This is a genomic window from Candidatus Brocadia sp. (assembly GCA_021646415.1).
Taxonomy (GTDB): Bacteria; Planctomycetota; Brocadiia; order Brocadiales; family Brocadiaceae; genus Brocadia.
In genome coordinates, this window is record SOEU01000003.1 from 1 (window position 1) to 57,671 (window position 57,671).

55 protein-coding genes, 2 tRNA genes, 2 pseudogenes and 1 riboswitch (1 of these 60 running past the window's edge) are annotated in these 57,671 nt (G+C 39.7%); of the genes and pseudogenes, 47 read left to right on the forward strand and 12 right to left on the reverse strand.

All coding sequences use genetic code 11. The features are described from left to right. Positions 1–705 precede the first annotated feature (705 nt). The 9 genes and pseudogenes from E3K36_03825 to E3K36_03865 all read left to right on the forward strand — a co-directional run bounded on the left by E3K36_03825 (position 706) and on the right by E3K36_03865 (position 8,420). The gene (locus E3K36_03825) at positions 706–930 is read left to right on the forward strand and encodes a DUF433 domain-containing protein (GenBank protein ID MCF6154381.1); all 225 of its coding nucleotides are present in this window, start codon (positions 706–708) and stop codon (positions 928–930) included. A gap of 1 nt (position 931) precedes the next feature. After that, the gene (locus tag E3K36_03830; GenBank protein MCF6154382.1) at positions 932–1,294 is read left to right on the forward strand and encodes a hypothetical protein; all 363 of its coding nucleotides are present in this window, start codon (positions 932–934) and stop codon (positions 1,292–1,294) included. Between the two features lie 138 nt (positions 1,295–1,432). Further along, a pseudogene (locus E3K36_03835) lies at positions 1,433–1,613 on the forward strand (DUF433 domain-containing protein). Further along, positions 1,601–1,846, forward strand: a complete 246-nt coding sequence (locus E3K36_03840; GenBank protein MCF6154383.1) for a hypothetical protein — start codon at positions 1,601–1,603, stop codon at positions 1,844–1,846. Before E3K36_03835 ends, E3K36_03840 begins: the two are co-directional and overlap by 13 nt. 101 nt (positions 1,847–1,947) lie before the next feature. Then, positions 1,948–3,465, forward strand: coding sequence for a radical SAM protein (locus E3K36_03845; GenBank protein ID MCF6154384.1), 1,518 nt, complete (start codon positions 1,948–1,950; stop codon positions 3,463–3,465). Positions 3,466–3,638: 173 nt separating this feature from the next. Beyond that, positions 3,639–4,694, forward strand: coding sequence for a glycosyltransferase family 2 protein (locus E3K36_03850; protein ID MCF6154385.1), 1,056 nt, complete (start codon positions 3,639–3,641; stop codon positions 4,692–4,694). Positions 4,695–4,744: 50 nt separating this feature from the next. Next, the gene (locus tag E3K36_03855; protein ID MCF6154386.1) at positions 4,745–5,815 is read left to right on the forward strand and encodes a phosphoribosylformylglycinamidine cyclo-ligase; all 1,071 of its coding nucleotides are present in this window, start codon (positions 4,745–4,747) and stop codon (positions 5,813–5,815) included. Between the two features lie 152 nt (positions 5,816–5,967). Next, positions 5,968–6,327 (forward strand): DUF309 domain-containing protein, encoded by a 360-nt coding sequence (locus E3K36_03860; protein MCF6154387.1) that lies wholly within the window; start codon positions 5,968–5,970, stop codon positions 6,325–6,327. A gap of 881 nt (positions 6,328–7,208) precedes the next feature. Next, positions 7,209–8,420 carry an HDOD domain-containing protein gene (locus E3K36_03865; protein MCF6154388.1) on the forward strand — a complete coding sequence of 404 codons (1,212 nt, stop codon included), beginning with the start codon at positions 7,209–7,211 and terminating at the stop codon, positions 8,418–8,420. Positions 8,421–8,451: 31 nt separating this feature from the next. Here E3K36_03865 and E3K36_03870 read toward each other — a convergent pair whose 3' ends face one another. The 4 genes from E3K36_03870 to E3K36_03885 all read right to left on the reverse strand — a co-directional run bounded on the left by E3K36_03870 (position 8,452) and on the right by E3K36_03885 (position 12,189). After that, positions 8,452–9,891, reverse strand: a complete 1,440-nt coding sequence (locus E3K36_03870; protein MCF6154389.1) for an ammonia-forming cytochrome c nitrite reductase subunit c552 — start codon at positions 9,889–9,891, stop codon at positions 8,452–8,454. A 19-nt stretch (positions 9,892–9,910) separates the two neighbouring features. After that, positions 9,911–10,381, reverse strand: a complete 471-nt coding sequence (nrfH, locus tag E3K36_03875; GenBank protein ID MCF6154390.1) for a cytochrome c nitrite reductase small subunit — start codon at positions 10,379–10,381, stop codon at positions 9,911–9,913. A gap of 102 nt (positions 10,382–10,483) precedes the next feature. Continuing rightward, the gene (locus tag E3K36_03880; GenBank protein ID MCF6154391.1) at positions 10,484–11,812 is read right to left on the reverse strand and encodes a glycerate kinase; all 1,329 of its coding nucleotides are present in this window, start codon (positions 11,810–11,812) and stop codon (positions 10,484–10,486) included. A 107-nt stretch (positions 11,813–11,919) separates the two neighbouring features. Next, entirely contained in the window at positions 11,920–12,189 is a 270-nt protein-coding gene (locus E3K36_03885; protein ID MCF6154392.1) for a hypothetical protein, read from the reverse strand. Positions 12,190–12,335: 146 nt separating this feature from the next. Then, a riboswitch (cyclic di-GMP riboswitch) is annotated at positions 12,336–12,440 on the reverse strand. A 293-nt stretch (positions 12,441–12,733) separates the two neighbouring features. Between E3K36_03885 and E3K36_03890 the strand changes: the two genes are divergently transcribed. Next, positions 12,734–12,811: transfer RNA gene (locus E3K36_03890), tRNA-Pro, on the forward strand. Positions 12,812–12,973: 162 nt separating this feature from the next. Here the strand turns inward: E3K36_03890 and E3K36_03895 are convergent. The 6 genes from E3K36_03895 to E3K36_03920 all read right to left on the reverse strand — a co-directional run bounded on the left by E3K36_03895 (position 12,974) and on the right by E3K36_03920 (position 17,396). Then, positions 12,974–13,276 carry a hypothetical protein gene (locus E3K36_03895; protein MCF6154393.1) on the reverse strand — a complete coding sequence of 101 codons (303 nt, stop codon included), beginning with the start codon at positions 13,274–13,276 and terminating at the stop codon, positions 12,974–12,976. A gap of 15 nt (positions 13,277–13,291) precedes the next feature. Beyond that, on the reverse strand, positions 13,292–14,812 hold the full coding sequence (locus E3K36_03900; GenBank protein ID MCF6154394.1) for a tetratricopeptide repeat protein: 1,521 nt from the start codon (positions 14,810–14,812) through the stop codon (positions 13,292–13,294). Positions 14,813–14,897: 85 nt separating this feature from the next. Next, on the reverse strand, positions 14,898–15,404 hold the full coding sequence (locus E3K36_03905) for a hypothetical protein (protein ID MCF6154395.1): 507 nt from the start codon (positions 15,402–15,404) through the stop codon (positions 14,898–14,900). Between the two features lie 129 nt (positions 15,405–15,533). Further along, positions 15,534–15,609 (reverse strand) — tRNA-Glu (locus E3K36_03910). A 100-nt stretch (positions 15,610–15,709) separates the two neighbouring features. Next, the gene (locus tag E3K36_03915) at positions 15,710–16,483 is read right to left on the reverse strand and encodes a dihydroorotate dehydrogenase electron transfer subunit (GenBank protein MCF6154396.1); all 774 of its coding nucleotides are present in this window, start codon (positions 16,481–16,483) and stop codon (positions 15,710–15,712) included. Next, positions 16,476–17,396 (reverse strand): dihydroorotate dehydrogenase, encoded by a 921-nt coding sequence (locus tag E3K36_03920; GenBank protein MCF6154397.1) that lies wholly within the window; start codon positions 17,394–17,396, stop codon positions 16,476–16,478. Before E3K36_03920 ends, E3K36_03915 begins: the two co-directional genes overlap by 8 nt. Positions 17,397–17,838: 442 nt before the next feature. Here E3K36_03920 and ruvC point away from each other — a divergent pair, with 442 nt between their 5' ends. Then, positions 17,839–18,312, forward strand: coding sequence for a crossover junction endodeoxyribonuclease RuvC (gene ruvC / locus E3K36_03925; GenBank protein MCF6154398.1), 474 nt, complete (start codon positions 17,839–17,841; stop codon positions 18,310–18,312). Between the two features lie 254 nt (positions 18,313–18,566). On the opposite strand, the gene E3K36_03930 is transcribed toward ruvC, so the two are convergent. Next, positions 18,567–19,553: a radical SAM protein gene (locus E3K36_03930; protein ID MCF6154399.1), complete on the reverse strand. Its 987-nt coding sequence runs from the start codon at positions 19,551–19,553 to the stop codon at positions 18,567–18,569. Positions 19,554–19,618: 65 nt separating this feature from the next. Beyond that, entirely contained in the window at positions 19,619–21,013 is a 1,395-nt protein-coding gene (locus E3K36_03935; protein ID MCF6154400.1) for an amidophosphoribosyltransferase, read from the reverse strand. Positions 21,014–21,397: 384 nt separating this feature from the next. Here E3K36_03935 and thiE point away from each other — a divergent pair, with 384 nt between their 5' ends. From thiE to neuB, 36 genes and pseudogenes are all read left to right on the forward strand, one after another. Beyond that, positions 21,398–22,084, forward strand: coding sequence for a thiamine phosphate synthase (gene thiE, locus E3K36_03940; GenBank protein ID MCF6154401.1), 687 nt, complete (start codon positions 21,398–21,400; stop codon positions 22,082–22,084). A 191-nt stretch (positions 22,085–22,275) separates the two neighbouring features. Beyond that, positions 22,276–22,833, forward strand: a complete 558-nt coding sequence (locus E3K36_03945) for a hypothetical protein (GenBank protein ID MCF6154402.1) — start codon at positions 22,276–22,278, stop codon at positions 22,831–22,833. A 141-nt stretch (positions 22,834–22,974) separates the two neighbouring features. Beyond that, entirely contained in the window at positions 22,975–23,598 is a 624-nt protein-coding gene (locus E3K36_03950; GenBank protein ID MCF6154403.1) for a hypothetical protein, read from the forward strand. Positions 23,599–23,892: 294 nt separating this feature from the next. Then, on the forward strand, positions 23,893–25,692 hold the full coding sequence (locus tag E3K36_03955; GenBank protein ID MCF6154404.1) for a flagellar hook-length control protein FliK: 1,800 nt from the start codon (positions 23,893–23,895) through the stop codon (positions 25,690–25,692). 11 nt (positions 25,693–25,703) lie between these two features. Continuing rightward, the gene (locus E3K36_03960; GenBank protein MCF6154405.1) at positions 25,704–26,159 is read left to right on the forward strand and encodes a hypothetical protein; all 456 of its coding nucleotides are present in this window, start codon (positions 25,704–25,706) and stop codon (positions 26,157–26,159) included. Between the two features lie 21 nt (positions 26,160–26,180). After that, entirely contained in the window at positions 26,181–27,755 is a 1,575-nt protein-coding gene (locus E3K36_03965) for a flagellar hook protein FlgE (protein ID MCF6154406.1), read from the forward strand. Between the two features lie 285 nt (positions 27,756–28,040). Then, a complete protein-coding gene (gene flgF / locus E3K36_03970; GenBank protein MCF6154407.1) occupies positions 28,041–28,856 on the forward strand; it encodes a flagellar basal-body rod protein FlgF in 816 nt (271 codons plus the stop codon). A gap of 51 nt (positions 28,857–28,907) precedes the next feature. Beyond that, positions 28,908–29,266: pseudogene (locus tag E3K36_03975) on the forward strand (four helix bundle protein). A gap of 53 nt (positions 29,267–29,319) precedes the next feature. Beyond that, complete coding sequence (gene flgG / locus E3K36_03980; GenBank protein MCF6154408.1) at positions 29,320–30,099, forward strand: flagellar basal-body rod protein FlgG; 780 nt, start codon at positions 29,320–29,322, stop codon at positions 30,097–30,099. Between the two features lie 103 nt (positions 30,100–30,202). Further along, a complete protein-coding gene (flgA, locus tag E3K36_03985; GenBank protein MCF6154409.1) occupies positions 30,203–31,174 on the forward strand; it encodes a flagellar basal body P-ring formation protein FlgA in 972 nt (323 codons plus the stop codon). A gap of 9 nt (positions 31,175–31,183) precedes the next feature. After that, positions 31,184–31,915 carry a flagellar basal body L-ring protein FlgH gene (locus tag E3K36_03990; GenBank protein MCF6154410.1) on the forward strand — a complete coding sequence of 244 codons (732 nt, stop codon included), beginning with the start codon at positions 31,184–31,186 and terminating at the stop codon, positions 31,913–31,915. 162 nt (positions 31,916–32,077) lie between these two features. Next, positions 32,078–33,202 carry a flagellar basal body P-ring protein FlgI gene (locus E3K36_03995; GenBank protein MCF6154411.1) on the forward strand — a complete coding sequence of 375 codons (1,125 nt, stop codon included), beginning with the start codon at positions 32,078–32,080 and terminating at the stop codon, positions 33,200–33,202. Between the two features lie 133 nt (positions 33,203–33,335). Beyond that, positions 33,336–33,797 (forward strand): hypothetical protein, encoded by a 462-nt coding sequence (locus E3K36_04000; protein MCF6154412.1) that lies wholly within the window; start codon positions 33,336–33,338, stop codon positions 33,795–33,797. Next, positions 33,794–34,294 (forward strand): flagellar protein FlgN, encoded by a 501-nt coding sequence (locus tag E3K36_04005; GenBank protein ID MCF6154413.1) that lies wholly within the window; start codon positions 33,794–33,796, stop codon positions 34,292–34,294. The genes E3K36_04000 and E3K36_04005 overlap by 4 nt, the downstream gene beginning before the upstream one ends. Before the next feature lie 13 nt (positions 34,295–34,307). Beyond that, positions 34,308–36,269 (forward strand): flagellar hook-associated protein FlgK, encoded by a 1,962-nt coding sequence (gene flgK, locus E3K36_04010; GenBank protein ID MCF6154414.1) that lies wholly within the window; start codon positions 34,308–34,310, stop codon positions 36,267–36,269. Between the two features lie 347 nt (positions 36,270–36,616). Then, positions 36,617–37,528, forward strand: a complete 912-nt coding sequence (flgL, locus tag E3K36_04015) for a flagellar hook-associated protein 3 (protein ID MCF6154415.1) — start codon at positions 36,617–36,619, stop codon at positions 37,526–37,528. Between the two features lie 273 nt (positions 37,529–37,801). After that, the gene (locus E3K36_04020) at positions 37,802–38,269 is read left to right on the forward strand and encodes a flagellar assembly protein FliW (protein MCF6154416.1); all 468 of its coding nucleotides are present in this window, start codon (positions 37,802–37,804) and stop codon (positions 38,267–38,269) included. A gap of 29 nt (positions 38,270–38,298) precedes the next feature. Next, a complete protein-coding gene (csrA, locus tag E3K36_04025) occupies positions 38,299–38,574 on the forward strand; it encodes a carbon storage regulator CsrA (protein ID MCF6154417.1) in 276 nt (91 codons plus the stop codon). Between the two features lie 23 nt (positions 38,575–38,597). Beyond that, positions 38,598–39,716 (forward strand): tetratricopeptide repeat protein, encoded by a 1,119-nt coding sequence (locus E3K36_04030; protein ID MCF6154418.1) that lies wholly within the window; start codon positions 38,598–38,600, stop codon positions 39,714–39,716. Positions 39,717–39,771: 55 nt separating this feature from the next. Further along, positions 39,772–40,749: a thiamine pyrophosphate-dependent dehydrogenase E1 component subunit alpha gene (locus tag E3K36_04035; protein MCF6154419.1), complete on the forward strand. Its 978-nt coding sequence runs from the start codon at positions 39,772–39,774 to the stop codon at positions 40,747–40,749. Next, positions 40,734–41,777, forward strand: a complete 1,044-nt coding sequence (locus E3K36_04040) for an alpha-ketoacid dehydrogenase subunit beta (protein ID MCF6154420.1) — start codon at positions 40,734–40,736, stop codon at positions 41,775–41,777. The genes E3K36_04035 and E3K36_04040 overlap by 16 nt, the downstream gene beginning before the upstream one ends. A 25-nt stretch (positions 41,778–41,802) precedes the next feature. Beyond that, complete coding sequence (locus E3K36_04045; protein ID MCF6154421.1) at positions 41,803–42,795, forward strand: SDR family oxidoreductase; 993 nt, start codon at positions 41,803–41,805, stop codon at positions 42,793–42,795. A gap of 14 nt (positions 42,796–42,809) precedes the next feature. After that, a complete protein-coding gene (locus tag E3K36_04050; protein MCF6154422.1) occupies positions 42,810–43,802 on the forward strand; it encodes an NAD-dependent epimerase/dehydratase family protein in 993 nt (330 codons plus the stop codon). A gap of 12 nt (positions 43,803–43,814) precedes the next feature. Further along, positions 43,815–45,806, forward strand: coding sequence for a radical SAM protein (locus E3K36_04055; protein MCF6154423.1), 1,992 nt, complete (start codon positions 43,815–43,817; stop codon positions 45,804–45,806). A 185-nt stretch (positions 45,807–45,991) separates the two neighbouring features. Next, on the forward strand, positions 45,992–46,762 hold the full coding sequence (locus E3K36_04060) for an NAD(P)-dependent oxidoreductase (GenBank protein ID MCF6154424.1): 771 nt from the start codon (positions 45,992–45,994) through the stop codon (positions 46,760–46,762). Then, positions 46,731–47,714: an NAD-dependent epimerase/dehydratase family protein gene (locus E3K36_04065; protein MCF6154425.1), complete on the forward strand. Its 984-nt coding sequence runs from the start codon at positions 46,731–46,733 to the stop codon at positions 47,712–47,714. Before E3K36_04060 ends, E3K36_04065 begins: the two co-directional genes overlap by 32 nt. Before the next feature lie 19 nt (positions 47,715–47,733). Then, positions 47,734–48,735: a kinase gene (locus E3K36_04070; protein ID MCF6154426.1), complete on the forward strand. Its 1,002-nt coding sequence runs from the start codon at positions 47,734–47,736 to the stop codon at positions 48,733–48,735. Continuing rightward, positions 48,736–49,935, forward strand: coding sequence for a DegT/DnrJ/EryC1/StrS family aminotransferase (locus E3K36_04075; protein ID MCF6154427.1), 1,200 nt, complete (start codon positions 48,736–48,738; stop codon positions 49,933–49,935). Continuing rightward, on the forward strand, positions 49,820–50,524 hold the full coding sequence (locus tag E3K36_04080; GenBank protein MCF6154428.1) for an NUDIX hydrolase: 705 nt from the start codon (positions 49,820–49,822) through the stop codon (positions 50,522–50,524). Before E3K36_04075 ends, E3K36_04080 begins: the two co-directional genes overlap by 116 nt. A gap of 455 nt (positions 50,525–50,979) precedes the next feature. Continuing rightward, a complete protein-coding gene (locus E3K36_04085; protein ID MCF6154429.1) occupies positions 50,980–51,684 on the forward strand; it encodes a hypothetical protein in 705 nt (234 codons plus the stop codon). 152 nt (positions 51,685–51,836) lie between these two features. After that, positions 51,837–52,412 carry a Uma2 family endonuclease gene (locus tag E3K36_04090; GenBank protein MCF6154430.1) on the forward strand — a complete coding sequence of 192 codons (576 nt, stop codon included), beginning with the start codon at positions 51,837–51,839 and terminating at the stop codon, positions 52,410–52,412. 474 nt (positions 52,413–52,886) lie between these two features. Next, positions 52,887–54,113 (forward strand): hypothetical protein, encoded by a 1,227-nt coding sequence (locus E3K36_04095; GenBank protein MCF6154431.1) that lies wholly within the window; start codon positions 52,887–52,889, stop codon positions 54,111–54,113. Positions 54,114–54,390: 277 nt separating this feature from the next. After that, complete coding sequence (locus E3K36_04100; GenBank protein MCF6154432.1) at positions 54,391–55,164, forward strand: class I SAM-dependent methyltransferase; 774 nt, start codon at positions 54,391–54,393, stop codon at positions 55,162–55,164. Further along, positions 55,164–56,162, forward strand: coding sequence for an NAD-dependent epimerase/dehydratase family protein (locus E3K36_04105; GenBank protein MCF6154433.1), 999 nt, complete (start codon positions 55,164–55,166; stop codon positions 56,160–56,162). Before E3K36_04100 ends, E3K36_04105 begins: the two co-directional genes overlap by 1 nt. A gap of 134 nt (positions 56,163–56,296) precedes the next feature. Next, positions 56,297–56,956, forward strand: a complete 660-nt coding sequence (locus E3K36_04110) for a hypothetical protein (protein ID MCF6154434.1) — start codon at positions 56,297–56,299, stop codon at positions 56,954–56,956. An 8-nt stretch (positions 56,957–56,964) separates the two neighbouring features. Beyond that, positions 56,965–57,671, forward strand: partial view of an N-acetylneuraminate synthase gene (gene neuB / locus E3K36_04115; GenBank protein ID MCF6154435.1) — the 5' portion only. 298 nt of this gene lie beyond the right edge of the window; only the first 707 of its 1,005 coding nucleotides appear in the window; it begins with the start codon at positions 56,965–56,967; its stop codon lies beyond the right edge, outside the window.

Below are 57,671 nucleotides of genomic sequence, written 5' to 3' on the forward strand. Positions count from 1 at the left end.
CGCCTATAACGCCACCGGGTAACTCCGCAAACCGCCAAATATTGAAGTTTATTATTGATTTTTGCGTAGTAAGGGTATTATGGAAGGCCGATTTTTGCTACGCGAAAATCATTTGCAGAATTTAGGTTATATTATTTAACCGGTGAGAATTTTCGTCCACTTGAAATAGATTCTGTAAAAGGGTGGTGGGCAAAACATAAGAACGAAGCAAAGTACAAATCACCATACAAATATTACTTTAAAGCCCTTAGCTACATTAAAAGAGGTACTCTTACCGATAACAAAAAAAGAGAAGTTATTGCGCTTCTAGACAAAACGATTGATGTCGATTCTAACGCTATTCATGCAAGATGTATTCGTGGTGGATTTTACTCTTTAATCGGAGAAGATGATAAAGCAAAAGAAGATTTTGAATTTGTTAAGAATTTTGTTAATAAATTTCCGTTACAGCCTAAATATGAGTATAAATGGTTATTTTTCTGGCAGGCAGCGTCGCAGGTAAAACAAGGCAAAATCAATAATGCTGTAAACTCTCTAAAAAAGGCGTTGGAAATTGATCCAAAACTGAAAAGTGATTTAAAAGCTTATGCCAATAAATTTGAAGAGTTCAAAACACTAAAAGAAAATTTAGAAGTTAAGTAGGTTGGGTTGGACGAAGTGAAAGCCAACATTTCTTTATGCTAATGACAAATCGGGAAGAAAACCATGGAAATAGCTCCAAGAATCAGTGTCGATGAGAAAGTCCGTTTTGGCAAACCTGTCATTACAGGGACACGAGTTCCTGTAGATCTTATTCTTGGTAAACTGGCAGGCGGCATGACTTATGAAGAAGTTATGGCTGAATATGAGATTACACGTGAAGATATATTAGCAGTTCTCGATTACGCAGCCAAGACCTTGTCAAGTGAAGAAATACGGGCAGTAAGTTAATATGCCAAAGTTTTTAATCGATGAAGATATGCCACGCTCTACTGCTGGAGCTCTCAAAGATCGTGGTTATGAAGTCAAAGATATCCGAGATTACGGACTTCGTGGTGCCGATGATAAAAAGGTTTACCAATTTGCCCAGAACGATCAGGCAGTGCTTATTACTGGTGGTATGGGCTTTGGCAATATACTGCATTTTCCAATAGGACGTCATTTTGGTATCGTTATTGTACACTTCCCGAACGAAATGACTACCAATGAAATAAACCGTCAACTTGTGGAAAGATTTAGTGAGTTTGCAGAGGATGATTTTAATAGCAATTTGATTATAATAGAACCGGGCAAGGTGAGGATTAGAAAAGAGTAAAGTTGTTTATAAAGTCTATACGATCGTAAAATATTCGGGTTCAAGTTGAAAACTTGAACCCGCGAAAGAGTTAAGTAGGTTGGGTTGAACGAAGTGAAACCCAACATTTCCTTATGCTTATAACAAATCTGGAGGCAAATCGTAGAAATAGCTCCAAGAATCAGTGTCGATGAGAAAGTACGGTTTGGCAAACCAGTCATCACTGGTACCCGTGTCCCTATATATCTCATCCTTGGCAAATTGGCAGGGGGGAGTGGCTTATGAAAAAGTTATGGTTGAATATGAGATTATCAGTGAGGATATATTATGGACAAAGTAGAAAAAGCTATTGAAACGACTGCCACTATTGATGCAAAAAGGCAACTTGTATTAGATGAACCACTACCAGTTGTTGGTCCAAAAAAAGTTCGTGTTATTATATTATTGCAAGAAGAAATAGACACGGATGAAAAGGAACGGCTCAAGTTGGCAGGTGTTAATAATGCTTTCGATTTTTTGAAAGAACCAAGGGAGGATATTTACACTTCTTCTGATGGGGAAACCATTGTATAATCAGGGGTAAAGTAATATTAGTGAAGTGAATAATAAGCTGAAGAAATTATTTTACATATCATAAAGACCCAGTTATATTTTAAATTTAAAAAATATATCATATGAAAATTACCTTTCTCGTACCACCCCCAATTGATGGAAATATCCCTGAACGAGTTGCAGGGTGTGCTTATTTACTCTATTATGTCCCAAACATCTTTCTGCTGAGCGCCGCCGCCGTCCTGGAGAAAGAGGGTTATGAAGTTAAGTACATTGAGACTACTATTAAAAAGTGGGATCGGGGGCATTTTTTGGCATTTTTAAGAGAAGACCTGAGCGATGTCTATTGTTTCTATTCTGTCAATCTCTCCCAAAATACCGATTTTCAGGCGCTAAAGGACATTCGTGAGATTCGAGGAGATTTACCTATCGTCTTTTTTGGTCCTGCACCATCTGACCGGCCAGCAGAGTTTGTAGTTGATGACAATACCTATGTTGTCAGGGGTGAACCTGAATACACGATGCTTAAGCTCGTGAAGGCCTTAGAAACAAAATCAAATATGAAAGGTATAGAAAGCGTATCTTTTAGAAAGAAAAGTGGAACTCATATAGGCCATAGACTTATAGAAAATACCCCCCCTCTATCCCCCCATTCGCAAGGGGGGGATGTGGGGGTGGAAAATCCATTCTCAGGTGAAATCATTCATAATGCTAACAGGGAACCGATAGAAGACTTGGATATGTTGCCCTTTCCAGCCAGGCACCTCCTGGAAGAAAGAGATGTCTATTATAATCCAAAGTTAGGGAAAAGACCTTTTACGGCTGTTTGTACATCAAGGGGTTGCTCATACCGGTGTATCTATTGTGTCCCATCTTCTTTAAGCTTTTCGCGGGAACTTGAATACAAACACCATGTTGGCAAGAAACCAGCGGTAAGAAAGAGGTCTCCTGAAAATATTATCAAGGAATTTCAATTGCTAAAATCTCAGGGTTACAAGGCCGTAAATATCCAGGACGACCAGTTTGTATGGGGCGAAGAGCGGACGGTTAAAATTTGCGAAGGTATCAAAGACCTGGGTATCGTGTGGGGCTGTTCAGCGAGATCAGACCATCTAAGCGAACCCATTGTAAAAGCCATGTCAGCAGCAAACTGCAAATTTATCGATCTCGGCGTTGAATCATTTAATCAAGAGATACTGGATTACGTCAGGAAAGACATTGACGTCAGGAAGAACGAAGAAGCCATAAAATTGGTCAGGAAATATGGTATTAATGCAAAGATCAATATCATGTTTGGTGCATCGCCACTGGAAACAATGGACACCATAAAAAAGAATATGGAAGAGGTCAAACGGCTGAAGGTAGATCAGGTCATGTATAACATTGCCAACCCTTTCCCCGGTACAGAATTTTATAAAATTGCCAAAGAAAACAAACTCTTTGTTTATGGAGATTATAAGCCCGTCAATGTGGCAAAGGAGGCCAATATTGCCTATCCTCATCTTGGCAAGACTGATTTGGAAAATGCCGTGCGCCGTGCCAATTTTGAATTTTTTCTGACGCCCCGTTTTATCCTGAAAAACATACGACGATTGGGTTCCCTGGATTCCTTAAAGGCCATGTTCCGGAAGCTCTTTTAGATAAATGATTTTATGCATAGCAACCCACAAAAAAACATAAGTATTTTTCACCTTTCCAAACACTCCTTCCAACGAGGGAGAGGCATATTAAGCTTCCTAGACAGCCTTAGTGATAGAGGAGAAAAATCCCCTCCCCCCCCGTGGGAGAGGGTGCGGGTAAGGGGGAATTTCTGATGAAATTTTCCATCCTCGTTCCTGCATACAATGAAGAACGATCTATTTCATCCTGTCTCAATTCCCTCACTTCACTTACTTATGACGGTAAGGAAATCATTGTTATTGACGATGCCTCAACCGATGGTACCGTTCAGTCAGTTGAGGGGTTTTTGGACAAAGGAGTAATTTTAGTCAGACGGGAAAAGAATGGTGGAAGGGCTGCTGCCCTGAACTCCGGGTTGCAGAAGGTTACAGGTGATGTTGTTATCACAACGGACGCCGACACGGTTGTACCCGTTGATTGGTTGCAAAGGTTTCAATCACCCTTTGAACAACAGGGCGCCATTGCCGTAGGAGGGGCTTATCAGGCACGAAACAAGGATAAACCCCTGGTAAATGCGACGAGTGTTCTGGATCAAATATTAAATGGGGTATTTAAGAAGTCACTTGTGCCCAATAAGCTGTCGGGTGTGAATTCAGCTGTTCGTAGAGATGCGCTATTAAATTTAGGAGGTTTTAACGAAAATTCGTGGTGGAGTGAAGATTCTGAATTAGGATGGAAATTAAGCAGGATAGGTAAAGTTGTTTATGATCCCAACAATATTGTGAGTACCCAATATCCAGACACATGGCCAGGTATCTGGAAGAGAAAGTTTTACTGGGGATATGCAATGGGCCTGAAATTTCGTGAACAACTGCCATTCAATATAAAACTATGGATACGCCCCATAATATTTATGGCGCTTTTCATAAGTCTTTTCGCATTTCTGGCTACAGTGCCTTATGGAATACGCGTGTATTTCGTGCCAGGTTTGATTTTCTTACTTTTATTAAGTTTATTGACACTTCTTTACGTTCCATTAGGTGCAATCGTTATGGCAAGAACCGGAAACAGTGCATCGTTAAAAACGTTACCTGTACTTGCAGTCTTACCCCTCGTTCGTGAATTCGCCTATGTCTATGGTTTGTGTCTTGGTTTTTACAAAGGAAGGGTGGGATCAATAAGGCCTTCATGGAAGGAAAAAATAAACCACAAAGACACAGAGAGGACAGAGAAAAAAATAGTAATTTAATTATTGTAGGACGAACGGACGTTTTACCCCTGCTTTACAATGGATAATCTATGACAAAAAAAATAAAAAAAGGACTTTCATATAAAAATGCAGGTGTTAACATTGACACAAAAGGTCAATTTACAACAGATATTTACTCAAAAATGCAAACGACCTTTAGTTCACGGGTAATTGAAAATCCTGATGGTTTCGGGGGGCTGTTTGCTTTAACCTCCCGTTTTAAGAAATATCGTCAGCCCATACTTGTCTCCTCCACTGATGGGGTTGGTACCAAATTGAAAATCGCCTTTATGATGGATAAGCATGATGCCATTGGAATCGATCTGGTAGCCATGTGCGTCAATGACATCATCGTATTGGGAGCCGAACCCTTATTTCTTCTCGACTACCTGGCAAGCAGCAAAATTGTACCAAAGGTCCTGCATGAGGTAATAGATGGTATTGCAGAAGGATGTCGCCAGGCTGGGTGCGCCCTCATTGGCGGTGAAACACCGGAAATGCCAGGATTTTACCAGGAAGGTGAATACGACATTGCAGGTTTTGTGGTGGGCGTTGTTGAAAAGGACAAGATTATCAATGGCAAAACAATAAAACCCGGGGATATAGTAATCGGTTTGAGTTCAAGCGGAATCCATAGCAATGGATTTTCCCTTGTACGAAAGGTCTTCTTTGACAAGGCAAAAATGAAAATAAACCAAAAACTTAGTAAATACGACTTGAATACCACCCTGGGAGAAGAATTGATAAGACCTACTAAGATTTATGTAAAACCGATCTTGAAGGTATTGAATAAACAGAAAACAAAGAAGATCATCAAAGGTATGGCGCATATTACGGGGGGTGGGCTACTGGAAAATATACCTCGTATCTTACCGGAAGGATGTGCTGTTCAGCTAGAAAGGGACCGATGGAATGTCCCAAGGATATTCAAAATCATACAGGACCTGGGCAACATCGATGATCTGGAAATGTCCCATGTATTTAATATGGGTATTGGCATGGTACTGATCGTATCCAAATCTGATGTGAAAACAGTCTTAAATGATCTTAAATACGCAAAAGAACCGGGAATGGTTATTGGTGAAGTCGTAAAAGGAAACAGAATTGTGCATATTGTGTAAAGGAATTCTGCCCAATATCTGAGGGAAAATTTCCCCTTTTTCTCCTCCTTCGCAAGGATGGGACGAGGGGTGGCTATAAAATACAATTGAATTTTGGCCGGTATTGCGTAAAGGATAAATCCCGCTCAGCAGGGTATGCATACTAATACTATATGAATATAAATATGGATAATTTTGAAAAAGGCATAAAATTCTTTAATGAAGGGAATTATTTCGAAGCCCACGAAACCTGGGAAGATCAATGGCGTGATACTGAAAGATCACCCGAAAAATATTTCATCCAGGGACTGATCATGGTTGCAATAGCGCTCCATCACTACAAGCGGAAAAATTATACCGGGGCATTAAAACTCCTCAAAAAAGGCATTAAACTCTTAAAAGAATTCGAAAGGCTGAAAACGAAAATAGACCTGGACAATTTCCTGGAAGAGACAATCACATTTTATGAAAAATTTAAGTCATCCAGCCAATGCATATCAGAGAAAGAATTTCCACGGATTAAAAAACTATAAAATCATTCAAATTTAAATTTTTTTACGATTCCTGTTAGTGATCCGCAATGCAGTGTAAAAACTTGCAAAATAGACTTGTAAGCTGAAAGTTTACAAAGATTTACCTTGGAAAAAAGTGGTTACTAGTTACAAATTCTCAGATGAATTTTAAAACCTTTAGAGATACTACTGGTAGAGAACAGACCAGAGACCGTTTAAATCGTCTTTGAAACACAACGATGCCTTAAAGGTTATAACTGAAGGCGATGGAAGAACGATGCCAGAGCACTTTGATCCAAAAGTACTTAAGGTGTTTAAATATTGCTCCAGCGTTTAAAGAGATTTTTTATAAACACCAACACTGATTAAAATTTCTTGCATCAATCTACCGCCCACCCGTATTGAGTAAATTTTTAAATTTCCCCTAAATTACCACAGTATCATTCCGATAATTGAGTATAAAAAATGCAATTAAAAAACAATATATGCAAAGAAAATAAATAACGAATCTTAATCCTTTAAAAACCTTTATATGCAATTTATTTTTTTAAATGAGTCAAGTTTTTTAAAATGACTACGGGAACCACAGATTGCACAGATTTCACTGACAAGAATGTAAATAATCTGTGGAATTGCATTGTCAGATATCTGGTAATCAGCGAAATCTATGGCTCCAAGCGTCTTCTATCGGTCTGAGTCTTCGCCCCGTTAGGGATTAAGATTCAAAATTCTCTGACTTCCTATGGTGAAGTTGCTGTGGAAGTAGTGGAATGGACGAAAAACAGATAAAATTCTTCTGATAGAAGATAACCCGGGTGATGCTTGATTGATACGGGAAATGCTGAAAAAGACAGAGACCACTCTGTATAAGCTGGAACACGCAGATAATCTTTCTTCATGGCATGAAAAGAATTCTCTTTGTTGACGACGAGTTGAAAGTACTTCAGGGGCTTCAGCGAATGTTGCGCTTCATGCGTCATGAATGGCATATGGAATTTGCCACAAGTGGACAAGAAGCATTAGAAATATTGGCAAAATCCTCGTTTGATGTAATAGTAACGGATATGCATATGCCGGGTATGAACGGCACACAACTCCTGAACGAAGTGATGAGAAGATATCCCAGTGTGGTGCGAATCATCCTATCCGGACAGACAGATCAAGACGTCTTCCTATCATCATCCCACCTCATACACCAATTCCTTTCAAAGCCATGCGACACAGAGTCTTTGAAAACAACGATTGCCCGCTCGTGTGCGATGCAAGGTTTGTTGAAGGATAAATCACTCAAGAAATTAGTATTGCAGATAGAGTCGCTCCCAAGCCTTTCAAATTTGTATCTTGAAATACTGGAAGTGTTACAATCACCAAATGTATCTATGGAAAAGGTAGGACAGGTCATATCTAAAGACCTTGGAATGACCGCAAAAATTCTACAGATTGTTAACTCAGCCTTTTACGGACTCCGCCGTCGTATCTCCAATCCAACTGAGGCAGTAGTTGTCCTGGGTTTGAGTACCATCAGGGCTTTAGTTCTGTCATATCAGCTATTTTCAAGTTTTGAACATGTTAAATTGCGAAGGTTTTCGGCTGATATTCTCTGGAAACATAGCATGATAGTTGGAGCATTTGCAAAGCAAATCGCCAGGGCAGAGAACTATCCATCGAAATTGATCGATGATGCGCTGATCGCAGGCATGTTTCATGATATAGGCAAATTAATACTCGCTGCAAACCTCCTTCTTCAATACGACAAAATGTTAGACTTGGTATATGAGAAGAGCATTCCCCATTGGGAAGGGGAACAGGAGATATTCAACGGAACACATGCCGAAGTAGGTGCATATCTCCTCGGTCTCTGGGGTTTATCCGATTCCATTATTGAAGCCATTGCCTTCCATCACATCCCAGCAAAATGCCCCGCTAAAACCTTTACTTTAGTGACCGCGGTACACATTGCCGATGCGCTGGGAAACACGGTGTATCCAATGGAGATCGAAGCGGGGTCACAAGTGGATTATAATTATATAACCGAATTAGGGTTGTCTGAACGGCTTTCCGTATGGCGGGAATCTTGCATGGGGATTTCAGCAAAGGAGTTCATTGATGGATGAAAAATCCTTTTCGCATTAAGAAATTATTACTTCAACGTGCCACTGTTTCCAATTTTAATATCTCAAGCTGCCCTTGCCGTGCATAATCAATTGCCTCACCCAGGATACGTGCAGCTTCTTGTGGGGAGTGGAAGCCCATTGAATTTTCTGCAGCCACAAAGTCCAATCGCCACTGAGACTTACGGTGCAAGTCTTGCGCTGCTTTCAATTGTTCTGTAAGTATTCCAGATTCTTGCGCCCGTTGTACATCACGAATAAGAGCAACAACAGCAACCTCAGCACGACCCATTAACTCTCTCGTGCGGTCCTGAATCAATTCGACACGCGCCTTGAGTTCCGATTCGCTAAAATGATGACAGGTTTGACACGCATTGGAAATGTTCAATAACGGACTACGCACATGGTGATCGCTGATTTTGATTGCACCTTCCCGCTTGTAGGGCATATGGCAATCCGCACATGCCACGCCGCTGCGGGCATGAATCCCCTGGCTCCACATTTCAAATTCAGGATGTTGTGCTTTGAGTGCTTGCGCACCGGTTGTTTTATGCGTCCAGTCTTTAAAGCCCATTTCATCATAATAGCCTTCGATCTGTTCTACCCTCATACCTTTGCGCCAGGGATACGTTAAGAGCTTGCCTTCGCCTTTAAAGTAATACTCTACATGACATTGACCACAGGCAAACGAGCGCATCTCTTGCCGTGTTGCCATGATGTTAACATCATACTCGCCTTTAAGCCCATCTTTCCGCCAGCGTTCAATGCTGGGTAAATGGGGTAATGGATAATCCGATCTGGCTAACTCTCGAATCGCATTGAGAAAGGCAGGCCGGGTAACTCGTAATTGCATGGTCTCCGGATCGTGGCAATCAATACAGGATACAGGATGGGAGACCATCTTGCGAGCCTCATCATACGGCATGGCACAGACTATTTCAAAACCTTTCATAATTTGCTCCTGCCGATGTGCTTCATCCGCAGGTATACCTGCCATAATTCCAGCTTCACGATAAGCAGACAGGACAGATGAATGACAGTGCAGACATGCCCCCGGTTGCCTGACAATTTTAATCCGTTCCGTTATATCCTGGTCAGAGAGCATGTAGGCATGACCTCGGTCCTCGCGATAATCCACGCCGAAGGCATAACCTTTAAAGATCTCACGCCAGTGCGGATCTTCTTCAAGCTTATTAAAGGCATCACTTCCACCGTGTCGGGTCCGCTCTGTATCCACTGTCCGGCGATATCCATCGTATTGACGTGGATAATTTTTTCCCCAAACTACAGGATCGATGGTATCCTCAGTTACTTCCGCAACGCGAAACACGTGCTGTTTCGCCTCTTCTTTGCGTCGGGTAACATTTTTTAACAGAAAAACAACTCCCACCGTCGCTGCTGCAACCACAACAATTATTAACAGATAAAAAAACTTTGTACTATCTCGAAAATGAACTGACGATTGACGATTCATGACTTCGTTTTTCCTCAATCTAGCGTGCCGGACCGTGACCAACGCCACTGTGACAATGGATACAATCCAGCATTTGCCGGTCGTTATCAGGGTGAGTAGCAATCTCGCTTACGAACTCCCCGTGGCAATACAAACAATTCTTTTGCAAAATGACACGATTCTCCGGAAGAATTCGAATTGGCTCACTGAAATCCTGCAAGGTAAAGCCCTTTGAATGCCAGAAACCGTTTTTTAACTTTATGAAATATTTTACCACAAACTCATGTGGTATATGGCAATCGTTGCACGTTGCAACAGCATGATGACTCGCCTTTTGCCAGCCATCATACTGTTCACGCATGATGTGGCAGTTAACGCAAGCCTTCGGATCGTCCGATAGATAGGATGCCCCGTTTGCATAATAAAATGTATAGCAGCATAACCCGATGAATATTCCCACACAGCAGCACAGGAAAATAATGAATAAATTTAAACCCGACAGAATTCTCATCGTTCCTCAAATTTTTGAGTTGATGTGAATAAACTGGATTTTTTGTAATGTGAAAGATTATTAACTTCTTTTTCTGGTAAAAACGCAAGAAAATAATCTGATTTATTTGACAAGCAATAGCATAATATCCATCACGTTTGTTTTCGTTGGGCCAGTAACGATCTGGTCATTCAACCCTTTAAAAAATGAATACGAATCATTATTACCAAGATATGCTTCTGGATTCATTGCTATGCTCTTTGCACGTGCAACGGTAAAACCATCTGCAATGGCCCCGGCAGCATCTGTATTTCCATCTATACCATCCGTACCCGCGCTGAAAATAACCGTATTTTCCAATCCGTTAATTTCCATCGCAGCAGATAAAACAAATTCCTGATTTCTCCCGCCTTTCCCGTCTCCCTTTACTGTAACGGTAGTTTCTCCACCCGCAATAATGCAAGCAGGCCGTTCAGCAGGATTTCCTGTCTGATAGATTTCTTTGGCAATAGCGCCATATACCCTGGCTACCTCCCGTGCCTCACCGTTCAGATAAGAAGTAAGGACAACGGTGTGATATCCTAATTCCATCGCCTTGTTATACGAGGCTTCTAATGCCATACGATTATTTCCAATTATTACATTGTAGACCTTATCAAAAATTTTATCGGTAAATTTCGGTGTTTCTTTTATTTTACCATCAAGACCTTTTTGGATATGCATTCTGATTGATACGGGAATTTTTTGAAATAGTTCATACTTCATAAAAATCTTTTCACAATCTAAAAAGGTGCTATAGTCTGGTAATGTTGGTCCGGATGCAATGGTGTCCGGTTGATTATTCACTACATCTGACAATATTAACGACGCAATCTCCGCCTTGCACATTTTTGCCAAACGACCCCCTTTTACCTGTGAAATATGCTTTCGTATGGTATTGACTTCATTAATCCCTGCACCACTTTTCAGAAGCAGTTCAGTAATCTCCTGCACTTCACCCAAACTTATCCCATCGCAGGGCAACTCAAATAAAGCCGAACCCCCTCCAGAAATTAGACATATGACAAGATCGTTTTCCTCAGCATTTCTTAAAAGATGAACGATTTCGATTGTGCCTTTTATTCCAGCCTCATCAGGAACCGGATGCCCGGCCATATTTATTTTGATAATCTTGCATGGCGCATGATAACCATATCGTATATTAACAATGCCCGCCTTTATCCTTTCCCCCAGCAATTCTTCAAGTGTTACAGCCATGAAACCACTGGCCTTGCCAAATCCAACAACATAAATATCCTTATAGGTATTAAGGCGGTAAGTTACTTCCCCTATCCGCAACGAACTACCATCGAGGTGAATATGCCTGCGCATGCAAGTACTAGGCTCTACCGCTCGTAGTCCTGCATAAAATATTTCTCGGGTATGTGCCCGTAAAGTATTCAATTGATTTATCATGCAGAGGTACTAGTAAAATTATAAATAGGCAGTAACAAAAAAGGGGTTGGGTAATACCTATTACCCAACCCCTTTCGAACAACAATTAATGCTCCTACTATTCATTAACCTACCGGTGCAAAATCTCCTGCAGGACTGCCATCGTTATTGTATATTGTCGGCATGTAAAAAGTGTTTTCTGCAGCCTGATCTATCTTCTGGTTGCACTTTGGGCACCGCCTATTGTGTGGACCTCTGCTAATGAATTTTTTTCCACACATGAGACAACTCCTTTCCGCCTTGTCTGTGTAAACATTTTTTAAGGAAAGGGTTTTTTCATTGTATTTTTTTAAAGTTTTACGCTTTGATTTTTCTTTATGCTGGACACTCATCATGAACTCCTTAAAAGGTTAATAAAGTAAATTACAATCGATTTAAAAAACAAAACTCTGTATAATATTGTTCCAAATATTTAATTTTTTGACATATTCAATCCATGAACAAAAAAAGCCTTACTGCAAAGATGGTCACGAAAAACATCTTCGGCAGTAAGGCTGTCTTTATATTCTCCTGCCCCAGCAGGAAAATACTTTAAAGATCCTTTACTTTGCGTCCCCTAGTTGCCTAGGGTTTGCCTTTATCTGAATATGTACTATTTATTTAAAATAGCTCTTAATTTGCAATTATTTTAATCCTAATAACGTTCTATGTCAAGGAAAATATTGCGAAACCGCAAGCCGAGCTAACCTATAGAAACTTAAGCTCTTACAAATTCAAACCTTACAAAAACATTTACGCTGGTTTTCCACTATTTTCCTATTTTATAATACTTCAGAATTTTCATGAAATATAAATAAATATTGTTTTTCCTTGTATTTCAATATATACACCGTATAATATGGAAACTGTTGCTGGTGTGGCTAGCACTAAATTAATTAACGGGGCGTAGCGCAGTTTGGCTAGCGCGCCTGCCTTGGGAGCAGGAGGTCGGAGGTTCAAATCCTCTCGCCCCGACCACTAAAGCACTTACACTACCAAACTCCACATTCCTTTCACTTTGGAAGTCATATACCATACCGCCGTATAGGAATTTTTTGAATTAATCAATAGTGTCGTCTATGCTTTCATTGCGATTTTATGTCAATGCTGGAAAGCCTGCTCCTATAAAATGCAAATTACCTATTTTGATTTTGATTTTTTAGCTTTCCCTACTTTTTTTGAAACAGACTTTTTGACTGCCTTCTTCTGTTTTGGTATGGGTGATGGGCGGCAAAGCATATCACGCTTGGAAGCAAGCCGACCACATGAGTCACAAATGTATTTTAAATTAACGACCTGTGGTGCGCACACATGTCGGGGGTCACCAGTTACAGTACCACAAAATTTGCAAGCAACGACCTTCTTGGCGGGTACTGGATTGCAAAGGTGACCTTTTTTTGTCGTTACCATACCGCACGTCTCACAAGTATAAACATTTTCCATAATGCCCCTCTCTTTCTATCCGGTTTGTTCCTTATTGGGTTTATATAACATATTAATGCATTTTAACATATCTTCTTCGTTTTGAAAGACTTTTCTGAGAAAGGGAATGGCCTCCTTTACACTTCCTTTCTTTAAAAGAACTAAACCAAGATTGCCATACGCTGCCGTTAGTTGTTCATTTATTTGTATAGACTTCTTGTATTCTTCAATAGCCAAATCGTAATTTTCACTCCTGTAATAAACTGTTCCCAAATTATTATGGAGTGCTGCACTTTCAGGATTGCTATTAATGAGGATCTTATACTCAGTTATAGCACGACGATAATCGCCCTTTTGTTTATACGCTAATGCAAGGGCAGCTCTGATTTCATGATTAGAGGGAAATTCATTAATTGCTTGCTTGTAAATCGCAATGGCCTTGTCATATTCCAATAAATCCAAGAATCTGTTACCCCTTAATAACAAACGGATATCGTGGGGGGTATTTGTCATCCCACACCAAACAAGAGTGGACAAGGTTATCAAGCCTACAGTCAAAAACCACCTTTTTTGAGGGATAGTTTCTGGCATATGTACGTGTTTACGCTCTAAATATCTTATAATTAAAATACCCAGGCATAATCCCCATGCAGCACCAAGAAAGGTCTGAAAACTCCCCAGCCATTTCTGGGTGTAATACGCAACCATTAAACCGCAGAAGATCAGCAAGAAGTCACAATACCAGTTATAATTACCCTGTCGTGGAATCAGCCATTTGATTCGGCGGGTAATTGAAATCACATTTAAGCCCCATCGGTAACTTAACGTACCGTTTGGGCAGGCGTTTTTACAAGCAAGGCATCGGATACAGTTTGTATTTACGACAGCATTGTGTTGAGCAATTTCCTCATGTACCGGGATTCCCATGGTACAACTCCTGGTACAACTCATACAGCCTCTACACTCATTAACCTTTCGAATACGCCAAAAGCTCAAATTATCAAAGATTGCAAGCATGGGGGCCCATGGGCATACATATCGACAAAATGCCCTTGATCCCAGAAGATAAATAAAAAGAAAGGCATCAAATACAATAAACGATGCAATAATGAAGGGGTTTCGAGGAAGGTCTACGGTCATTACTTGAGTATCACTGAAACCTATGTGGAACTGAGGATAGCCGTAAATAAGCCAAAATTCAAAAATCACAGTTACTGTTTTCAGGAGAAAGACATATTGAATGATGCTTGCTTTTGAGTGGATGATTTGCGGATTTATTCCAATTTTATAAAGGATTTTTAAGGCAAGGTCTTGAAAAAAGGCAAAGTGGCATCCCCATCCGCAAAAGAGTCTTCCAAAAAAGACTGTTAGAAATACTACAAAAATGAAAAATGCAGCCGCGGAATTTAACAAGCCCATTCCGAAAAGGCTAACAATTCCGTTTAAGCTGAATGTCCCGACTTTTTGATAGCCAAATTTATACCATAGGATGATATGAACAGCGATTAATATATTTATCAAAAACAGGACTAAGAATCTTTTCTTATTGACGTCCATATCGCAGCAGAGCCGCCGCTAAATCCCCCTTAAGAAAAGGGATCCGGGGGGTGTAAAAAGGAGATATGTTACAATAAAACAAGGTTTATTCGGTCAGCATCAATGTGATCTTCGAACTTCCCGAGTTCTTAATACCTACCTTGTATGTATAAAAATCTGGCCTGCCAAGCGTGTCGTCAATATATGCCAAAAATGTACTTTCTCCGGGAATGGTAAACTCTGCATCTTCTTTTCCGCTCCTGATACCAAACAGTTCGAAGGTGACGGTTACGTCTTTGTCTCTGTCACTATTATTGACTATGACAATTCCTACATAAAATCTGCTAAACGTTGGATATTCATATTTAAGGGGTATGGGTTCTGTTGTAGGTTCATCCGTAGTAGCAAATGCCCCCATCACTACCAGAGAGTTCGATTTGGTATTTTTATTAATAGCCGTGTTTTTTAGGGCATATCCCTGAATATTCCACCGGGATTTTCCGCCTGTTTTGCTAAATGCCTCCGACTGGAGTGAAAACAAAAATAAAACTGAAATTGATAACAAAAATACTTTATACGGAGCACGTTTCGTTTTTCGAATCCATTTATGCATCTATCATCTCCTTTGATTCGCAAAGTAACGTCGGGTTTGAGATTCTAAATTGAAAGTTGTAAAAAAAGCGTGAAAACACTTTACGCATGATAGCAGGAATGATTTCCGTTGCATTATAGTTACCTCTGGTAGTACCCCCAAGGGGATTTGAACCCCTGTCTCCAGGCTGAGAACCTGGCATCCTGGGCCGCTAGACGATGGGGGCATGATAAATGCAAGGAAAATTAAGAATATGCAAACTCTTATAAATTATGTTATAGAAAATACTATATTTATTTTATGAAGTCAATAAAATTTCAATTATGCTATCGATTACACAGAATAACCCTTTCCCCTGTTTTCAAGATGGTTATTTTGCCGAAGTCTTTCATCTTGTTTAACTCTGTTGTATTAAAAACAGGGCCGTCAATACATACACGTTGACCACTGCAATCACATTGTCCACAGATACCAAAACCACATTTCATGTACCTATCTAAAGATACTTCGCAATCGATGCTATGGTTTCTACATATTTCAACCACCTTATACAGCATCTTCTCAGGACCGCATGTATAGACCTTGTTGAAGGTTTGTGTTTCTAACAATTCCTTTAGTAAATCAGCGGTTGTTCCTTTAAAACCGGCAGTGCCATCTTCAGTGCACAGTCTCATCCCCTGAAAACGTTTTCGATAGATTAATTCCGAAACAGTTCGTGCCCCGTGTATAACAGTTACATCATGCAATCTGTCCACAACCGTTGCCAGAGATGCCATCCCAATACCACCTCCCACAACACATGAATTTGAGTTGGTTTGCAAATTAAATCCCTTGCCATAAGGGCCACGTATCCCAATGAGATCCCCTACTTTTTTATTGTGAAGCGCGAGGGTAAATGCCCCACATTTTAAAACAGAGATACCCATGATATCCTTTTGAATATAAGATATGGTAAAGGGTTTTTCATCGATAAGGGGTATCCACACCATAATAAATTGCCCTGGAACAAAATCCAGATTGCATTTGAAAAAGAATGTTTTTACACCTAGGGATTCTTCCGAAATATCGCAAATTTTTACCATTTTCGGCTGTTCAATCATGGGCAACACCTACGATATTGCTAATGTTGTCAAAACCGTTCTCGTCCATCCATTGAGTCATTTCTCCGCATACCTTTTTAAAAACATCAATACCACGATAATAAACACCCGTTCCTATACCTACAGCAGATGCCCCTGCCATCATCATCTCAATGGCATGTCGACCTGTGGAAATCCCCCCCACACCGATAATGGGAATATTTATAGCCTTGTACAAATCATACACGCACCTTACGGCAATGGGTCGTAAGGCATCACCTGTTACACCACCCACCATGAAACTCAAGACAGGTTTTTGTGCCTCTATATTGATGATCATGCCGGGTCCCATTGAATTCACGGCCGTGATGGCATCGGCACCGGCATCCTCGGCAGCCCTTGCAATCGTGCAAATCTCAGGAATATTGGGGGATAGTTTCACGAATATGGGCAATTTGGTCGCTTTTCTTACCTCAGAAGTTATGGCATATGTAGCCTCAGGGGTGCCTTGCCCTGCGAGAAGCCCAAACCCTGGGGTATGCGGGCAGGAAAGAGGTATTTCGATGGCTGAAAATTTTGCCCCAGCAAGGCCCTCTACAACCCGTACAAAATCCTCTTTCTGGGTGCCAATGACGCTCGCAATCACCGGTGCACTTATATCCTGAAGGTTGGAAAATTCCCTGGCTGCTGCATCTATGCCAGGATTTGAATAACCTACGGCGTTCAGCATTCCCGCCTCAAAGGTAATAACGGTGGGATTTTTATGCCCCTCTCTGGGTTCAACGCTGATAGATTTGATCGTCACCGCTCCGGCACCATTCTCAGCCACTCTCTTCAGTAATGCCTTTGTCGTACCTAATATCCCAGATGCTAGAATAGTAGGATTAGCCAATTGGATATTACATAAATTGACAGACAGGTTTATATTCGACATTGGGATTATTGAAATTAAGATAAAATTTATTCGCATCAAAATAAAGATTCTTAATTATATAGGTAAAAATTAAAAATCAAAATGCAAAAATACAAATAAAAACGTAAAAATTATACAAAGATTTATTATTGACAATCAAAAAAACTCCTATAATATTTAAAAAGGACTGCAGGAATAGGGCATATTCCCAAATCAGTCAGGCATTAGCTCACAAAGGATGCGAAATAAGATTCTTCGCGGAATTTACCCTGAGCAATAAAAGAGATTCTTCGCTCAGAATGACAAAAAGCAAAAGGGCAGTCACAATGACTGCGTAGTATCTTCCAAAGATAATTTTGACATTTTCAGCAAAAAATAAATTAATTCTGACAGGGTTGACTCATGAATTTCGTGCTTCGGATTTTGTCTTTTCCGACTTGTTTGGGTTAGGAGGTATTTTGAGGTGAAAATTCTTGGAATCGATCCAGGTACGCAAGTCGCTGGTTACGGTGTGATCGAAAAGTTAGGATCAAAAGTGGTCGCCATCGAATATGGTTCTATCAAGGCCAATAAAATCCATAACTTTCCACAACGACTGCAAACAATCCATGACAAGATCATGGACATCATTCTGAAACATCAACCCGACCAGATGGCTATCGAAGAAGTCTTTTACAGTAAAAATATCAAGTCGGCAATAAGGATTGGGGAAGGCAGGGGCATTGTATTCTTGTGCGCGGCATCAGCAAACATTCCCATTACTGAGTATGCTGCCACAGTTATAAAAAAGGCGGTTGCAGGGAATGGGAATGCCCAAAAGGAACAGGTACAGGAAATGGTAAAGATTATCCTCGACCTGCCTGAACTTCCGGAACCCAGAGATGCCTCAGATGCCCTTGCCATTGCGATTTGCCACAGCCATAATCTTAGGTACTAATCTCAGATAATTACAGAAAATCTGTTGGGTTTCATTTCATTCAACCCAACCTACCAGATTATCGCCTGCCAAAGAAAAACCTATCAATATGATGTAATGCAAGCATAGCCCCCCATTAAATAATCTGTTTAGTATCAAAAATCGTTCTTTATGCTTCATCTGAACTGGCGCGTGGGACGCGCCCTACGCTTGCAAAAAATCGTGTCTTTTTAATCTTGAAAATCTGTGTTCATCTGCGAGAATCTGCGTTCTGCTTAATTTATATGTCTCAATCTTAATGCATCGCAATTACCGCAAACATCATTCTGATGTTCACGGAAATACTGCATATTCTCACCGTGCCAAATTTCATCAATACTTTGCTTTAATATGTTACCCACTTCGTAGCGGGGAAGATCACAGCATGGGGTTGCTTTGCCATCGATATTAATATACAAATAATCGTAAGGTTTCGGACAGTACTTATCAAAACGGTACATTACAGGACGTAGTCGTTTGTACAATAACCGAAGCAACCCATTGTCAAAAGCCGTGTAGTTGTTGTCGACCTGTAATCCATATTTTTTGGCTATTTCCTCAGATTCCTTATAAATCTCCAATTCTTCTTCCAGACTAGGCCTTTTAAAATCACTGTTACCTAAAGGATTGTTTAATCGCACTAGATAAACACGATCCGCTCCCACTTCTCCGGCAAATCTGATGGTATCCAGACATTGCCGTTTCGCATGCATGGTTATTTGAATGGTCACGGTCGGTTTTGTTTTATCACCCCGGTATTTCATGAGGAATTCAATGTTCTTTTGGACAACCTTATTGGAGGGATGACCATCTATAACTTCACTACCTCCTTCTATATTGTCTAATGAAATGGTCAGTTTATCAACCGTATCAATAATCCTATCAATAAATGAAGCCAACAACAAACCGTTGGTTGTCATACCAACATAATGCCCTTTCACCTTTGTATAAACAATCATATCCATCAATTTTGGATGCAGTAGAGGTTCCCCCCATCCGGTAAGGGTAATATTATAACGTAATTCCAGCCTGTCGATGATTTTCTGAAAAAGGTCAAGAGAAATGTCTTTTTCAGGCAGGTTAAAGGATTCCCGGGGGCACATACCACACGTATAGTTACAGCGGTTCGTAATCTCTATCTGGATACGTTCTGGTCGTTGAGGAATGATATAAAAGGTTCTACCTACAATACCTTTTATGAGGTACAGGGGATTTGTAAACATTTGTCAGTTTAATATTATTAAATTAAGTCTCTGCACTTACACAAATTACAAACACCAAGATACTCTTACTGTTTTCTCTCGGTGAGTTTCTTTGTTTCCTCTTCGATGGGTGTTGGATAATCACTGGTAAAACAAGCATTACAAAAGTAGTGGCGAGGCTGAGTTGTACAATTCATCATCCCTTCCACACTCAGATAGCTGAGACTCTCGACATTTAAAAATTGCCGAATTTCTTCTAATGTGCGATTGGCAGCAATAAGTTCCCCTTTTTGCTGGAAATCAATTCCATAATAACAGGGATAACGATGAGGTGGGCAACTGATTCTGACATGGATTTCCTTTGCCCCTGCCTTCCGTAACAATCCAAACCGTGACTTCGACGTCGTCCCTCTTACAATGGAGTCATCGATAACAATAACTCTTTTCCCTTCCACAGTCTCTTTCAAGGCATTCAGTTTAAGCTCCACGATGCGGTGTCGCCGGTCCTGCTCAGGCAAAATAAAAGTCCGGCCCACATAATGGTTGCGGATAAACCCTCTATCAAAGGGTATTCCTGAGGCATGGGAATACCCGATTGCCGCGGAGTTCCCCCCCTCAGGAACAGAAATAACCACATCAGCATCCACGGGCGATTCCTCGGCGAGTTTGGCCCCTAATTTTTTACGAAATAAATGTACACTTTCACCATAGATTTTGCTGTCGGGTCTTGAAAAGTATACCAGTTCAAATACACAAAAGGCAGGTTTAATATATTTTTGGGAGCAATAATATTCGCTTCGAATCCCGTCTTTACCAATATAAACCGCTTCGCCTGGATTGATATCCCGAATATATTCTGCACCCACCTGATCCATGGCACAGGTTTCAGAGGCCATGACATAACCATTGTTCAATCTTCCCAACGCCAATGGTCTGAAACCATGGGGATCACGCACCCCCACCATCTCGTCCGGGGTCATAAACAATAATGAAAAAGACCCCCGTAATTGCTGCAGTACGAGAGACAAATTTTTTTGCATCATATGTAAAGGCTTTGCCATGAGGTGTAGAATGACCTCGGTGTCAGCGGTAGTATGAAATATCGAACCGTTGGCCTCAAATTCTTCGCGCAATCTTTTTGCATTGGTCAACTGTCCGTTATGGGCAACTGCAACTTTCCCCTTGTAATAATCCACTACCAAGGGTTGCGCATTACCTATATTGCTGGAACCGATGGTCGAATACCGAACATGTCCGATAGCAATTGGGTTTTTTAAAGATTTGAGCATCTGCGGCTTTATGACATCGCTAACAAGCCCCATTCCTTTATGACAGATGATGTCCTTCCCATTCGTTGAGGCAATTCCGGCACTTTCTTCCCCCCGATGTTGCAAAGAATACAAACCATAATAAACCCTCTCTGCTGCATCTTCACACCCATAAATTCCAAACAATCCGCAATATTCTTTTACATCCGACATTTTTTTACTACCTATCTCTTTTCTGATACACGTTTTTCACTCACTTTCATTCTCGTGAAAGGAGGAAATTTGATTGTTGACTTGCTGAGCTGTTTATAAAACTTGTATTTACTTTAATAAATAATTAAAATAAAATTTGTAAATTCTTATTTTTTAAAAGGACTGGCTCAAAAAATAACCAGCAGCACAAGATTTTTTCCTCAAAGGTTTGTCGGTAACGTTTCCATTTACGGGCAACAGGGATTGGACACGCGTTTTTGCGCCATATTGTTATCGCCCTTTTGTAAGTCGAGGGTTCGTATCGATTTGTTGAATAACACCTATTGGTAGGAAACACATAACAGTAAAAATTATATCAAACATTGAGTGAGTGTCAACACATTTATGGATGCGTTTGCCGCCAATGATAAAGGCAATAAAACAAGGCTTTTTACAAAATTTTCAGGCGTAAAATTATACGTTATAATAAGTTCCAATCTTTCTAAAGAACCCGTGCTGGAGATACTGGAGAATGTCATCCAGGGCGGTGCAGATGCAGTACAATTACGGGAAAAGGCGATGTCTGACAGTGAATTCCTTCTCCTGGCCAGGGAATTTAAAAAAGTAACCTGCAAATCGGGAACTATTTTCATTGTAAATGACCGTGCTGAAATTGCTAAAAAAACTGATGCGGACGGGTTGCATATCGGACAGTCCGACATGGACATTCACCGCGCACGTAAGATCATTGGCCATGACAAAATCTTGGGCATATCTACCCACACAATAGTTCAGGCGCGAAAAGCGCAACAAGAAGGTGCGGATTATATCGGCATTGGTCCCATATTTTATACCACAACAAAGAGCAATGAGCCTCCGGTAGGTCTTAACTATTTAAAGCAGGTAAAAGGGGAAATTACTATCCCCTTCGTTGCCATAGGCGCTATCAACATTGATAATATTGCCGAAATATTACATGCCGGAGGGTCCCGCGTGGCAATCTGCTCTGCAATTATTTGCAGTGACAATATTGTTCAAACGACCAGATCTTTTAAAAACCATCTCATCACACATCAAAAGCTTCAATCATGATCTTTGAGAGGTATAATGTTTGCTTGTCTAATCTGATATAAAACAGCTTTTGAATCAATTTAAAATAAGCACAAGTAACCATTTTACAAGAACCTAAGCAAAAAATATTTTCGATGTGCTTTAATAAATCCAAAATCAATCACCACATTACAAGTTGCAATTTTAGACATTCATTGAGGAAAGGGTGGGATATGGGGAAAATTCTTCCTTTGATTTCTTTCAGTATATTTATTTTGATGACGCTCGGCTGCGAATCCTTCATAAGAAAGGAAAATAAAAAACCTCACACAACTGATAGTCTTTCAGGAGAAACCGTATCACCACCGAAAAGCAGGGGTTATTTAGCCAGCGGTGCAACGGTAAATATTGATACCGGCGAAGAAAACAAAAAGACCTCTTTACTCGAGCAATTTGAACAAACACGAAAAGCCCTGTCATTATCTCAGGAAAAAATTGCCAGACTTGAAAGAGAGTTGGAAAGCGAAAAGGCAATAAGAACAATGCTCGAAGCAGAACTGGAAGAATTCAAGAAGCAATTAGAAGCAATCCAACAACTTATTATAGAAAACGAAAAAATAGGGAAACAACTAGAACAAAGTCAGGAACCATATGAAAAAAAGATCAGAGAGTTAACCCTGGAATTAACAAAGGCACAGATTGAAGAAACAAGGGCAAAGCAGGAACTCGTTAGTCTGAAGATAGAACAATTGGTTGAAAAGAAGAAACAAAAACCGCAAAATCCCCAATGAATCTCTTTTTTGTAAGTTATTTAAAATGGTTATGAGTTGTAAGTTGAATGTTGTAAGTTATTACTTTGAATCTTAATCTAGTAACTTTCAACTACAACATTTAGTTTGGTTGCGACCAGGTCGCCACCAGGGAGTTCTTAGATGAAATCTATACAGAGCATCCTTTTTATCTGTTTACTAGCAGTCATGGGCTGTTCAAGTGCTCCGCCACATCGTTCTTCAAGCCTTAGTTATAACAAAACGGATGAATATAAAAAAATATGTTTACGCCGTGTATTACTTTTACCATTCGAAGATAATGTAGACCGTGATGCTATCATAGATGAGGTAACGGAGGCATTTGCAGTAGAATTACGAAAAATAGGGAATTTTGAGGTCGTTGTTCCATCGGGAAACAATGCTCTGTTGACTACCGAACATGGGATATGGGATAAAGGCAGTATTGATTTGACTACCCTTTTGACCTTGAGGAAGAACTATGATGCAGATGCCATCGTATTTGGGAATATAACCCACTACCGTCCTTATGAACCTATGTTACTTGGTGTCAAAGTAGGTATGATCTCCACAGATACCGGAGACGTCGTATGGAGCGCTGACGGCGTTTTTGATAGCAATGAAAACGAGGTTGCAGAGCTTGTAAAGCACTACTTTGAAAGCACACACCAAAAAAGCGCCCTCTATGGCTGGAAACTCATCTTGCTTTCTATGAGGCGCTACTCCCAATTTGTAGCCAATCAGATAACAGAAACACTCCAACACTAATCTTAAAAACCTCGTAACGCGCAACCCAGCCCTGTTCGTAATACGGAAAACAATACCACATTACGAGAAAAAAGTACTCGGAATTTGTATCTCCATTGAATGAGCAAGCATTCTCTAAACAAATACTTTTCTTTTGTTGATAGCCATAAACAACTAATATATCAATACTTAAATATATCTCTACGATCAATCCCATTTCTCCATTACCATAAAATACCATAAAAACGGCATATATGTTGCTCAATGATAAAATAAAATTATAGCACCATCACGATTCTCTTAGAGGAAACCACTATGCCGGAAACAGCCGCAGAACTATCTAATCAAAATGATTTGTTTGGGAATTTGTTCCGCGGGACTCGTCCAACTACGAATAGCTCAAGTTCTTATGTAACGGACACAGATCCGGTTCAATCAGAAATCGGTGAAAAAGATATTGAGAATCATTCCGAAAGTATTCCATTCCAGGAAATACTTGGTCAACAAATAATCAATCGCACAGCCCGGGATGCAGTTAATCAACAAAAGCCAAATGATCCTGCAATAGAATCGAGTAACAGGAAACTATTTCAAGAGGATATTCATGAGGTAAACTCATCTTTATTCCATGAAACACTGGTAAGCGGTAGCCCACAAAGAAATGCAAAAAATCCCAACATACCCAACTCTATCGGAGGAGAAAGCGACGGTTTTTCTTCTTTAACAAAGAAAGGTGAAAAAGGATTTGAACTGAATCTTTCAGGGACACCAGTATTAGACACTATCCATTCATCAGACATTCTGCCCGGGACATTTCGTGAACACACAGAACCGGCTTTTCAAAATTTTAGCCAAAATTTCCCTTTGAAAAATGGTGTGGTCAAGGTTGATGTTAATGTAAATATTCACAATCCTTTGATGATTGATGTCAATCATCAAAATTTGTTCACTTCTCCCTTTTGTGGTTTGGAACAGAGGAAAATTGATATACGAAAAAATAACCAGTTCACTAATATAACCAGTTCGGATTTTTTATACAACACAGAAGCATCCATTATGCAAAATCTAACTGACGAAAACGCAATCCGGAACAATGAAGGTGTTGGATCAAATCCATCCAAAAATCTTAAAAATTTACAAAAATTGGATCAATCCATCCCCATCGTAATGCAAGAGCCAGAATTTGCAGGCTCAGATAACGCAATCAATATCAAGGAATTGCCTACTGCATTTAAATCACTAGCTCAGAATGTTTCTCCAGAAAACAGGTTTAATACACCCAGGCATGAAATAGACGGCCAAATCAATGGAACAGAAAAACAGAGGGAAAATGATTTGTCAAAAATAACCAGTAAGGTACCTTCTGAGCATAACGATCCAGGTACTTCACAAAAAAATGAGGAATGGAACTTGTTTGACAACTTTACACAGGAAGAGAGCCTCTCTAACCCTACACCATTTGACACTCATCGACAAAAAACTCATAGCAGATATCTCTTTCCCCTGGATACACAAACAACAACCGATGGCATACAATCAAACGCATCAAACTTTACACAAAATACAGAAGTATTTCCCGCCGGTGGCACAAAACAATCACCTTCCCTGGAAGGTCATAAAGATAGTGTAAGGCACACATTCCCCGAAAGTTTTAATGCAGGTACAGAGCATGCATACAATATTACGGATCAACTCTTTCAAAAAATCAGCCTGATACACCATGGTGATAAATCAGAAATCAAGTTACACCTGACCCCCCCTGAACTGGGCAGTGTAAAAATCCACTTTACCGAAGAAAATGATGAAATCGGGGCAAAGATCTTTGTGGAGAACGCAGAAGTCAAAGCCGTTATAGAAAACAATGCCCATCGCCTTAAAGAATCCGTGGGTGCCAACGGCGTGGAAATCCACAAATTAGAAGTACACATACAAAATAACGATGCGCACAAACAAAAATCGTCAGAAAATTCTGACTCCAATAACACACATTATCGGGCAGGGAGCCAGGAGAACCGAAATGGAGGTCAATCCGATAAAGAAAGAAATGTAAGCAATAATTCGCGAACAGATGCCGGCATAAACACATCGAATTTAATGGTTGACTACATTATTTAAGGAGGTAAAACATGGGCATTTCAAGCACTTCAAGTCTGAGTTCAGAAATCAGTATGAATAATTTTCTGACGCTCTTTGTTACACAATTGCAAAATCAAAATCCATTAGAGCCGACTGACAATTCTGAATTTATGTCTCAATTAGCACAATTCAGTGCATTGGAACAAGAACAACAGCAGACAGAATATCTTTCAAGTATGACCAGTATCGATACGGCCTCATTGCAATTGGACCAACTAACTATGGCCAGCACGTTCATCGGTAAGACCATAACATACAGTAGCGATGGTAACGATAAAGAAACCCTAACGGGTGTTGTAGAAGGAGTAAAACTCGAAGAAGATGGAACGGTGTCTTTCATTGTTCATGGAAAGTCTGTTTCCATCTCAAATCTCATAGAAGTTAGTGAGGCGTCAACAACAAAAACATCATCATCAAACATTCAATCTAAATCACTTGACAAATAATAACGGAAAGGAGGGGACATCATGGGTCTCGGAGGTGCATTATATTCAGGCGTGTCAGGTATTCGCGCCCATCAAAACATGTTGGACATCATAGGAAATAACCTGGCAAATATCAATACCTACGGATATAAATCCTCAAGGCTATTATTTTCTGACCTGCTAAGTCAAACTATAGCAATTGGGACTAACGGTAACCCGATGCAGGTAGGAAAGGGTGTAAAATTTGCAAGCATTACATCGAACTTTAGTCAGGGAACATTAGAAAGCACCAATAATGTATTTGACCTCGCCATCCAGGGAGAGGGATTTTTTGTCGTTAATGGAGGCAGCAAGGATTTTTTTACGAGGGTTGGAGCATTTTCTACTGATGAAGACAATTATCTCGTTGATTCAAATACAGGCTATAAGGTATTAGACACAAACGGTAAAGAAATCTCCATACCTTATGATTCAACCGTTTCCGGCAAGGCTACATCCAAGGCTTACATTACAGGCAATCTGGATGCATCGGCATCAAGTTCAACGGCCGAGGTGTTGATAATGTCCACCGCCCTTACCGAAAGTAGCACAGCAGCAACTACGGCAACCGAATTAAACGACCTGGACTCTAACACTACAGATTACGTTGCCGGAGACACCATTCTCATTACGGGAACGAAATCGGATGGAACTGCCGTTTCTGCAACTTATACGTATGCAGCTAATGATACAGTTCAGGAACTTATAGACGCAATAAATACGGCATTTTCCAGTGATGCAACCGCCAGTCTGGATTCTTCAGGAAAAATCATCCTCACAGCAGATACCTCCGGAAATGACGAATTATCGCTCACTCTTACGGATGGCGGCTCCAATACTGGTGCAACGACATGGACAGATCACACCTTTAGTGGCTCCACGTACACGACCTCTGTGGATATCTTTGATTCCCAGGGGACCCGACATGCGGTTACCCTCAGATTCACAAAACAAATGGACAACGAATGGGACCTTACCGCCTCTATGGATAGTAGTGAAGGCACATTTGCCAGTAGCGATAATCAGATAACAAGTATCACGTTTAATGATGATGGTACATTCAGCGCAAGCGGTGATACAACGCTTCAATTTAATTTCAGTGGCATCAGCAGTACACAGTCCGTAATTTTTGATCTAGGCACATCAGGAGAAAATGATGGCCTTACACAAAATGGCGGCGACTCAACTGCCGCTGTCACAAAACAAGATGGTTACGAGTATGGAACATTTGATTCCGTGTCCATAAATTCAGATGGCACCATAAAGACATTGTACACCAATGGCAAAACACAAACTATTGCGACACTGAAGATCGCCTTATTTAACAACCTCAACGGTTTAAACAAGATAGGAGATAACTTATACGAACAAACTTCAGTCTCTGGCGAACCCATTTATGTAAACGCTAATTCAGGTCGTGCAGGTTCTATTTCAAGCGGCTATTTAGAGGGGTCCAATGTGGATATGGCCACAGAATTGACCTCGCTGATTACGGCACAGAGGGGCTTTCAACTCAACACAAAGGTCATCACCACGGCCGATGAAATACTTGCAGAAGTCGTCAACCTGAAGAGATAACGAAAAACATAGTTTGATGATAAGGGTGGCGAACGACCGTTCGCTGCCCTATCTCAATAAAATACTTTTATAAACTTCACTACATCGCACCTAACCAATATTCTTATTTATGGTTATTCATGTAAATTTTTTGTACATATTATTGATGGGGAAATTTATTCAATTCACCATGAAATATTTACCCAACTATTTTCATAAATTTTTCATCACGTCAATTTAATATGTCCCCCTTAACTCATAGAAAGTGTTGTTATAAGGCATGTTGTAAAAAAGAATTTATTAAAGATGTTCGTTTGCGTATTTGGTATTAAGATTGCGGCTATAAAGAAAAATAGAATAATCAAGCTTTTTACTCATATACGGAGGATACACATGATCGTAGGACTTTATACAGGCGCATCGGGTATGGTAAGTCAAGGGGACTATCAGACAGTTATCGCACGGAATCTGGCTAATATCAACACCATTGGGTATAAGAAAAATGTTGCTGTTTTTCAGTCCTATATCTCTGATACAAAAACTGAGAATCAAAATGCTAATCGAGGTGTTGGAAACAGTTTAGGTACCGTTGCCACAGACTTTTCACCAGGTACTTTGGAATATACCGGTAATGATCTTGACCTTTCTATAAAAGGAAATGGATTTTTTACCGTCAAAACGGATGATGGAATTCGTTACACGAGAAAAGGGCAATTTATGTTATCACGTGACATGAGGATTATCACGCCTGAAGGATGGTATCTATTAGGCCACGACGGAGAAATTCAAGTCCCCCAAAATGCAAAAAGCATTACTGTCAAAGAGAATGGAAGCCTTTCTGCAGACGGCAAGGAAACCGGGAAGATTAGAGTTGTTACTATTTCTGATTTAACTGCTCTCGAACCCACAGGGAACTGTGCCTATACATTATCTGATACTGCAAAAGAACCGGAAGATTCAATCGATTTTAAAATAGCCCATCGCTACCTGGAACAATCAAATGTAAATGCGGTAGATGAGATGGTCAATATGATTGCAAATATGAGAGGATATCAATCTGGTTATAAGGTCACCGACTCCATCGACGAAACGCTTAAAAAACTCATTAAACTTGCAACATAGCAGTAAATGAGTAGATGAGTGGATGGGTAGATGGGTGAATAAGGAGGAATTATGAGGACGCATAAGGATTTAGATATTTGGAAACGGGGAATTGAGTTTGTGCAGAATATTTATAAAGTTACGGCTGCTTTCCCAAAAGAGGAACTCTATGGGTTAACATCACAATTGAGGAAAGCTTCCGTATCTTATCCAAGTAATATTGCCGAGGGTGCAGCGAGGTTTTCTAAAAAAGAATACATTCAATTTTATATATCGCATTAGGTTCATTATCAGAAATTGAAACACAACTTGTTATAGCATTAAAATTGAATTACCTAAAAAAAGGCGAGAACTTATTTGGTGATATTGAAATATTGAGAAAAATGACATTAAACTTTATTAAATATTTAAAAAATAAAAATAACCCATAACCCATATACTCATAAACTCATATACCCATTTACTCACTTAAAAGGAGAGCATTATGATAAGGGCGTTATATACTGCCGCTACAGGCATGAAAGCTCAACAGCTATTTTTGGATAATGTCTCAAATAATTTAGCAAATATAAACACTACGGGATTCAAGAGAAGCCAGGTCAATTTTCAGGACCTTCTCTATGAAAAGAAGTATATTGCTGGTTCTGAATCTGCACAAGGTTTTGAGATACCTTCAGGTATCCAGCTAGGCGGTGGCGTAAGACCCATTTCTACCTCCAAGGTATTTTCTCAAGGGAATCAACAGGCCACCAACCGATCTCTAGATCTTGCTATTGAAGGAAACGGTTTCTTTCAGATAAGTCGGCCGGACGGTACTATTGCATATACAAGGGATGGCGCATTTGAATTAAATAGTAAGGGTGAGATTGTTACTGCTGAGGGTTTACCATTGACACCAAGCATTACAATTCAAGATGCCAAAGAAATTTCAATTGGAACGGATGGAACAGTATTCATAAAAGGCTCCGATAGCACCCTTCAGAATGTGGGACAAATTATGCTGGCAAATTTTCCTAACCCGGCAGGTTTAGATAGTCTCGGAAGGAATATGTATGCAGAAACTGTCGCATCAGGCGCCCCCATAGTCTCAGTACCTGGTGAACAAGGAACAGGTGAAATTTACCAGGGAGCCCTTGAAAATTCAAATGTTGAAACGGTCACGGAACTTGTTAACCTTATCACTGCTCAGCGTGCGTACGAGATCAATTCCAGAGCAATAAAAGCCAGTGATGAGATGTTGTCAACCATTAACAATATGGCATAACGCTGCAAAACCGCACTTCATCTCCCCCTTCTCCTCTAAGGAAGGCGATGAAGTGAGGTAAAATACTTGCAAAAGCATTTTTAATAGCTGACGGAAATTTCTTATGAAATTAAACTTTTTAATACCTTTACCCATGGTAATCTTCTTCACCTTCCATACTGCAATTGGTGAAAGAATTACCATAGAAATCAAGGACAAGGTAATCCTGCCAGAAAAACAAATTGTCATGGAAGATATTGCATATGTTTCATGCAATAATCCATCCCTTTTAGAAAGAATCAACGATATTATTATTGGGAACACCCCCTGGCCTGGTAACGTCAGGAAAATAGAACGGGATACCATCAATGCACGTCTCATGGACGAAGGTATCAATCTGAATGATATCACTTACGGCAGCACGACTTCTTCGTTGGTCTCTGTTGAATCAATAACCATTTCAGGAGAATATATTTTAAAGAAGGCAAGGAAATATCTTCAGTCTAAATTATTCCAGCCTGAACGTGAAATAATCATTGAATCTGACAGACATCCAAAGGATAAATTATTACCTGCAAATGAAGGAACTATCCATTTGGAGGTATCACAAATTGATGCTACTAAAGACAGAGGTAACGTCCAACTTATCGTTCATATATTTATTAACGATAAACAATATATGAAAATACCGGTTTTTTTTAACATACGTGTATACGAAAATATCGTTACTTCCAACAAGAAAATAGACAGAAACGACATTCTCAGCATGGATACCCTTGTGATCAGAAGGATGGAAACTACAAAGCTTGCTGGATTAACGTTTAACAATGCTGAAGATCTCATAGGAAAACGCGCCATACGTCCAATCTTGCCAAATACACCAATTACAGCAGAAATTGTGGACAATCCCCCTGTAATAAAAAAGGGTGATTTTATCAAAATTTTTGTTCAAACAGGAAATCTCCATGTTGTAACAAAAGGTATAGCAAAGGAGGACGGCTATTTGGGAAAAATCATCAGGATAAAGAATATTGATTCGAATAAGGAGTTACACGGCAGGGTAGAGGATTCGACCTCGGTTAAGATCGTTTTTTAAGGAAGAACTATGAAAAACAATGCCACAACTCAGTACAGTCACAATAATATTATTATTTTCTCAGCATCCTCCCTTTTGTGCGGAAAGACAAAAATGTTTAACAAAAGAAATTTGTTCTTACAACGGAAGACTATAACGTGTCTTTTTACAAGCCTGGTACTGTTAATCGTGAGTAATAATATTCAGGCTGAATCAATCTGGAAAAAACGAGTGACTTTAAACACAAATCTGTTCAATGACAACAGGGCCAGGGGAATAGGAGACATTGTAACGGTACAAATCAATGAGTCGACAGAAATTACAGGAGTGGAAGATTCCAGTGCAGAAAACAAGAAAAGCCATAGTGTCAACGTAGATACTACAAATTTTTTTACAAAGCCATTAGGAGACACGAGCGGCTATTTACCAAATTTTTCAGCCGATATGAATCACAGTTTTAATGGCAAAGGAGCATATGAGAGCAACCGTAATATTAGTTTAGAACTTACTGCTGTTGTTACGGAAATACTAGCCAATGGGAATTTGATTATAGAAGGAAATCGTGATGTCAATATTAATGGTGAAAAATATAACATCAAGGTATCCGGAATAGTAAGGCCTATTGATATCAGTATAGAGAATGTGATTCAATCATCCTCAATCGCAAATGCCAATATAACACTTGAGGGCAAAGGATTTTTAACACGCGCTGGGAAACGCGGGTGGTGGAACCGGATCTATGAAGCTGTGTGGCCATTTTAATAGTTACTTTGACCTTAGTAATAATCTCCCTATGCCTGGCTGGAACAAATTTCCGGCTCGTTCCCAAACTCTGTTTGGGAACACGCAGTTGGAAGTCGTCGCCAAAGGCAACACAATAATATTATTTTAATAAAAGAACATATTTAAAAGAAAACGCCCATCATGAATTCAGTTTTTAAATACCGCGCAACAATCTTTATCATTGTAGTCCTTTTGTTTATGACACCGCTTTGTAAATTTACTCAAGCGGCTGTCCGAACTAAAGACATTGCCTACATTCAGGGCGTTCGTGATAACCAGCTTTATGGATACGGCCTTGTCATAGGACTTCAGGGAACCGGAGATAGCCAGATATTCAGGGTCACAAGACAACTGGCCGTAAATATTTTTGAAAAGCTTGGAGTGTTACTATCGGAATCAGATTTTCTGTCTAAAAACATTGCGGCAGTTATGGTCACTGTCAACATTCCTGCTTTTGCAAGACCAGGCGATAAACTCGATGTTGTCGTTTCTTCCCTTGGTGATGCCAAAAGCCTCGAAGGGGGTGTCTTACTCCAAACTGCTTTACAAGGAGCAGACAATGAAGTATATGCAGTAGCACAGGGACCTTTATCCATCGGCGGCTATAACGTGGAAGGGCAAGCTCAATCTCTCCGCAAAAATATATCTACAACTGCATACATCTCAAATGGCGCCATCGTGGAAAAAGAGATCCATTCTTCTATTTTATATGGCAAGTCGTTAAGCGTTGTCTTACGCGACCCTGATTTTACAACAGCAAATCGTTTGGTAGAAGTAATTAATAATCTCTATCCAAATGCTGCAAGAGCAATAGACGCAGCAGTTGTGGATATAATACCTCCGAAAGATTTCCAATCAGAGGATTCCATTATACGATTTGTGGCAAATATCGAAGAGTTGTACGTTAAGCCGGACAGTATTGCCAGGGTCATTATCAACGAACGTACAGGAACAATCGTTGCCGGTGAAAATGTCCGAATATCGACGGTTGCCATTGCGCATGGGAATTTAAGTATCACCATCAATGAAAGACCAGAGGTTTCACAACCTGGCCCATTGTCATCCGGTCAAACAACCGTAGTACCCAGAACAGATATTCAAGTGATCGAAGAGGAAAAGAAACTAAACGTAATTCAGGAGGGGGTAACAATATCTGATGTCGCACGGGCCCTTAATGTGTTAGGAGTAACACCAAGAGATTTGATCTCTATATTCCAGACAATTAAACGGGCGGGCGCCCTTCATGCAGAACTTATTATCATGTAAAACCTATAACGAAGCATAGCTGCAACCAAAATAACCACCCCTCTTTCCCCTCCTTCGCAAGGAGGGGATGAAGGAGAGGTAAAGTTAAATCTTCCTTGTTGGTATTAGTCCTTTTTTAACAACGGAGTTATACATGGAAAATTACTCAGCAATAAACCCTTTGCTCATTTCCCAACCACCTTCGGTTGAAGCAATCAAAAATTTAAGTCAGCAAAAGGATACTAATAATAATGCGCTCTCTCTTAAGAAGGCATCGCAGGATTTCGAATCAATCCTCGTCAATTTTGTCATCGATGCCATGTGGAAAACAATACCTAAATCAGACTTATTCGAGGAAAACAATGCGGGAATGGAGACCTACACCGAAATCATGCACAGCGCCCTTTCACAAGATATTGTTTCCAAGGGAGGTTTTGGAGTTACATCCGTAATTTATAAACAACTGATGCATGATAAAGAATCTGCTGAAAAATCGCTCAACAGACCTCCTCTATTAAAGGACAATAACAACACCGTTGATTTAAAAAGAGCATATGAAGAAGAGTTAGTCCATAGGAAAAATGGGAAAGACAATAATGGAGTAAATCCATCATGAATACCTTATTAGACAAATTAACTGATACGATTGACCGATTATCTATCGTTTACGATAAATTGCTTGAAACTGCAAAAACAAAACAGCACTGCCTGATATCGGGAAATATTGAAGAACTGGAAATGCTTCTCTATCAGGAAAAAAATCAGGCCGAAATTGCCCAGTTCCTCGAAGAAAAAAGGCAGAATATCATAATCAGATATTGCAAAGAAAACAATGTGCGGGGAAAAAATGTTACCATGAGATCATTGATGAATAACATGGATAATTTGCATAGGGAGAGGACCGGCAGCCTGCTAAACAAATTAACACAGTCAATAAAGCAATTACAGAAGGTAAACCAGACCAATACGACCCTCACTCATTATTCACTTGAGATTACTGAAGATATTATAAAAATATTTTGCCCCCCTGCATTTCAATACCCGATATACCACCCTACGGGAAAAATTCAGGAACATGAGCTGCCTATGGTTTTAATTGATACAGAAATATAAGGAGAGTTTGAATATGTCTTCGGATTTACAAATTGGTTTAAGTGGTATATTAGCTGCTCAACGTGCCATGTTGGTCACAGCCCACAATATTTCGAACTCAAATACAAAAGGTTATACAAGACAGTCAACCGTCATGGCAACAAAACTCCCCATGATGACAACTGCAGGCACCATTGGACAGGGCGTAGAGATTGTAAAGATAATCAGGCATAAAGATGACTACCTCAACAGCCGTTTGAGAGATATTTCATCATCCCTTGGCAATGCATCTATACAAAGTCAGTATCTCAGAGAACTGGAAACCGTTTTTAATGAAACTTCTGAAGCCAGCTTAAATAACGCATTGGCGTCTTTTTTTAGAGGCATAAATGACCTTTCACAAAATGTGCAAAATATAAGTTCCCGCGCAACCCTTTTAGAAAAGGCCAATACACTGACCGATACCTTTCATAGAACCGTAAATGAACTGAATCAGATGAAAATATTTGTCAAGCAAAGTATAGATAGCAAAATATCGGATGCCAACAATCTGACCGCAAACATTGCGAGTATAAACAAACAAATCTCTGCCTTGAAAGTAAAAGGCATTGAGTCCAACGACCTATTAGATAAAAGAGAGGCGTTGTTGCTTGATCTCAGCAAGTTGATCAACATCACTGTTATTACCCAGGATAATGGAATAGTGAATGTCGCGACATCGGGCGGGACTTTAGTATCAGGTACAAGTTCCACAAGCATCTCTTCTGAGGTCGATGCATCCGGAACCATTAATATCGTAAATTCCAGGAGTACAAATTCAAAATATGCCTTCAAAAGCGGGGAAATAAAAGGATTGCAAAGCTTTTATAATGAAACTATTGTGGATTACGATGATAAACTCGATACACTGGCATCTGGTCTTATAAAAGATATCAATCGCATTCATAGCGAGGGCGTAGGACTGTCTGGTGAATTTGCCAGTATGCTGTCAACCAACACAGTATCAAGTACCGCCGCGGCGTTAGATTCAGCCGGGCTGGATATTACACCCGATTCAGGAGATATTTATATTACGGTAATCAATACAAGCACTGGAGAAGTAACAAAGAACAAAATTTCTGTGGATGTTACAACAGATTCCCTTACTGACCTCCAGACCTCCATAGACGGTCTTGCAAACATTTCAGCATCCATCGTGGACAACAAGCTTCTCATCAAAGCCGATTCTGGTTACAAATACAATTTTTCGTATGCCTTAGACCCAAATCCTGGGTCACTGGGAAGCTCCACGGTTTCCGTTTCAGGTATTTACTCAGGACAATCTAACGATGTATATACTTTTACCGCCCTGGGTACCGGCACAATCGGGAGCACTGCGGGACTCCAGATTGAGGTGAAGAACAGCAGTGGAGCGGTTATAGCAACACTCGACGTAGGCAGTAATTACACACCAGGAAATATAATCAATGTCGCAAATGGAGTCTCTCTCTCTCTTTCTGGCGATGCAATCACTGCAAGCGATACACTTTCATTAGACGTTATAAGCGATTCAGATACAACCGATTTACTGGCCGCGTTAGGAATAAATACTTTCTTCAGTGGATCCGATGCCTCTGATATAACCGTAAATTCTGATATTAGTAAAGATGTATCGTTGATTGCTGCTTCGACAGGCGAGGTAGGAAATAACACAAATGCGTTGCGTTTAGCCGCATTACAGGATGACGCCAGTGCTATCGATAATACGACATTTGCTGATTATCTGCACCAGATTGCATCGTCATTGGGAGAGGAAGCCAGCAATGCCTATAAATCTGAAGAAAGTTTTACCGCTTTAGAAACAAGTCTGGGAAATCGCAGGGATGAGGTATCAGGCGTCTCCACCGACGAAGAATTGGTCAACCTGATAAGGTTTCAACAGGCTTATCAAGCCTCTGCAAAATATATCTCCATCGTTGACGGGCTTGTTGAAAGATTATTGAGTTCCTTTGGCTAAATTAGGCCGGGTTTTAAAAGGCAAAACCAAACAACCTTCTTGCCATTCAGAACGCATATGAGGAATTTTGACATCGTAAGATTTCTCTTTGGCAAGGATGCCTGTCCCGCGAAAACAGCTTGTGTAGGGTGCGTCCTACGCACAGTTCATACGGTGAATTATTTTTGGTGCGTAGGACGCACCCTACTATGGCTCAATTGGTTAACATACAAGCAGTTAGCTTTCTGCAATTAGCAATTCAGCGCTGGCATCCATCTGTCAACTGTTGGCATTTAGCTGAGCGCTGATCACAGATAGCTTTCACGGAAATGTTCATTTGTAAGAAAATATTTATGGAGGATTAAATAATGTCATTCAGAATAGCTCAGGAAAGTATGAACAGAACTACTCTTTCTAACATAAATCTCAACTTTAAAAAAATGCAGGAAATACAGGAAAAGCTGTCGAGCGGAAAACAAATAAACCGCCCCTCAGACAATCCTTCGGGTACACGTAAAATCCTTGGATTAAAGACAGAAGAAATTCAATTCCAACAATATTCAGATAATACTGAGATTGCTAAAGAGCAAATAAACTATACATTCAATACCCTTGAGAGCATTCAGGAAATCCTGGCTCAAGTAAAGGAACTGACCATGCAAGCTACGAACGACACACTTGGGCAATCCGAAAGAAGGATCATCGCCAGTGAGTTGAATGAATTGTTGGAATCTGTTCTGCAATTCTCAAACATGGATAACGATGGTCAATATATATTCTCAGGCACCAAAACTTCCACAATCCCCTTTTCAGCTATGCGCGATGGCAACGGCAAAATATCCTCAATATCTTATGTAGGTAACAATGAAGAAATTAAATACCAAATAGGTCCAAATACGTACATACAAGTGAACATAGCCGGTGGAACATTCTTTCAAAATAACGGTGTTTTCTCGACCTTAATCTCGTTAAGAGATGCGCTCGAATCAAGTACCTTTGATTCTTCCGCTTTTCTTGATCTGAGAAGTACTTTGGACACCACAACAAGCACTTTATTATCAGAGATTACCAAGTTCGGAGCAAAGTCAAGCAGGTTGGAATTGACTGCACACAGCCTTGAAAACTCCCGAATAGCATTGAAAGAATTAATATCATACACTGAAGATGCTGATATAGCGTCTTTGATTATGGAATTGAAGCATCAGGAAAACATCCTGCAATCCTCGCTGGAAACAGGCGCACGGATTATTCAACCCACCCTTCTTGATTTTTTGCGATAAAAATATTGTTTAAAAATTACTCATTGCTGTAAAGAAATTATACCCACTTCCATAGCGACGGATACTAATCCGGAAGAATTTTCCCCTCACCCTTCTCCTGATTACATTTTTATCAAAAATCTATATCACAAAAAAATCTATAACTATCAACAAGGATACACCATAGGACATTATTACCCTCCGGCACATTAGGGTATTTTCAGATGGTATAATCTTTGCTAAATACACTTTATAAAAGTACATCACTTTAAAATTTTAAGATAGGAGTAAAAAATGTTAAAAATGGAAGACAGACAACTAAAAAACAGCAATACACTGAATTTATCAACAGAAAAATTTGGTAATTTACGCATCGAAAAAGAAAACATTATAACGTTTGAAAGTGGTCTGCTGGGATTTGAAGATTTGAAGCAATTTGTTATCGTTGATATCGAAGAATGCCTTCCCTTCGAATGGCTGGTTTCGATAAAAGACCCTCTCATTGCTTTTCCAATCCTGAATCCCATGCCCTTTTTTTCCGACTATAATCCGATAAAGTCCATAGGTGACCTGTCATCACTAGGCATCAAGGATACAAAAAACGTTGAAATATTTTGTACGGTCACCTTAGGGAATAGTCCATCAAACGTTACCATGAATCTCAAAGGCCCTATAATTATCAACATGAAAAATAAAAAAGGAAAACAATTTATAGTAACTGAAGACTATTATAGTTTACATCATCCACTTGTTCGAACTTAATTCATCAATTTTCAGAAAGGTGAAATATCGTGTTAATACTGACAAGGAAGTTAGGAGAAAGCATTACCATAGGCGATGAGATAAAAGTTACTATTGTAGACTGTCAGGGTAAACAGGTCAAACTGGGTATCATTGCACCGAAACATATTAAGGTTCACCGAGAAGAAATATTTGAAAAGATCCAGGAAGAAAACAAAAAGGCAGCCTCGGTATCCAAACATGCCATAGCTGAAATTGCTCAAAAGTTACGGGAGAACCCTAAACAAACAAATTCAAAGGAAAAAGAACCAGTTTCTTCTCTATAAATTTTAAATAAAGGAAAATAACCATGCTAAATTTAATGAAAAATAATTCATTACAAACTGTACCCATCAGCGGGAACCATAAAGACAATCATACCAATTTTGAAACCAACTTAACACTCGCAAATGCAAACATTGAAAAAGGCAACTGGGAGGAGGCTTATTCGTATCTAAAGACGGCAGTCGAAATGAACCCTGATTATTCACAAGGATACAATCACCTTGGTATTTTTTTTGCCAGAAAAAAAAACTATACAGAGGCAATTAACAACTTCAAAAAAGCATTACAAGTGGATTTTTCCTTGACAGAAGCACATTACAATCTTGCCGTTTTGTATATGGAACGCAAAGAATACAATATGGCACTTTCACATTTTAAAGAGGTTGTACTTGCGAATCCCGGCGACCATGAAACTTACTACCTCATGGGATTGTGCTGCATCCATAATAATCTGGAGAATGAAGCTGAATCCTTCCTTTCTGAGTCTCACAGGTTAAAGCCGGAATCCATACCGACAGCCATATCCCTTTGTAAACTCCTCATAAAGAAAAGTAATTATACAAAGGCTAAAAACATACTTTTGCAGATCCTTATGAATGATTCTTCGCTTCCCGAAGTGAATCTTCTGCTCGGTATCATCAATAAAATTCAAAAAAAGTATATCAAAGCACTGCACTATTTCAGAGAAGCGTTGCTCAAAGACAAAAACAACACTGAGGCGTATAACCTGCTGGGCGAGTGCTGCGTGGAGTCGGGTATGGATAAACAGGCGGAAACCTTCTTCGCAATGGCTATTAAACTTGACAACTCATACCTGGAGGCATTTTACAACCTTGGAAATCTTTATTACAAGCAGGAAAAATATGGAGATGCCATTTTCACCCTGGAAGAATTTATGAAAAACAAAGAGGCGGCTGACAGTATCAACTCACTGTGGTCAGAAACCACCCGGACAGATAATGACAAAGTAGTACCCCTCTATAATTTACTGGGACATTGTTATAAAATGGCTAAAAACCACCTTAAAGCGCGGACCATCTGGGAAAAGTCATTAGCAATACAATCCCAGCAACAAGACATAAAAGCCTTTTTAGCCGATTTGCCACAACCATTACATAAACGGATTAGCCTTACAATTGATTAAGCTGTAATCGTATCTCAAAATTGAACCATAGGGATAAGTTTCTAAGACGTCTCATATGAATAATCAAATTCACAAGTTAACAGAGAAGTTTTATGGTTCATTGTACCGGATCCGCAGGGTTGAAGAAGAAATTGCGAGGATTTATCATACGGACAAAATTAAAAGCCCGGTTCATTTATCAATTGGTCAGGAAGCCATTTCGGTGGGTGTTTGCGAAGCACTAAGACCGGATGACACAGTCTTTGGAACTTACAGAGGTCATGCAATGTATCTTGCTAAGGGTGGAAATCTGAAGAAGATGATTGCAGAACTTTATGGGAAATCGACTGGCTGTTCAAAAGGTAAGGGCGGATCAATGCACCTCATCGATATCGCCAGGGGAGTCATGGGCACTTCCGCAATCGTTGGTACAACAATCCCCCTTTCCGTTGGTTATGCCTATGCACTAAAGTACAAAAAGTCAGATTCCATAGTCGTAAGCTTTTTTGGTGACGGTGCAGTTGATGAGGGGGCATTCCATGAAAGTATGAATTTCGCCACCTTGAAAAGATTACCGATATTGTTTATCTGTGAAAACAACCTCTATGCAATACATTCTCATCATTTACGACGGCGGCATTCTGATAATATCTACGAGCGGGCACGGACTTATGGCATGAGGGCAGAGCGGATTGATGATGGTGATATATTCAAAATATACGAATTTACCAATAATTATGTCAAACAGAGTATGCTGGGAAACATAATGCCTGTATTTCTTGAATGCATCACGTATCGATGGAAAGAGCATGTTGGCCCTAACGATGATTTCCATTTAGGATACAGAACCAAAGACGAAGCTGAATATTGGATACAAAATGACCAGCTAAAAAAATTGAAATCATTTTTAGATACTGATATTTCAACCAAAATCGAATCCGAAATTGAGCTGGAGATTAAAGACGCCTTTGAATTTGCTGAGGAAAGCCATTTCCCTGAAGCAAACGAACTTTATACTGATCTTTTTAAGGACTCAAAATGCAACGGATTTTGAGTTATCCAGAAGCAATAAAGGAAGCTATTGAGCAGGAAATGACTCAAAACCCTTCAGTAATTGTTCTGGGACAAGGCATAGATGACCCTAAAGGCACCTTGGGAACCACAAAGGGACTTGTAGACAAATTTGGCACTGAAAGAGTCTTTGATACCCCCCTGGCTGAAGATGGTATGACAGGAGTTGCCATAGGTGCAGCCCTCGCTGGCCTAAGGCCGATACATACTCATATAAGAATGGATTTTGTATTGTTAGCTATGAACCAGCTTATTAATATGGCAGCAAAAATGCGGTATATGTTTGGCGGAGAAGTATTCATTCCCATGGTTGTTCGCTCTATCATTGGTAAGAGTTGGGGACAAGGGGCTCAACATTCACAGAGTATTTATCCGTTGCTTATGAATATTCCCGGACTCAAAATATTTGCCCCTTCAACACCATATGATGCAAAAGGATGTTTGACACAGGGCATTCGAGACGATAACCCGGTCCTTTTTATAGAACATAGGCTCCTTTATTATCAACGTGGTTATGTACCAACCGGGAACTATACCGTACCTTTCGGGAAAGCAAGGATTCTTGCTAATGGAGAAGACATCACCCTGGTTGGAATTTCACAAATGGCTATTGAATGTTTGAGGGCACGTCAATACTTGAAAGAAATTCATATAGAGGCGGAGGTCATAGACCCGGTATCCCTTAGCCCTTTGGATATAAATACAATTCTAGATTCAGCATTAAAAACAAAGAGGCTCATGGTAATAGACAATGCATGGATGACGTGCGGGGCTGGCGCAGAGATAATTACCCAACTTATTGAAAGAAATCTACCCAGAGATGTGGTACTTAAGAGAATGGGGTTTGCGTCTGTACCGTGTCCAACAACACCATCACTTGAACGATATTTTTATCCCGATGCAAAAACAATCGCACTGAATGCGTACCAGATGCTATTTTCGGGCAAAAAGACATGGCAACCTCGTACTGAATTACAAATCGAGGAAGTAGAGTTCAAGGGGCCATTTTGATTAACCATAGAGGGGATTCCACAGTATGAAAATTTTGATTACAGGCATAACTGGCTTTGTAGGCAGTCATCTTGCTGAATACGTCCTTAATTTGAAAGAGGGACACGAAATTTATGGCCTGTGCAGGTGGAGAAGCCCGAAAGATAATCTGGCTACGATTTATAACAACATAAAGATGGTTGAGGCTGACCTTTGTGACCTGAGTGGTCTGTTACGACATTTTAAGACCATCAAGCCCGACATCATCTTTCATCTGGCAGCACAAAGTTACGTCCTGACCAGCTTCAATACCCCTGTACAGACCCTCTGGACAAACGTCATTGGCACGGCAAATCTGCTTGAGGCCGTTCGCCTTTCTGAAATTAATCCTGTTATCCATATTTGTTCCTCCTCTGAGGTCTATGGGCAGGTTTCAGAGGAAGAAGTCCCCATTAAGGAATCCTGCCCCTTTAGACCTGCCTCTCCCTATGCCGTAAGTAAGGTAGGCGAGGACATGATTGCTTATCAATACTGGGTTTCTTACAAGATTAAAACTATTCGGACAAGGATGTTTACCCATACTGGCCCCAGGCGAGGCGATGTCTTTGCAATGTCGTTTTTTGGGAAACAAATTGCCGCCGCTGAATTGGGTCTCAGAGAACCTGTTATACACGTAGGTAACTTGAAATCTGTCAGAACCTTCTGTGACGTAAGAGATGCTGTAAAGGCTTACTGGCTTTTAGTGAACAAATGTAACCCCGGAGAGGTGTATAATATCGGCGGTGATACAATACTGACAATTGGGGATGCATTGGAAAAGATGCTCTCATTTTCAGGGAAAAAATGTGAAGTAAAGGTTGATCTTAACCTTTTGAGACCTTCGGACGTAACACTTCAGATCCCATCTACTGAAAAATTCAGAAAAGAAACTGGATGGAAGCCTGAGATACCGCTTGAAAAGACACTCAAAGACATATTGGATTACTGGAGATATGAACTTTCCCGCTGCCCATGGAAGGCACTTACTGTTGAAAAATAGCAAAGGGAGGATAGATGTATAAGGGGAAAAAAGTACTTGTAGCCGGCGGAACTGGTTTGATTGGCATACCTGTTGTGAAAATGCTCATTGAGCGTGGAGCGAGGGTGAGAATTGTCTCCTTAGACGATCCAGCACTGGCTCATCAGGAAGCGGAATTCATCAGGGGAAATTTAACGAACTGGGAGTTTTGTAATAGGGTAGTAAAAGGAATGGATTATGTCTTCAACCTCGCCGGGACAAAAGGAGCTGTTTCGACGGGGAAAGCCAGGGCTGCCAGTTTTTTTGTTCCCCATCTCATTTTTAACACCCTCCTTATGGAGGCAGCAAGGGTATGGGATGTTGAGAGGTATCTCTATACGAGCACTATTGGCATCTATCCTTCTGCAAATGAACCTAAAAAAGAAGGCATTGCATGGAATGGCCCCCCTCATCACACGAACCTGTTCGCAGGCTGGGCCAAAAAGATGGGGGAGCTTCAGGCAGAAAGTTATAAAATAGAATTCGGATGGAGTAATATAGCCATTGTCAGACCAGCCAATGTTTATGGCCCTTTTGATTATTTTGATCCCTCATCTGCAATGGTTGTTCCCTCTTTAATCAGGCGTGCGGTAAAAAAGGAAGACCCTTTCACTGTGTGGGGAGATGGTTCAGCAGTTAGAGATTTTGTGTTTGCCGATGATGTGGCCGAGGGAATTCTATTGGCATTTGAAAAGGCAGCCGATTGTACCCCAATAAACCTTGGTTCCGGTATGGGAGTCACTATTAAGGAGCTTGTAGATATTATATCATCCTATATTCCGGGATTAAATGTCCGGTGGGATACATCAAAACCTGTCGGTGAGTATATGAGAGTGCTTGATATAACAAGGGCCAGGGGAAAAATTGGATACAATCCCAGGGTATCTCTGAAGGATGGAATTGCTAAAACCATTGAATGGTATCGGGAAAACATGAATAAATTGCCACAGCATTATAATGTATTTCATAAAAAAGCGCTCATTGCTTGACTGTATTCTAAGATGACAAAAGTTTGCAAAAATTCACATGACAAAATAAAACTGGGAATGGTACAGATAAACAATAGCTTTTCCGGGCAGAACTACCTCCCCTATTCGCTTGGTTTTCTCCAGGGATATGCCCAGAGATATCTGAAAGATATCAATAAATTTGAGTTCTTGCCGCCGATTTACAAACGTATTCCAATCAAAGTAGCGGTAGAAAGACTGCTTGATGCAGATATGGTATTCTTCAGTACGTATGTTTGGAATATAAGGATATCTCTTGAAATAGCAAGGCATGTTAAGCAAAAGATGCCGGATTCAATCATTGTTTTTGGTGGTATGCAGGTTCCAAATGTTGTAGAACCATTTTTGCGAAATAATCCTTTCGTGGATATTGTTTGCCATGGAGAAGGAGAGATTCCTTTTCTGAATATTTTAGAAAATTGCACTACCGGTAATTGGGCAAAAGTTCCCTCCATAAGTTATATCGACGAAAATGACAAACTTATTCAAAATCAAAGATGCGAAAGGATTTCAAACCTGAATACCATCCCTTCCCCCTATCTTGCTGGAGTATTTGATCGCCTGATGGAGATACATTCAGAAGAACAATGGATTGCACTGTGGGAGACTAATAGGGGTTGCCCTTTTTCCTGCTCCTATTGTAACTGGGGAGCAGCCACACATGTCAAAGTCTACGCCTACGATCTCAAACGGATTTTTGAAGAAATCGACTGGTTTAGTGATCGTAAAATTGAATTCATTTATTGTTGTGATGCAAACTTTGGAATGCTTAAGAGGGACATCGAGATTGTTAAATACGTAGCCGGAAACAAAAAGAAGTATGGCTATCCAAAGGCATTATCAGTGCAGAACACAAAGAATTCCACGGAACGCTCGTATGAGATACAAAGGATACTTTCTGATGCTGGCTTGAATAAGGGAGTAACGCTTTCCCTTCAGTCTACGAACAAAGACACATTAAAGAGTGTAAACCGCCAAAATATATCAATCAACGTCTTTCAGGAACTTCAGCATAAATTTACCACCGACAATGTGGAAACCTATACTGATATTATTTTGGCCTTGCCTGAAGAGACATATGAAACTTTTATAGAGGGAGTGTCTTCTGTTATAGAGAATGGCCAGCATAACAGGATACAGTTTAATAACCTGTCCCTTCTTCCAAATACTGAGATGGGTAACCCTGAATATCAAAATAAATATGATTTTGTTGCCCGTGAAACAAAGATCATCAACATCCACGGGAGTCTCGATGATACTGATGAAATATACGAGACACAACAACTCGTTGTCGGGACGAATACAATGCCCCTGGAAGATTGGGTTAAGGCCAGGGTTTTCAGCTGGATGACGTCTTTCCTGCACTTTGACAAGGTTTTACAAATACCCTTAATAATTCTTCATACCATGTGCAGAACCAGATTTAAGAAGTTAATTGAGCTTTTTACGAGAGAAAAGACGTTACCAATACTTTCCGAGATAAATAGCTTTTTTGTTGATAAAGCACTCGACATTCAAAATGGAGGCGCAGAGTATTGTGAATGCAAAGAATGGCTCAATATTTGGTGGCCTGCTGATGAGTTAATATTAATCAAATTGTGTACAGAAAATAAACTGGATATTTTTTATGAGGAAGCAGAAAACATACTTGATAGATTTCTAGTAAAAAAAGAAATGAACCTTCCTCCGGGTTTATTGCATGAGTCAGTCTCCTATAACAGAGATTTGATGAAATTACCATTTCAGAAGGAGGATCTATCCGTAGAATTGTCCTACAATATCTGGGAAATGTACTGTGCAGCGTTAAAAGGAAAGTCTGCCTTACTTGAAAAAGGAAAATATCATTATCTCATTGACCGCTCTAGTTTGACCTGGTCATCCTGGAAAGATTGGTGTAAAGAAGTAATCTGGTATGGTAATAAAAAAGGCGCTTATCTCTACCGTTGCAAGCAAGTAAGTCCATCTCATGAATTTCAGACTGTGTGACAATTTAGTCTTTGAAAATCTCAGTAAAATTATGCCCAAGGCTGATTCAATCTTGCAGATTGAACCACACGTTTGAACCAGGTTATAAGGGTTGGGAAAAAGCCAAATGTTTCGGTTCAATCGAGGACGATTGAACCAGCGAAACGATTCAACCAGCAAAAGACACGTAGAAACAGGGAGTTAGTGTGAGAATACTTATTACCGGGGTACTCAGCGGCATAGGGAAATACATTTATGAAAATCTCGGTGGAACGGGTATCACCAGATCAACATCCGCAGAAGAATTTGAGAAGATAAAAAGAGACGGTGTAGACGTCATTATCCATTGCGCCTTTAATTCACAAAAAGATATAACTTCTGATTTACTTTATCAATATTTTAAAGACAACGTATTTCTCACGAACGAGTTGGTGTCTATTCCTCATAAAAAGTTTATATTTTTTTCAACGGTAGACTTATATCCGAAGAATTCTGACACTCATGCAGAGGATGAATTGATTCGTATTGATACTATCAAAGGAATATATGCAACTACCAAACTTATATCAGAATCTATTGTGGGAAAAAAAGGACGCAATTTTCTCATCTTAAGGCCAACCACGCTTCTGGGCAAATATGCGAGAAAGAACACACTCACGACAATTATTGAAGGGGGAAAAGAACCTTTATTTCTCTCGGGCAATTCACGATTTAACTATGTTTTACATTCAGATATCTTAGATTTCATTACGTTTTCAATACACAATGACATTAAGGGCATATTCAATGTGGCATCAACAGGTAATATCTTACTTTCTGAGGTAGCCAATTTACTCAATAAAAAGGTACGATTCGGTACCTATTTGTATGATGTTGGGAATATATCAAATGACAGGATAACAGCGTTCTTTCCAGCGTTTAAAAAGACACCAAAGGAAATTCTCAATCAGTTTATTGAGGTTTGGGAAAGTGCATAAGAAAAAAGTCCTGATATGCGGTGCCACCGGATTCATCGGAAGAAACATTGCTGAGACTCTTATAAAAAGAGACGATTTTGAAGTCTACGGCACATATTTTGATTCAAAGCCATTACAGGATCCCAAAATCAAAATGATACACGCAGATCTCACTCATAAGGAAGATGTAACCAGGGTAGTAAAGGGAATGGACATAATTATCCAGGCAGCGGCCACAACTTCTGGTGCAAAAGAAATTATTACAAAGCCTTATTATCACGTTACCGATAATGCAGTCATGAATTCGCTTATCTTCAGGGCTGCTTACGAAAACAGGGCATTACATGTCTTATTTTTTAGTTGTACCGTTATGTATCAATCAAGCGACCTGCCGGTGAAAGAAACGGATTTTGATCCAAACAAGGAAATGCATCCAAACTACTTCGGTGCGGGATGGACAAAGGTTTATATCGAAAAGATGTGTGAATTTTATTCAAGGATAGGTAACACCAAATATACTGTTCTACGGCATTCAAATATTTACGGTCCGTATGACAAATTTGATTTCGAAAGATCGCACGTCTTTGGAGCAACGGTAACAAAGGTTATGACTGCCGAAAATAATGGGAAGATCACGGTGTGGGGCAGTGGAGAAGAGGAACGGGATCTTTTATATGTCTCAGATCTCGTGGATTTTTTAAAGCTTGCGATTGATAAACAGGGAACAAGGTTTGCATTGTTTAACATTGGCTATGGTAGCTCTATATCTATAAATGAACTTGTAAAAAAAATAGTAGCCCAGTCCGGCAGGAACATCACTATCGAATACGATATATCAAAACCAACGATAAAAACCAGGCTTTGTCTTGATACAACAAAAGCCAGGAATACTCTGGGATGGTACCCACAAGTTTCTTTAGATGAGGGAATACAAAGAACTATGGCATGGTACAGGGCAAATGTTACTACGTGATTTTAAGGAGGTCTCCAGGATGATTATCAGCAGAACACCCTTTCGCATCTCCTTTTTTGGTGGGGGAACTGATTACCCTTCATGGTTTCACGAAAATGGTGGTGCTGTTTTGTCGACTACTATCGATAAGTATTGTTATATAAGCTGTAGAAAACTCCCCCCTTTTTTTGAATATAAACATAGGATTGTATATTCAAAATTCGAACAGGTTAATGAAAATGATGAAATCTTTCACCCATCTGTGAGAGAAACATTTAAATTTATGAATGTTTCTGAAGGTTTAGAAATCCACCATGATGGAGACCTTCCAGCCAGATCGGGGATTGGTTCGAGTTCATCGTTCACCGTAGGGTTACTCCATGCATTGTATGCCCTGGATGGAAAAATGGTATCAAAGAGGAAACTGGCGATTGATGCAATCCATATAGAGCAGGAGATGATAAAGGAAAACGTAGGTTCACAGGATCAGATTATTGCCTCATTTGGTGGTTTGAATAAGATCGAATTTTCAAATGATCACCACTTTGAAATCAGTCCAGTAACCATTAGTCAGGCCAGGTTGCAGGAATTGGAAAACCATTTGATGTTATTTTTTTCCGGTTTTACACGAATTGCCTCCAGGATAGCTCAGGATCAGATTTCCAGAATAAAGGATAAGACCCATGAACTCCAAACCATGAGAAGCATGGTCGAAGAAGCAATTACTATCCTGAATGGCAATGATGACATTGCTGATTTCGGGAAGTTACTTCACGAGAGCTGGCAACTTAAAAAGAATCTGTCGAATAAGGTGTCGAATTCCCACATTGACCATGTCTATGAGATGGCCTGCAAGGCGGGAGCCATAGGCGGCAAGATCCTGGGGGCAGGTGGTGGTGGTTTTATTTTGTTTTTTGTGAAACCAGAAGATAGAGAGAAGCTGAAGGAGACGTTGGGGTTTTTGTTGCACGTTCCCTTCGGATTCGAGGCATCGGGAAGCCGTATTGTGTACTACAGTGAAGAATCAGGAGATGAAGTATAAGTGAAGATACCATTTGGCACGGTAACAGTAACAGAGAAGTCGAAAGAATTAATAGACTATGCACTCAGGTCAAACAGGCTATCAAGCGGGAAATATGTAAGAGAACTTGAAAAAAGATTTGCTGAGCTTGTAGGCGTAAAAGAAGCTATAGCGCTTGGCTCGGGAACGGATGCCGATGCTTTGGCACTAGCAGTTTTACACGATTACGGAGCAAAACGAGGGGATGAAGTCATCGTTCCGGCCCTTTCCTTCGTGGCAACCGGTAACGCAGTTTTACAGGCTGGCCTCACGCCGGTTTTTGTTGATGTCGACAGAAAGACCCTGAATATCGACCCAGTAAAGATAGAAAACGTTATTACAAAAAAGACACGGGCAATAATGCCAGTTCATCTTATGGGCAAACCAGCAGAAATGGACGCAATTAACGTCATTGCGAAGAGGCATAATTTAATTGTGATAGAAGATGCTGCAGAGGCACATGGAGCCTTATACAAAGGTACAAGTGCAGGTGCGCTGGGAGACATGGCGGCCTTTAGTCTCTATGTAGCGCATATAATATCAACGGTAGAAGGTGGAATAGTAACTACAAACAATCCTGATTTTGCAGAAATATTACGATCTTTACGAAGTCACGGGAGGGCATGCAAGTGTGAAAGTTGTGTTCTCAATACGGCATCTGCTTATTGTTCGAAGAGATTCCGATACGGAGAAAATGAAGATATACGATTTATTTTTGAGCGAGTAGGGTTCTCTTCAAAAATGAATGAATTGGAGGCTGCCGTTGGTTTGGGAAATCTTGAAATATATGAAGATATCCTCAAGAAAAGAAGAGAAAATCTCTATTACCTTATAGAAAAATCCAAAAAATTTGAATCTTTCCTGGCAACCATTGAAAAAGAGCCCGGTGAAGAAATAGGCCCCCATGCCTTTCCCATTATCATTCAAGAGAACGTCAGATTTACACGGGCACAACTGGTAAATTATTTAGAAAAAAATGGAATTGACACAAGAAATCTATTTTCTTCCATACCCACCCAGTGTCCCGGCTTTAGTTTCCTGGGACATAAGAGGGGTGATTTCCCCAATGCTGAATATATTGGGGAAAACGGAATACATATCGGAGTACATCAGGATCTGGGCAGGAAAGAATGTGATTTTATACTTAAGACAATTGAGGAGTTTTTACAAAAATATGCTTGAGCAACCAATGCCAACCAAAACGAATAATGCCCTTCCAAAAAAACTACGACCCTGGAAACTTCTTAGTAGTCAGGAGCGATTTTCCGCCCCGCCATGGGTCAAAATACATGTGGATAAAGTCAAACTCCCCAGTGGAAGGATCGTAGCTGACTATTACCGCATTCAGTTGCCAGAGTACGTAATGATTTATGCACAAAGAGACGCAGACAATAAGATACTGCTTGAACGCCAGTACAAGCATGCTTTGGGTTCCATTTCCCTGACTCTGCCTACAGGCTGCCTGGAAGAATGGGAAACCCCAATTGAAGCGGGAAAAAGAGAACTTCTTGAAGAAACCGGTTACAGTGCCCGTGAATGGCGATCTATTGGCTCTTTTCTTGTTGACGGGAACAAAGGCTGTGGAAGGGCTCATTTCTTTATCGCACGTGGATTAGAAAAGATTGCCGATCAGGATAAAGATGACATGGAAGAGACTGAGATTGTCTTTATAGAGCCGGACGTGTTGATAAAGGCAGTTTTACGTGGTGAAATTCCGTTCCTTGCAACCGCCGCCCTCATAGCAATTGCAGGACATCAAAAACTCTTGTAAACGTCTTAAAAAAGTTGACGTTCTATTCTTCGATATCATTCACACGCAAGTGGGAATCCATTCGCTTTCTTTATCTGGATTCCCGTTTACACAGGAATGACAGAAAAAGGCAAATTTGTTTTACCCGGCAAACCTAATTTAACATACAAGGAATTTCAAAGCTGCGGTTGTAGAACGACGAGGCTCGTCGCTCTACATTGAGAAAGTCGCCGAAGGCTTGATTTAATTCCTGCTTTCGCAGAACATGCCACGTACTTGATACGAGGAATGACACCTTACTTTTTGGTTCACTATAAAGTAACATTTAGCTTTGTGAAAAAGGTAGCGCCGAACCCTTGTGGTCGGCCTGTGCGGGAGATAAACCACCAGCGCTACGTATTTCCTTTCATGCAGATTGTATATAAATATACGGTTTTTCAAAAGGCTAAAGTGTACACTATAAATAGAGTGAGGAAATGAAAGCTATCATTTTAGCCGGGGGTTTTGGAACACGATTAAGGGAAGTTGTCAAAGATGTACCGAAACCTATGGCCCCTGTAGCTGGAAAACCATTTTTAGAATATTTAGTATTACAGCTTGCTAAATGGAAAATTAAAGAAATAATTCTTTCTATTGGTTATAAGGGTGACGTGATTAAAGCGTATTTTGGTAATGGTAAAAATTTTGGGGTTAAGATTAGATATTCCAAAGAAAAAGAGCCTCTGGGAACCGGAGGAGCTATAAGGCAATCTCTAACTCATGTTGACGATGATGAATTCATTGTAATGAATGGAGATTCTTTTTTAAATGCAGATTTTTATGAATTGGTTTCTCGCCATTATGCCTGGCACGCAAAGGCTACTATAGGACTGGTACAGACACAGAATACAAGTCGTTATGGCAGGGTAGAACGGAATGAAAAAGGAGAAGTTGTAAGATTTGTTGAAAAGAGTTCGGAAAGGGATGGCTTGATTAACGGAGGAGTATACATTTTTCGTCGCGAAGTTTTTCATGGTATTTCTTCCGGCAATGTTTCTTTGGAGAATCAAATCCTGCCTTCTCTTGTAAATCATGGGTTATATGGGATAATTGTACATGGTTTCTTTATCGATATTGGAGTCCCCCGCGATTATCTGACTTTATATCATGAACCAAAAAGATTCGTTGACATATTGAAATAAAATTTTTATTGAGAACCGAAAGCCTCGTTTTTCTCTTCCAACTGTTATGCAATTGGAAAACTTCTTGCCTTATCCTTTTATTTAATGGTATTCTTTTGGTTATGGCTTAGGTACTTTAGTACAATTTATTTTTTGTGAGAGAGTGAATTTTTATGAGAGGAACGACAGAAATAGACGCTGCCCCGGATGAAAAGAAAATCTATACATACGATGATTATGCAAAACTCCCCGAAGGAGAACCGTACCAGCTAATAGGGGGAAAACTCGTAATGACACCTGCGCCATCCACATATCATCAGGAAATATCAAAACGGCTTGGATATCTACTTTATGAACATGCAGAGCTTAAACAAAAATTGGGAAAAGTCCTCCATGCACCAGTCGATGTATATTTTGAAGATGAAGAAACATACCAACCGGATATAATCTTTATTTCAAACGATAGGGTTGGAATCATTAAAAAGGAAAAAATAGAAGGTGCCCCGGATCTTATTATAGAGATATTATCCCCTACTACTGCCTATTATGACCTGATACATAAAAAGGATATTTATGCAAAGCACGGGGTAAAGGAATACTGGATAGTCGATCCGATGGAAAAGTGGGTTGAATCTTATAAAAACGAGAACGGTAAATTTATCCTTATTGGCAAGGTACAAAAAGACGAAAGTATAGGCTCAACAATCCTAACCGGTTTTAAGGTGGCGTTAGATACAATATTCGCGTAATCCTTCTCTAAACTACCATTTTTTTAAACACCATGTCTATTTTTTAAACATTTCCTCTCTGTTCATAATAAAGATTTTTCTCTTCAAAAATAATTTTCCAATCCATTTAAGTTTTCACGCAAGAGTTGTGATTAGACGTTAGGTATTGCAATTAGACCTTCAGTAACGTGTTTATTGCGCGGGATTTTATTCTATCAATACAATCCATCCCTGTTAAATAAGCAAAATTCATCCACTCCAGCTTAAACAATTTCCAATACTTATGTAGTTATATTTTATCCTCTTAGACTCTTGCCTTCTGCTTATCCCATTATGCTTTCTCCCTCAACATTTTCATACCTCTGAAATGAATCCATCCGAGTATTTGGTATTAAGATTGCTTTCCAAAGTTTATGGAATTATTTCTATATTTTTAGAATTAAAATCAAGTACTCTTTAGAACAGTCGACAAAAACCAAAAGGGAATAAATTTGCATGCCATTATCTGAACTAGATATTCTTAAAAAAGAAAATAAATCCATCCTGGACGAATATGCCAAAGTCAGCGATTTGTGCAAAAACCTTATTTTTGAAATACAAAAACGGGATAATCATATAAACACACTCGAGCATGAGAAAAAAATGATCATGGAGGAACTCAATCTACTGAAAAATCATAATAAGGAACTTGCATTAAAGTTAAATAACCATGGTATCCACGGAGAAGTAAAACCAGATTCTAAAGCTAACGAAACCTTAGAATATCTTCTCTCCAGGAGTCAAAGTAAAACAGCTGTGCGGGTAACGTCTTTAAAAAAGAATAATCCGAAAATATGCATGATCTCTAGTTTACCTAAATCGGGAACATGGAGCATGCAGTATTTTTGGGCTGTTTTTGATTCATTGTGTAAAGGAAGCAAAGAATATGATCCATATGACCCATTTTTTTTGGAACTAGATGGCATCGGAATCGATTTATTTGCTATCGCACATTTTTACTGCCCTGAGTACAACTATTATGTTCCTGAAGATTATCGGGAGAAACTTGCTTCGTTGAAGTACCCTGCCGCTCCTGGATATGACTGGGGGAATGAATATCTGAGGGATAATGGACTTGCCACACACTGCGACCTGTTAAAAAATAAGAATGTAAAAATCGTTTTCATGTATCGGAACCCATTGGATCAACTGGTATCTTACGGACGTGCTTGGTGGATGTACGATCAAAAGATTGCCCCTAGGCCAAGAAGTATTATGCAAGACAAAAATGGAAACCTTATACAGGTAGATACTTTTAAGCAATTTATCAGGACTGGTGGGGCCACATCTTATGTCTACTATTTTTTTACCTATCATATTATGAAAAATATTCTTGGGGATGACCTCCTCTTTGTACGTTACGAAGATGTATTTCGAAATAGGTACACGAAATTAAGAGAAATTGGAAATTTTTTTCTTGGATCAATTGATAATGGCGCATATAAAGACCCATTCGATAAAGCGGTTGATCTGACGAAAATAGAGAATATGAAATTATTGGAATCTGTCACTCCCAAAGCCATTACTCATCATTATTTAAACCCCAAGCCAGGCGGAATAAGACATGTGTTTGATGGTAGTATTGGCAAATGGAAAAGGTATTTTGATCAGGATGACATCGATTATGTATTTGGTTTGCTCGATAATCTTGGCATCGGGAAAGATTACTTTGTTTTTGATTAATAGCCAGTATGCTCGATAAATTATCAAGTGGTTATAAAAAGGAAAACAATCAAATTCTTTAATAGGACTACCATTTGATTGCTACATTCTCAACATATAGTATGAATGACTGTGAAGCGGATAGCCCAATTTTTAAAATAACCATTCACTATATTTATATTTCATGTATCACGACAAGATGATACATTTGCAAACCCAGGATATACTATCTTCCCTCTTCCAATAGAGTTATGTGTATTATTAATATCTACGAGTACTAGAGACAACATAAAATAAAATGAATAATAATTGGAGAGTCTGGAACAAAGCAAAAGAATACGGAAATGTTTTCTTTGCACGCGCAATTGGGAATTTGCCTGAAATGGAAAGCAGTAAATCAGCTGCACGAGCAATCTCAAGCATTGCTAAAGAAAATTACCTCATTATGGATATCGGATGTGGCGCTGGGCACTATCTTGTGTCATTGGATAATACATTAAAAATCCCATTCAAGTATTATGGTATAGATGCCACTCCATATTATATTGAGATGGCTAAAAAAGCGTTGTTTGAACGAAATACCAACCCTTTAAGATTACATACAAATTTTGAAGTAGGCGATATCTTTCACTTAACGGTGAGAAATAATTTTGCAGATATAACAATGTGCAACAATTTACTTCTCCATTTACCTTCCATTGAAAAACCTATTAGGGAACTCTGGAGAATAACCAGAAAATTTGTCGTTATTAGAACGCTTATAGGTAATATCTCTTTTCGGATTAAACAGATCGATTCACCTGAAGAATATACCGAAGAGGGAGAACCTGTCTATTTTCAATATTTTAATATATATTTTAAAGCATATATCGAGGGTCTCATTAGAAAATTGAGTAATGTAAAAGAATACACTTTCATTGAAGACAACAGCTTTAATCCTGACAAAATCGTCAATTCCAAGAATTGTTATCAAAAAGTCCCGCACAACTTAACGACTGTTGTAAATGGAATGCAAGCGAATAACTATATTATTCAGCCCTGGAAGTTTGTAATTATTGAAAAGAAAGAGTAATGATATTAAGGCATAAAAAAATTCTCGTTACCGGCTCTGAAGGTTTTATCGGTAGTCACCTTGTAGAGCGGCTATTGAAGGAACATTGCAAAATCAGGGCCTTTGTTCTTTACAATTCCTTTAATTCCTGGGGTTGGCTGAATACTTTCCCAAAAGAACTCCTTAAAGATGTTGAAATATTTACCGGTGATATTAGAGACCCAAATAGCGTTAGAAACGCGATAAAAGGGATAAAAATAGTCTTTCATCTGGCGGCTTTAATTGGCATTCCATATTCCTATTATTCACCAGATTCCTATATAGATACCAATATCAAAGGTACTTTAAACATCTTACAGGCATGTCGGGATTTTGTTGTAGAAAGGGTTTTTATTACTTCCACGTCTGAGGTATATGGTACGGCACAGTATGTTCCCATTGATGAAAAGCACCCACTTCAACCACAATCTCCATATTCTGCCACAAAGATTAGCGCTGACACCCTGGCAGAGAGTTTTTATAGGTCTTTTGACCTGCCAGTAACAATAGTAAGGCCCTTTAATACGTATGGTCCTCGGCAGTCAGCAAGGGCGGTAATCCCTACAATTATTATCCAACTTCTATCAGGGAAAAAAGTGATAAAGCTCGGAGCATTACATCCAACTCGGGATATGGTGTATGTAAATGACACGGTTGATGGCTTTATTGCAATAGCGAAATCGGATAATTCAGTTGGAGAAGAAATAAATATTGCAACACAAACTGAAATTTCTGTTGGAGAACTTGCAAACAAAATTATTGATAAGATAAATCCAGAAGTAAGGGTGACGACGGATGAACGGAGGATAAGGCCAGAAAAGAGTGAGGTCGAAAGACTATTAGGAAGTAACGAAAAAATAAGAGGATTAACGAACTGGAAACCAAAATACACCATCGATTCAGGGTTGGCGGAGACAGTTGAGTGGTTCAAAAAGAAGGACAATCTAAAGATGTACAAGTCGGAAATTTATAATGTGTAAAAATATTTATTTAGACGCCCCTATTGCAATAATTCGCACTATATTTATGAGAAAGGGATTTGCCTGCCAAGTTCGGCGCTTAATGGCGAAGATGATATCCATTACGTATGTGAAGTTCTAAAGGAGTTCATTTCTTGAAGGTTAGTTTATTTACCAAAGTTAACAAGCCCACAGTTAAAGAATGCATTGAGTATTTACATGGACATTTCGACTGTGTGTCTGTTTATCAGGGTAAGACCGGTGATCCATTTCCTGCTGTAGCCCACCATGAGTCTTCGGATATAGTACTTTCGTATTTGTCGCCATGGATAATTCCAAAGGTGATATTAGAAAAAACAACGTTATGGAATATCAATTTTCATCCTGCACCCCCTGAATACCCTGGTATCGGGTGCTTTAATTTTGCCCTGTACAACAATGAGAAAACGTACGGTGTTACCGTGCATCATATGGCAGAAAGAGTTGATACGGGTAAATTAATCGCTGTAAAACGCTTTCCATTACTGGAATCTGATTCAGTTTATAGTCTAAGTATCAAAAGTTATGGCTATATGCTTTCGTTATTTTTTGAAGTCGTAGACCTGATTATAACGAAAAAATCTCTTCCAAAGAATAATGAAACATGGAAAAGAAAACCTTATACCAGAAAAGAGTTGGAAAAACTTTGCGAGATTTCCCTGGATATGAAAGAAGGCGAAATAAAAAAACGCATCAGGGCAACCACCTATCCACGTATGCCTGGCACATACATTAAGTTGGCCGGTTACAAATTCGAATACAAACCAGAGAAATAAGAATAACAATGAATACGGTTTTTATTATTGCAGAGGCTGGGGTTAATCACAATGGTGATCTGGGTACAGCCCTTAAACTAGTCGATGTTGCTGCAAGCGCTGATGCCGATGCGGTAAAATTTCAGACATTCAAAGCTGAAAAACTGGCCAGCGGATTTGCCTTGAAGGCAAAATATCAAAGGAAATCAACCAATTCAGATGGTTCACAACGTGATATGCTGAAGTCATTGGAACTGGACTATCATGCACACAAAGAACTTATAGCATACTGTAATGAAAAGGGTATTTTGTTTCTATCGACTCCCTTTGATCTCGACAGTGTCTCACTGCTTCATAAACTCGGACTTCATATTTTTAAAATACCGTCTGGTGAAATAACTAATCTGCCCTATCTGAGAAAAATTGGAAACCTCAAGAAAAACGTAATTATGTCAACGGGCATGGCCGACCTGGGTGAAATAGAAGACGCACTTGATACACTTATCGAAGCAGGAACACCAAGAAACAATATCAAGATTTTGCATTGTAATACAGAATATCCTACTCCTTATGAGGATGTTAACTTACATGCAATGCTTACCATAAGAGACGCCTTCAAGGTGGATGTTGGATATTCCGATCATACGCCTGGTATAGATATTCCTATTGCTGCAGTTGCTCTTGGAGCATCGGTAATTGAAAAACACTTTACTCTAGACAAAAATATGGAAGGTCC

Bases quoted from the DNA above. Each gene is read 5' to 3' on its own strand.
- flgK (MCF6154414.1), top strand. From the start codon at position 34,308: ATGTCTTCGGATTTACAAATTGGTTTAAGTGGTATATTAGCTGCTCAA.
- E3K36_03870 (MCF6154389.1), bottom strand. From the start codon at position 9,891: ATGAATCGTCAATCGTCAGTTCATTTTCGAGATAGTACAAAGTTTTTT.
- flgF (MCF6154407.1), top strand. From the start codon at position 28,041: ATGTTCGTTTGCGTATTTGGTATTAAGATTGCGGCTATAAAGAAAAAT.
- E3K36_03855 (MCF6154386.1), top strand. From the start codon at position 4,745: ATGACAAAAAAAATAAAAAAAGGACTTTCATATAAAAATGCAGGTGTT.
- flgA (MCF6154409.1), top strand. From the start codon at position 30,203: ATGAAATTAAACTTTTTAATACCTTTACCCATGGTAATCTTCTTCACC.
- flgG (MCF6154408.1), top strand. From the start codon at position 29,320: ATGATAAGGGCGTTATATACTGCCGCTACAGGCATGAAAGCTCAACAG.
- E3K36_04080 (MCF6154428.1), top strand. From the start codon at position 49,820: ATGCTGAATATATTGGGGAAAACGGAATACATATCGGAGTACATCAGG.
- E3K36_03860 (MCF6154387.1), top strand. From the start codon at position 5,968: ATGAATATAAATATGGATAATTTTGAAAAAGGCATAAAATTCTTTAAT.
- E3K36_03995 (MCF6154411.1), top strand. From the start codon at position 32,078: ATGAATTCAGTTTTTAAATACCGCGCAACAATCTTTATCATTGTAGTC.
- E3K36_04030 (MCF6154418.1), top strand. From the start codon at position 38,598: ATGCTAAATTTAATGAAAAATAATTCATTACAAACTGTACCCATCAGC.
- E3K36_03865 (MCF6154388.1), top strand. From the start codon at position 7,209: ATGAAAAGAATTCTCTTTGTTGACGACGAGTTGAAAGTACTTCAGGGG.
- E3K36_04095 (MCF6154431.1), top strand. From the start codon at position 52,887: ATGCCATTATCTGAACTAGATATTCTTAAAAAAGAAAATAAATCCATC.
- E3K36_03830 (MCF6154382.1), top strand. From the start codon at position 932: ATGCCAAAGTTTTTAATCGATGAAGATATGCCACGCTCTACTGCTGGA.
- E3K36_03955 (MCF6154404.1), top strand. From the start codon at position 23,893: ATGCCGGAAACAGCCGCAGAACTATCTAATCAAAATGATTTGTTTGGG.
- E3K36_03960 (MCF6154405.1), top strand. From the start codon at position 25,704: ATGGGCATTTCAAGCACTTCAAGTCTGAGTTCAGAAATCAGTATGAAT.
- E3K36_04000 (MCF6154412.1), top strand. From the start codon at position 33,336: ATGGAAAATTACTCAGCAATAAACCCTTTGCTCATTTCCCAACCACCT.
- E3K36_04105 (MCF6154433.1), top strand. From the start codon at position 55,164: ATGATATTAAGGCATAAAAAAATTCTCGTTACCGGCTCTGAAGGTTTT.
- E3K36_03950 (MCF6154403.1), top strand. From the start codon at position 22,975: ATGAAATCTATACAGAGCATCCTTTTTATCTGTTTACTAGCAGTCATG.
- E3K36_04050 (MCF6154422.1), top strand. From the start codon at position 42,810: ATGTATAAGGGGAAAAAAGTACTTGTAGCCGGCGGAACTGGTTTGATT.
- E3K36_03845 (MCF6154384.1), top strand. From the start codon at position 1,948: ATGAAAATTACCTTTCTCGTACCACCCCCAATTGATGGAAATATCCCT.
- E3K36_04045 (MCF6154421.1), top strand. From the start codon at position 41,803: ATGAAAATTTTGATTACAGGCATAACTGGCTTTGTAGGCAGTCATCTT.
- E3K36_04040 (MCF6154420.1), top strand. From the start codon at position 40,734: ATGCAACGGATTTTGAGTTATCCAGAAGCAATAAAGGAAGCTATTGAG.
- E3K36_03905 (MCF6154395.1), bottom strand. From the start codon at position 15,404: ATGCATAAATGGATTCGAAAAACGAAACGTGCTCCGTATAAAGTATTT.
- E3K36_04035 (MCF6154419.1), top strand. From the start codon at position 39,772: ATGAATAATCAAATTCACAAGTTAACAGAGAAGTTTTATGGTTCATTG.
- E3K36_04055 (MCF6154423.1), top strand. From the start codon at position 43,815: ATGACAAAAGTTTGCAAAAATTCACATGACAAAATAAAACTGGGAATG.
- E3K36_03850 (MCF6154385.1), top strand. From the start codon at position 3,639: ATGAAATTTTCCATCCTCGTTCCTGCATACAATGAAGAACGATCTATT.
- E3K36_04090 (MCF6154430.1), top strand. From the start codon at position 51,837: ATGAGAGGAACGACAGAAATAGACGCTGCCCCGGATGAAAAGAAAATC.
- E3K36_03895 (MCF6154393.1), bottom strand. From the start codon at position 13,276: ATGGAAAATGTTTATACTTGTGAGACGTGCGGTATGGTAACGACAAAA.
- E3K36_04100 (MCF6154432.1), top strand. From the start codon at position 54,391: ATGAATAATAATTGGAGAGTCTGGAACAAAGCAAAAGAATACGGAAAT.
- E3K36_03920 (MCF6154397.1), bottom strand. From the start codon at position 17,396: ATGTCGAATATAAACCTGTCTGTCAATTTATGTAATATCCAATTGGCT.
- nrfH (MCF6154390.1), bottom strand. From the start codon at position 10,381: ATGAGAATTCTGTCGGGTTTAAATTTATTCATTATTTTCCTGTGCTGC.
- E3K36_04085 (MCF6154429.1), top strand. From the start codon at position 50,980: ATGAAAGCTATCATTTTAGCCGGGGGTTTTGGAACACGATTAAGGGAA.
- E3K36_04005 (MCF6154413.1), top strand. From the start codon at position 33,794: ATGAATACCTTATTAGACAAATTAACTGATACGATTGACCGATTATCT.
- E3K36_03965 (MCF6154406.1), top strand. From the start codon at position 26,181: ATGGGTCTCGGAGGTGCATTATATTCAGGCGTGTCAGGTATTCGCGCC.
- E3K36_03840 (MCF6154383.1), top strand. From the start codon at position 1,601: ATGGACAAAGTAGAAAAAGCTATTGAAACGACTGCCACTATTGATGCA.
- E3K36_04020 (MCF6154416.1), top strand. From the start codon at position 37,802: ATGTTAAAAATGGAAGACAGACAACTAAAAAACAGCAATACACTGAAT.
- E3K36_03930 (MCF6154399.1), bottom strand. From the start codon at position 19,553: ATGTTTACAAATCCCCTGTACCTCATAAAAGGTATTGTAGGTAGAACC.
- thiE (MCF6154401.1), top strand. From the start codon at position 21,398: ATGGATGCGTTTGCCGCCAATGATAAAGGCAATAAAACAAGGCTTTTT.
- E3K36_03825 (MCF6154381.1), top strand. From the start codon at position 706: ATGGAAATAGCTCCAAGAATCAGTGTCGATGAGAAAGTCCGTTTTGGC.
- E3K36_03935 (MCF6154400.1), bottom strand. From the start codon at position 21,013: ATGTCGGATGTAAAAGAATATTGCGGATTGTTTGGAATTTATGGGTGT.
- flgL (MCF6154415.1), top strand. From the start codon at position 36,617: ATGTCATTCAGAATAGCTCAGGAAAGTATGAACAGAACTACTCTTTCT.
- E3K36_03915 (MCF6154396.1), bottom strand. From the start codon at position 16,483: ATGATTGAACAGCCGAAAATGGTAAAAATTTGCGATATTTCGGAAGAA.
- E3K36_04070 (MCF6154426.1), top strand. From the start codon at position 47,734: ATGATTATCAGCAGAACACCCTTTCGCATCTCCTTTTTTGGTGGGGGA.
- E3K36_03945 (MCF6154402.1), top strand. From the start codon at position 22,276: ATGGGGAAAATTCTTCCTTTGATTTCTTTCAGTATATTTATTTTGATG.
- E3K36_03900 (MCF6154394.1), bottom strand. From the start codon at position 14,812: ATGGACGTCAATAAGAAAAGATTCTTAGTCCTGTTTTTGATAAATATA.
- E3K36_03990 (MCF6154410.1), top strand. From the start codon at position 31,184: ATGAAAAACAATGCCACAACTCAGTACAGTCACAATAATATTATTATT.
- E3K36_03885 (MCF6154392.1), bottom strand. From the start codon at position 12,189: ATGATGAGTGTCCAGCATAAAGAAAAATCAAAGCGTAAAACTTTAAAA.